This is a genomic window from Enterococcus sp. 6D12_DIV0197 (assembly GCF_002174385.1).
GTDB lineage: Bacteria > Bacillota > Bacilli > Lactobacillales > Enterococcaceae > Enterococcus_D > Enterococcus_D casseliflavus.
Window position 1 is genome coordinate 976,793 of record NZ_NIBN01000001.1, and the last position, 45,364, is coordinate 1,022,156.

Sequence of the window (45,364 nt, forward strand, 5' to 3'; positions counted from 1 at the left end):
CGTAGTGATGCAGCGCCAGTGACGGTAAGATACGAAGATACAGAAGGCAATGAATTAGCAGCACCAACCGTAATGAATGGCAAAGTAGGGTTACCCTATACAAGTGAATCTAAAGCAATCAACGGCTGGTACGTTTCTCAAACACCAACTAACGCTAATGGGACTTATAGCGAAACAGCTCAAGAAGTCGTTTATGTCTATGAGCGTAGCGATGCAGCGCCAGTGACGGTCAAGTATGAAGATACAGAAGGCAATGAATTGGCAACACCAACCGTAATGAATGGCAAAATAGGTCTACCATATGAAAGTGAAGCCAAAGCAATCCCAGGCTGGTACGTATCCCAAATGCCAACTAATGCCAACGGGATTTACAGCGAAACAGCTCAAGAAGTCGTTTATGTCTATGAGCGTAGCGATGCAGCGCCAGTGACTGTGAAGTACGAAGATACAGAAGGCAATCAACTATCCGCTCCGACAGTATTGAGTGGCAAAATAGGGTTGCCATATGAAAGTGAAGCCAAAACGATCCCAGGCTGGTACGTATCCCAAATGCCAGAAAACGCCAATGGGACTTACAGTGAAAGTGCCCAAGAAGTAATTTATGTCTATGAACGTAGCGATGCAGCGCCAGTGACGGTCAAGTATGAAGATACAGAAGGCAATCAACTATCAGCCCCAACAGTATTAAGCGGAAAAATAGGTCTGCCATATGAAAGTGAAGCCAAAGCCATCCCAGGCTGGTTTGTAGCTCAAACGCCAAGCAATGCTACAGGTACATTTAGCGAAACGGCACAAGAAGTCATTTATGTCTATGAACGTAGTGATGCAGCCCCAGTTACTGTGAAGTATGAAGATAAAGAAGGGAATCAACTATCTGCACCGACGGTATTGAGTGGAAAAATAGGTTTACCATATACAAGTAAAGCCAAAGCCATCCCAGGCTGGTATGTTTCCCAAATGCCAACTAACGCTAACGGGACTTATAGTGAAAATGCGCAAGAAGTTAACTATGTCTATGAACGTAGTGATGCAGCACTGGTTATCGTAAGATATGAAGACATGGAAGGAAATCAATTAGCTGAACCAACGATCCTTAGTGGAAAAGTTGGCTTGTCATATGAAAGCAACGCCAAAGAAATATCTGGCTGGCGGGTTTCAAAGACGCCTAAAAATGCAAAAGGTACCTTCAGTGATGCCGTCCAAGAAGTTATTTATGTTTACAGTGCTGATAAAGAGAATGAACCGGGAGAAGATTCAGGAGAAGATACACCAGAATCAGAAAACAAGACGCCGAAAGAAGAGAACGGGAATAGCTCAGGAAATAACAGCAAGCAAACAAACACACAAACCAAATCAAAAAATAAGTTGCCTGCAACAGGAGAACAACTTACAGGTCAACGAATCATGGGCTTTTTGGGAGTCATCACTGTTCTGTTTTCTTTCGTAGTAATTTTGAGACGAAAAAGAAAAACTGAAAATTAAAAGCTGTTCAATAGAGAGGAAAGAGTATCCAGAATTGATTGTGTTCTGGATGCTCTTTGTTTAACCCTATTTAAATATGAGCGAGAATATAGGTTTTTATTAGTTATCTTTCGAATGTTACGTTCTTGAATTCATCATTCAAGCCATCCCGATAGGCAATAGTCAAGACTAATTTTCCTGTTGTTTTGTCATAGTCTATCACGTTTAGTTCTAGAGAGAAGTTCTTAACATTGGCATCAATATAAGAAACAATTTCTTTTTCTTCCTCACCGATTTTTATCGAAAGTGTACTTTCTCCTAAAAAATTCGCCTCCTCCAGAACTGTTTTTGCTGAGCGAATTTCAGGCTGATAGAAGACAGTGTTTGTTTGAGTTAAATAGGTTCTATTTATTCGCAACGGAACGGTGATTTTTCCAAGGTCATTTGAGACAACGATCCCAGGTTTATTACTAGGGGATAGAAAGACAGCGATACCTATTAAAATTAGAACGAAAATACTAGCAACACTTGACCATACTATTTTTTTTGATATTTTCATTGATTTCAGTTCATTCAGCGAAGCATGAATAACTTTCCCCCATTCTTTTTAAATAACGTAAGAAGTTAGCTTGATTATGGCGAAGATACTTTAAAAATGACTGTCACTAATTTTCAACTATATATAATCATAATCTTGATTGATAGAAAGTAGAAGCTTTTGGAATTGTTGAAATGCTCAAAGGCTACCTAACTATTCGATTGTAAATACTCCTAAAAACCGACTCTCTTATTATCGTAGCAAAATATACGGTCTTTTACTTTTATTATTATAAAATAATTTTTTGATAAATAGCGGTTTGGACTGTTTTGTCGTCTTAAACTAGCTGTTAGAAAGAGCAATGTTCTCCAGATGCAGTAACTCGTAGTTCTAAGTAGTTGTAGCCATGATTTTGCTTATCCTAAATGATTCAGAAGGTTATAGCTTAAGAGATAACTTCTTATAAAATGAAATAAGTGATCAATGAATACACACTGAATGAAAATAGATCGTGAAAGGAGTATAATTACCTTAAAAATAAAGTTAAGAGGTATTAGTATGTATAAATTTCTTTTAACTAAATTAGACCAAGATGTTTATGAATTGTTTGCGCATTTTTTTGAGCAGGCTGTGGAGCGTGAAAAACTAAATGTCCTTGCTGAAAAGACTAACTTATCAAAACGAAGAATCGTCTTAGTTTTTGAGCGAGCACTTGATTTGCAAAAGGCGTATCCTTATTTTGAGATTGCGTTGCATGAAGGTAGAGAGATGACGCTTTATTTTGCACCGAATTTTCTTTTGTCTAAGCTTTATTCGGTCATGCTAGCAGAAAGCATGCCATTTCAAATTTTAGACAGACTCTTTAGTGATAAATATGTGTCGCTGGAAGAAACCGCCCAACAACATTATGTCAGTAATCGCACGGTTCAAAGAAAACTAAAGGAAGTAGAAACGATTCTTGAAAATTATCACATTCGATTGAACCTAAAAAGAAAACCGCTTTTTGTGGGCGAAGAATACCGCATTCGGCATTTTTTCCATATCATGTATTGGCAGATCTATGATGCAACGAACGCGCGTTATAGTGGCTTGTCGAATCAAAGTGTCAGTACATTGAAGAAAAAGTTGACAAGTTATCCCAGTTTTTATCGCGGGATTGATCAGGAAAAATTTGTTCAATTGCTGGCATTGAGTATTTATCGTTTTAAAAGAGGCTTTCCTGTAAAAGAGATTCCTCAAGAGATGAGGGAGATGAGGCATCTGACGATTTCCTTTGAAGAATTTAAAGAAGAGCTCATCAAGCCATTGCTAAGAGACAATTTGATTCTAAATGGGCTTCCAGAAACAGAGTTTCTCTTCTTGTATTATATGTTTTCTGTCATGACGACGTACTTACCTGAAGAGATTCCTAGTCAGCTAACAATTGGGGCTTATTTTTCTCCTCAAGCCATCGCTGCAGCAAGGCTATTTGCGGAGACCGCTCAGAAAGTTTTTCTCGTTTCTGAAAGCAATATTGATTATCTGTTGGTCAATGCCTTGAATATTCATTCGGTTTCGCTTCTTTTTGCATCGAAAAATAAGATCGATGCCTTTGGAAAAACAACAACAGACAAAGATTATCGTCGTGTCTTTCCTAAGATTTTTCCGCTTGTTCAGGAGATGTATCCATCGTTAGCGCAACAATCACCAATTTTTGCAACCATGTATGAAGCGAACAATCGCTTGCTTTTTCAATATAGTATGCTTCTTTCTTTGGTAGCAAAAATTGATCGTTCTACGGTTCGAATTTTTCACGAATCAAAATTCGGAAAAATCCAAGAAATCAGACAAAAGGAACGATTGAAGCGCTGGTTCGGGGACACACTTTCATTTGTTTCCGAAAATCCCGATTTTGTCGTGACAGATTATCCCGTCAATCGGCAAGCCTTTATTGACCAAAACCCTAACGTCCAATTTTTTAAATGGAATAGTTTTCCAACAGGTGATCGCTGGCTTGAACTGATTGAAGCAGTTGAAAAATTCCAGAATGAGTTTAGTCAAAAACATACGTAAAACTGTGGATTGCACAGTATGAAAAAAGGAGGATTCTCAAAAACAGAGAATCCTCCCTTTTTTAGTGGGAAGTGAAAAGTTTTGCACATCGTTTCTCAGATTTCCTATGTAGTTTGTCAAACGCTCAAACGGCTACTGGGCTTGTTTACTTTTATGAAACTAAAATTGATACGATCCAACTCAAAGGTACCTAACAGGACTTTATTTGCTTCTAACAAACCAATGATTGGCGTCTCCTTTCCTAAAAAACATGTAATAATGCAGGCATAAAGACATCGTTCAATAGAAACATTTTACGAAAAAGCGAAGCTAAAAAGTGTTCGAATCCTCTATCTAACGTAATGCTAATGATTTCAGCCTAAACGCCGATTTCCTTTCAACATTTCCATAGAGTACGTATCTACTTATTCGTTACAACTACAAACATATAAACAGGGTTTTACATAAGATTCATCAATGAATAGAACAGGAGGGCTAAAGATGGAGTCAGCATTTAAGATCCATTCAATGGAAGAATATTTAAACTTCTACATTGAAGAAACGGAGCGGCTTTTTTTCAAGGAAGAGTTTCCAGAACTCAAAGAAAAGATTCTTGCCAATTGCTTCGAAATCAAACGAGCGATCCAAGAAATCAATCACGAAAACTTTTTTGAACAGTATGCGAGAATCAATACATTAGAAGCAGAGATTTTGATTATTTTGGAATGCAGTGAATTGCGGGGGAGTGACAATGTGGTTCCTTTTGCTGAAGCAGAAATTTTGCAAGTGGCGAAACAAGATAGCAAAACCTATTTTAAAGAAAGATGTGGGCTGACATTGATCGCGCCTACGCCCCATTCATTGCATTTTTCCGTGGAGTAGTTGAAGTAACAACAAAGATCATTCGTTAGAAAAAAGTGTTGTAGGAAGTTTGAAAGGAGCCTTTCATTAAGGTTTGTGCAGGAGTAATTGTTTTACCAAAAGAAAAGGCTGCAGTCTTTTTATGCAACTTTGGAGGCATTGTGGAAAAAAGCTGTACCTTTGATATAAATTTTTTTAACAAATAATTGGAGGTCAAATATGAATGCAATAGAAAAGAGGATCCAGTTTATTGTCGAAGCTGACAAGCTTAAATCTATCCTTAGACAATCGACACTGATCTATGATAGAAACCAACGGGAAAATGATGCAGAGCACACCTGGCATTTGACATTATGTGCACTATTGCTTGCAGAACATGTCGCAACCGAAGGGCAAGTGGATTTGTTGCGAGTACTCAAAATGTTAATTATTCATGACATGGTAGAAATCGAAGCAGGTGATACCTATTGTTATGATGAAGCTGGGTACCTGGATAAAGTACAGCGAGAACGGGAAGCAGCTACAAGTTTATTTTCTACATTACCGAGAGAACAATATGATGAATTTATGGATTTGTGGGAAGAGTTTGAGGAGATGGCAACCGTAGAAGCAAAATATGCAGCGGCAATCGATAGGTTACAGCCTGTCTTGCAGATATACTACTGTGACGGGAATACCTGGTTAGAAAATAACATTGATGTTGAACGCGAATTAAAACGAAACGAGGTCATCAAAGAAATTATGCCAGAAGTTTGGGACTATGTTAGAAAACTTATAGATGATGCCGTAAATAAAGGTTGGCTGAAGCAATAAAGCAAAAATCAATAAGCTGCTAAACATGAGCCGAAGTAGAAGAGCATCATCAAAATGAACACCAAATGTACTAGAAGAGAAGGAATGGTTATGAGTATCGGGGAAGTAGGGTATATTTTTACAAAGTATTTTATCGTAACAGTGTCTATTCTTACATCAATATATACAAGATCGTCAAAAAGCATTTAGATGAAGCGGAAACAATCGTGATTGCGACCGACAGCGACCGAGAAGGTGAAGCAATCGCCCGCTTGATTATCAACCTTTCGGGAAATAGCCGGAAAACCATTAAACGTTTATGGATCAACTCGCTTGAAACTAGCGAAATCAAAAAAGGATTTCAAAATCTGAAGGACGGACAGGCGTTTTATTCCACTTACAAAGAAGCAGAAACCCGACAAATCGTTGATTGGCTGGTAGGAATCAATCTCACCCGTCTTTACACGCTTTATATGCAGAAAAACGGCATGAGAGGCGTGTTTAGCGTTGGACGCGTCCAAACCCCGACTTTGTTCTTGATTTACCAACGCAACGAAGAAATCAAACATGCATTGGCACTTAAACTCTTATTACTGGAGTTAAATTCATATGATTTTTAATCTGCAAAAAAGTTTATAGCACCGTCGCTTATACCAGAAAATATAACAAACGCCGCATTGTTTTTTGTGCACTTTAATAATCTATTCAACTAAGGAATTAAGCTGGCTGTCAAGAGAGTAATATCGTATCGAATCTCAGGTGGAAATTTTCTGCGGTATCTTTTTTGACTGAAATGACATTAGTGTTTTTTGGGGATTGTGTATGTAAGTATTTTTTAAAATCATTTTAACAAGTTTTGGACAAAAATTCTCATGAAAAAACAGAATTTAAATAGCATGATAAATTAGAGAAGATAGTTTAATGTGCTTATAGGAACACCCCACTTTTACAGTCACAATCAATAACCTTGCTACTTTCTTTCGAAATTGATAAGATTCTAAAGGATTGACAACGCTTGATAGTGAGCATAAACTTAATATACGCTAGTTAGTTTACAAGTGCAAACTAAAAAAGTATGATGTGTCGTCTCTGAAATTCTCCCTGATTCAAGTCATAACCAGAGTACATATCGGTTATTTTTTGATTCCATATTTTTTCCTTTATGTGCTGAGGATTAAGGGGTACCAATTGTAATTGCGCGTTATATGGTCTTTGTTTAGAATCGCTCTCCAAAAAGCCAATTTTTTGCATAGAATTTTAGATGTGGTACCATTTATTAGAATTATTATAAATAAGAAGTAGGTATCATTGTTTTAGTAAAAAGACTAGGAGGAATGGAAGATGGAAATAGACTACAAGGATCATGGGAAGAAGCCGTATATCATTAATATTGAAGACGCCACCACAGGAAATGATAATTACCGGACGACCATTTGGACAGGCAGTAAACTGCAAGTCACCGTAATGTCCATTCAACCGGGCGATGACATCGGTTTGGAAGTGCACGAAGGCATTGACCAATTTATCCGTATTGAAGAAGGAGAAGGCGTGTGTAAAATGGGGCCTTCTAAAGATAACTTACATGTTCAACAAAAAGTGATGGATGATGACGCCGTATTTGTTCCGGCGGACATGTGGCACAACATCGAAAACACCGGTGATAAGCCGCTCAGACTGTATACCATTTATGCTGGTCCAGATCACCTTGAAGGAACGGTTCACCCTACTCATGAAGACGCCAAAAACGATCCAAACGAACACTGAGGTACACTAGGATGAAACAAAAGCCCTGCACCCGTATGGATGGTCCACTGGTGCAGGGCTTTTTTATAAAGGAGAGATGTGGTATGAGTGATTCATTGTTTCAATTAGAGAAGGTTGGTTTTCAGGCAAACGGAAACCAAATCCTTCAAGATATCTCTTTTACAGTAAACAAAGGGGAAGTGATTGTTTTTTCTGGTCCTTCTGGAAGTGGAAAAAGTACCCTTTTGAAATTAATTGGTACGCTGCTTTCCCCAACTTCCGGAAAAATTTATTATCGAGGTACGGATCTGCAAAAAATCGATCCTGTGGAGTATAGAAAAGAAGTCTCTTATTTCTTTCAAAACGCTTCTCTATTCGATGAGACAGTTCAAGAGAACTTGTCTTTTCCTGCCCGCATAAGAGAAGAAGGATTTGATCGGGAACGTGCAAAAAAATTGTTAGAACGAGTTCAAATACCTGAAACTTACTTATCGAAAGAGGTCAAGGAACTATCAGGAGGGGAAAAACAACGGGTTGCATTGGTCCGAAATTTGATGTATCAACCGAAAGTGTTGCTCCTGGATGAAGTTACCAGTTCATTGGACCAAGAAAACAGAGCGATTGTCCTTGATTTAGTCCGAGACATGATGAAAGACCAACAAACTACGGTGTTGGCCGTCACTCACAACCAGGAAGAAATCGACCAAGCTTCTCGTCTGATTACTATCAAAGGTGGAAAAATGGAGGAATCGAAATGACAAACAATTTGGAAATCAGTAATCTTTCTTTGCTTTTATCCTCTGTCCTCTTGATAGTTGCCTTGTTGATTGATTACAAAGAGAAATTGGGATTAGGAAACGACATTTTTATTGCGGGATTTCGCGCTGTCGTTCAATTATTCCTTATTGGATATGTATTGAGCTACGTATTACGAGTGGATAACAACTTTCTCACTTTAGCGATGGTTTTGTTCATTGTGTTCAACGCTTCTTATAACGCCCATACACGCAGTGAGGGGATCAACCGCTCTTTTAAAATTTCAACGACGGCTATTGGAGTAGGAACAGCCTTGTCCTTACTCATTCTTGTTTTTTCAGGAGTCATTGACTGGTCCCCTTCCCAAATCGTTCCAATTACAGGCATGATTGCCAGCAACGCCATGACTGCGATTGGAGTGACCTATCGGTCTTTGAATTCAAAATTTACGGACCAACGCCAACAGGTTTGGAAAAATTGGCATTGGGAGCCAATAAAAAACAAGCGTCCATGAGTATTGTAAGAGAAAGCGTCAAAACGGGCATGGCTCCTTCTATTGACCGAACAAAAACGGTTGGACTTGTCAGCCTACCAGGTATGATGTCAGGGTTGATTTTTGCGGGAATTGATCCTGTTCAAGCGATTCGTTACCAAATTGTTGTGATGTTTATGTTGATTTCAGTTACTGCGATTTCTTCGTTTATTGCTAGTTATATGGCTTACCGTGAGTTTTATAACAATCGCAGTCAATTAATTATATGATTTGGGATGATACACTACTCTTAAAACCAGTGGTTACAATTTTATGTAGTTAAAAGAAGACCTCACGAGAATAATTACAAAAAGAACTTCATTTTTTAAGGAAGAAGGATATTTTTGTCATCGAATCTTTGGAACGACTAGGGCGAAACTATGATGAAATTTTTTATATAGTGCAGCAACTGGATTGATTGAATCCTTTAATAAGCAAATCAAGAAATACAGCCACCGCAAGGAACAGTTCCAAAATGAAGAGTCGATGGAACGTTTCTTAGTCTCGTCTTTTGATACTCACAACCAAAAATTCCTAGGTCGCAGTCATAAAGGTTTCCAACAGGCCGAAGGCGAGCTCGAACAAATGCTGAGTCAACCGATGGAGAATTAGAAACAATCTACAGTAGGAAAGAACCATTTACACAAAATTATTGACGCTCCCAAGCTAAAACTCCTATTAATCGACCTACTAAAAATAAATAAAAAATTCTTTTCAATTTTTATTTATGGTATGACATAAATAAAGTAAAGTTATTCTTCTAGGTTAATCTTATTAATACTCTTTCTCACTAGTGTTGCATGCAACACTAGTGAGAAAGAGCATTAAATATACTGCAAGGCAAGACATTTGGTAATTGAAGAATAACAAGCAAAAAAATAGCAGTCAGGTCTCTTGACAAAGTATAGTTGCTATTCTTTTTTTAGGCCCTACTTTAATGAAATTTTTGTTTGGAGGGAACGACTTCATTCCTTTGATTATTTCAGTTGAATTTAATAGAGAAGCCTGGCGTCTATTAAGAAATACTTTTCTTGATGAGCGTCAATTTTTTTAACGGAACTCTATCCTATACTAAATTCAGTAAAGAAAAAGGAGGAATCAAAGAAAGCTATTTTAAACAAACCAAAATTATAGGAGGAATAAATCATGACTGAAAATAAAGCTACTCAAGAAAGAACACCCCAAGAAAGATTGCAAGAAGAACAAGAACACAAGGAACATGTTCATCATACGAAAATTAATGCAGCGGCCATTGCGGATCATCTTTTAGGCAACATGCATACATTACATGTGAAACTGCACCAATATCACTGGTATGTAAAAGGAGCCAATTTCTTTACGTTGCATGAAAAATTTGAAGAGTTGTATAACGAAAATGAAAAATGGTTCGACAAACTTGCGGAGCGTCTAATTACTTCTGGGCATAAACCTGCTTCGACAACGGTTGAATTTGAAAAATATTCGATGCTTTCGGAAGATGCAGTTAATAAATACGCTAAAGCAGAAGACATGGTTGAAAATATTATCGAGGACTTCAGAAGCACTCGTGACCTAACTATTCGCGCGATTCGTTTAGCTCAAGACGAGGGTGACGATGCTTTAGAAGATACATTGATTGCTTTTAAAAATGACTTAGACAAGAACATTTGGATGCTGCAAGCGTTCATTGGTAAAGAAGCATTAGAAGATGATGACGCTCTTGATGAGGATGAAGATTAAGGTAAAAGTAGAAGCTGATTTAGGGATTGGAATTCTTTCCAGTCCTTTTTCCATTTTCTTGATGTGCATCAATTTTTTTGTAGTAAGAGACTTATATAATAAAAGCAGCGAATATAAACAAAATAAATAAAGGGGGAGAATGAATTGACTAAACATACCCATCATGAAATTGGCGACCACGCAGCCTGTATCCGCTTGGTTCCAATATTCAATCACTTAGAGGATAGCGCGATGAATTACATTGCTGAAAAAGCCCACACGAAACAGTATCAAAAAGGAGAGTTTCTGTTTCGTTCACAAGAAAAAGAGGATACTTTATATATTATCAATCGTGGGAAAATCCGTATTTATCGATTGGCAGACTCTGGCAAAGAGCAGCTAGTGCGGATCTTGAACCCTGGTGATTTCACCGGAGAATGGACCTTGTTCAACCCGGATGCAGTACACGAGGAATATGCCGAAGCAACCCGAGATACCGTTGTCTGTATGATTCAGCAAAAAGATGTCCAAGATTTTCTGGAACAATACCCAGCTATTTCTTTAAAACTATTGGCGGAAATGTCTAAACGGTTAGAAAGTTCAGAACGTCAAACGACACAAGTAGCCTTGGAGAGTGTCATTACCCGTTTAGTTTTGTTTTTGGCAGAAAATGTGGAACCTGAAATGGGCAACTCTCCCACCATCACCCTGCCGATGGAAAAAAAGGACATTGCTTCCTATTTAGGAACGACACCTGAGACCATCAGTCGCAAATTTGGAGAATTGGAGGACGAGGGATTGATTCAACAGCTGTCTGGGAAAAGGATCAAGATTCAGGATTTAGATGATTTATTGCTTTACAGCGAATAATCGGACACACTTTTTTCTACACGTTGGTGTTCTGTCGCTCTTCATTAACAACGGGACAGAACTCAGTGCTTTTGCTTCCATCTGTCCGTTTTTGGCTTTTTTAAGACAGAACGACCTTCATTCATTGGAAAAATAAAAGCACAAACATGATAACCCTCAAGTTTTTTTGTTTTATTTTTCTTTAAGATAGGGTTGTCGAACAAAACGTAAAAATAAGTAGGGGTGAATGTGCATTATTTTTGGGTGATAGTTGCCATCACGTTGTCAGCAGCGGGTGCATTCTTTGTCGTCCCTTTCACCAAGAACACGATTGGCGGCGAAGCAAAAACGTCTAACGTTGTTGAGGCAGATAGGTTAGCTATGGAAAAAGAAGAGGAAGTTGTAAAAGGAGCCGGCGTAATCGGACACGGAAAAGTGGCGTATTACGAAGCGAGTGACCAGGGAGATAAAAGTGTATTTACTGTTTGGTTTCCATGGAGCTTAGCCGGAATCTTGTTCAGCATCACCATGACTAGAATGACGCGAAAAATTGAAGAAATGAGCAAATAGAATGGAATTCGTATTAGGCGTTTTGAATCCCCATGCGGTGGAGATTGGTTCTGTTGTGATTCATTGGTATGGAGTCATTATTGCAGCGGGCATATTAGCGGCTCTCCAGTTGAGCACCAAGGAAGCAAAGAAAAAAGGACTGGAAGAGGATACCATTATCGATATGGCCTTATGGGCAATTCCGATTGGACTCCTCGGCGCTCGGCTTTATTATGTGTTATTTGAACTTGGTTATTATCTGCAAAATCCAGGACAAATCCTTGCGATTTGGAATGGCGGCATTGCGATTTATGGGGGGATTGATTGCAGGAGGGGGTACGCTATATTGGTATGCAAAGAAAAAAGGTACTTCTTTGGCACTCGTTCTTGATATCTTAGCGCCCAATGTATTGTTAGCCCAGTCCATTGGTCGTTGGGGCAATTTTATGAATCAGGAAGCTCATGGTGGACCGGTTACTCGTCAATTCTTGGAAAATCTTTATTTATCTGAATTTATCATTGAACAAATGAATATCAATGGTACCTACTACCATCCGACTTTTTTATACGAGTCATTGTGGAGTTTGTTGGGCTTTGTCCTCATCGTCACTATACAGAACCGAAAACAGCTTTTGCGTCAAGGAGAAGTCGCTTTGAGTTACGTTTTGTGGTACTCAGTGGGTCGGTTCTTCATTGAAGGTATGCGAACGGACAGTTTATGGATTGGCGAGTGGATCCGCGTTTCGCAAGCCTTGTCTCTGGCCCTGTTTATTGGCGCGATTGTAGTATGGTTTATACGCAGACAAGATTATCCACCAATTTCTTATTATTCTGATGGCAATAAGGGGCAGAAAAAGACTATTAAGATGGTGAATTGAGCAAAAAGATAAAAAGAAGTGCAAAACTTGATATGCGTCAATTTTCGTTTGCTAAAAGTGAGCTATACTACAGTTGTAAAGAGGAAAAGGCAGTGTTCATTAATCTGCTGCCGATAAAATAAAAACACATAAAGGAGATAGGAATTATGGAAAAAGCTATATTGCAATTAGAAACGTTGTCTTGTCCAAGTTGTATGCAAAAAATTGAAGGTGCCGTGAAATCAGTTAACGGTATTGATAAAGACAGCATTAAAGTATTATTCAACTCCAGCAAAGTCAAAACCAATTTTGATTCAGCTGTCACTTCGATTGAAGAGATTCAAAAAGCTATCGAAAACGTAGGCTATCCGGTCCTTAAAGCAAAAGTCAAGGCCGCTTAACAGATTAAATGAACTAGGCAATTCTGGAAGAAAAGCTATTTTTCCAGGATTGCTTTTTTTGTTGCAATCCGATTCGAGGTGCTTAGAAACGATAAAAGAGAACTTTCTAAACTTGATGTCAGTCAATTAATTACTTAGGCAATTATCTTATACTGTGTTTATCAATAAAAGAGAAATTAAATTTGGAGGGAAAAAGCATGCAACAATATATATTAAGCAAGAAAAATGTTATCACCGTCATCAGTGGATTGTTAATCGTACTCGGTTTCTTCAGTCACTTTGTTTTAGAAAACGTAGGACTTTCAGAGTGGTCTTTGATCATCGCCTCTGTCTTTGGGATTACGCCAATTGCCATTCAAGCGTTTCAAGCAATGAAAGTCAAAGTCATCAGTATTGATGTCTTAGTCAGTATTGCAGCGATTGGTGCGCTTTTTATTCAAAATTATGAAGAATCGGCTATTGTCACGTTCTTATTCTTATTCGGACATTACTTGGAACAACGAACATTGAACCAAACGCGATCTGCTATCAAAGAATTGACTGAAATGGCACCCGAAAGCGCCTTGAAACAAATGGATAATGGCGAATTTGAAGAAGTAGAAGTGGATGATATAGATGAAGGGGATATCTTGCTCGTTAAAACGGGTGCGAAAGTTCCAGTAGATGGCATAGTCCTTACGGGTGAAGGGCATATCAATGAAGCTAGCATTACAGGTGAAGCTGTTCCAGTCAACAAGCTAGCTGATGCAGAAGTTTTTGCAGGAACCATTTTAGAAAACGGAACGATTCAAATCAGAGCTGACCGAGTTGGTGAGGACACCACATTTGGAAAAATTATTGAACTCGTGGAAGAAGCACAAGATTCTAAATCCGAAGCGGAACGGTTCATTGATCGCTTTTCTAAATACTACACACCAGCTGTCTTGGTTCTGGCAATTGTTGTATGGGCGTTCAGTCAAAATATTGAGTTAGCAATCACCATCTTGGTTCTAGGTTGCCCAGGCGCATTAGTTATCGGAGTGCCTGTCTCAAACGTTGCCGGTATCGGGAATGGTGCTCGTAACGGTGTTCTTTTAAAAGGGAGTGAAGTCATTCAAGACTTCAGCAATGTGGATACAATTGTATTTGATAAGACAGGTACTTTAACTGTCGGAAACCCAACCGTTGCAGCGACTGAACTGTATGAAAAAGATTCTGCTGAAACGCTTGGCTATCTGGCCAGTGTGGAACGGGAATCAGATCATCCATTAGCAAAAGCGGTCTTAAATCAAATTGGAGAAACAAATTTTTATCCTGTTGAAGGAACTGAAGTCGTGAAAGGCGGCGGAATCGTTTCAAGTGTAGCTGGACATAGAGTGGCTGTTGGGAATGTGGCCTTGATGGAAAAAGAAAATGTCACTCTCAGCAAAAAAGTGCAAAAAGATGTCAAACGGTTTGAACAACAAGGGAACTCTCTCGTTTTGACAGCGGTCGACGGTGAATTAAAAGTACTGATGGGCATTCGCGATCAAGTCCGTCCGGGTGTGAAAGCTAATTTGCAGGAATTAAAAGACTTGGGCGTGAAAAATCTAGTCGTTCTTTCAGGAGATAACCAAGGAACCGTTGATGTGGTCGCCGGCGAACTTGGTTTGACCGAAGCTCACGGCCACATGTTGCCGGAAGACAAATCGGCTTATATCGGAAAACTTCAACAACGTGGTCAAATTGTAGCCTTTGTTGGAGATGGCGTTAACGATAGTCCGTCCTTAGCTTTAGCAGACATTGGAATCGCAATGGGAAGCGGAACGGACGTAGCGATTGAAACATCCGATGTCGTTTTAATGAACTCGAACTTCAGCAACTTGCCTCACGCATTAGGATTAGTAAAAGCCACCGCAAATAATATGAAACAAAATATCGTGATTTCAATTGGAGTAGTGTTGGTCTTGTTGACCAGCGTCTTCTTCAGCGAATGGATGAATATGTCTATCGGAATGTTGGTTCATGAAGGTAGTATCTTGGTGGTAATTTTCAATGGCATGAGATTAATGAAGTATAAGTTGAAAGGTCGAAAAGAACAAAAAGAAGTATCAGCACCTGCAGAGAAAGTAAAAATATCTTAAGAATAAATTAGAAGAGGCTGAGACAATAGTCCATCCTTGAAATGACAAAAGCGGAAACTCAGATTTTTAAATCTGGGATTTTCCGCTTTTTTGAGTTCTTGAAAAAAAAAGAAGAGTATTGTATTAACGGCAGTTGATCGTAAGTTAATTATTTTAATGGGAATCCGTGACCAAGTTCGAGCAGGTGTTAAACAAGACCTACAAAAATTAAAATCACTTGGTGTTAAAAATCTCACTGTATTATCAGGGGATAATCAAGGCACAGTTAATTTAGTTAAAAAGGAGCTAGGATTATCCGAGGCTCATGGCGATATGTTACCTGAGGACAAGCAAGCGTTTCTAAAAGAAAGACAGTCTACTGGTGAAATTATTGCTTTTATTGGTGATGGTGTGAACGATAGCCCTTCTCTAGCTACTGCAGAAGTAGGGATTGCTATGGGAAATGGGACAGATGTGGCTATTGAAAGTTCAGATATTGTTCTAATGAATTCCAATTTTAATCGTCTCCCCCATGCTTTAGGTTTAGCTAAAGGGACATATGCGAATATGAGACAAAATATTCTAATTGCTGTTGGTGTGGTGATAATATTATTGGTTAGTTTAATATTTAGTGAATGGATGTCTATGTCGATAGGTATGTTAGTTCATGAGGCGAGTATTTTAGTAGTTATTTTAAATGCAATGAGATTAAGAAGATATCAATTAAGATAATTGATCTATGTCAATTATCTTAAAAGAAATGTCCTGTATAATTTATTTAAAGGAGTGATAGATATGACTAAAGCAACATTAAAATTAGAAACATTAACTTGTCCATCATGTTTACAAAAAATTGAAAGTGGTTTAAAACAGACAGCTGGTGTAGAAAAAGATTCTGTAAAAGTACTGTTCAATGCAAGTAAGGTAAAAGTAGATTTTGATGAAGAACAAGTCAATTTGAGTACAATTGAAAGAGCTATTGAAAACCTAGGATATTCAGTTATTAGTTCAAAAGTAAAGGAAGGTGTATAAAATGACAACAGTAAATGAAAGACAAGAAAAATTAGCTGCTGAAAAAGCATATAAAGAACACATTCATCATACCAAGATTAATGATGTAGCTGTCACGGATCATATACTTGCTAATATCCATACCTTACATGTAAAATTACATCAATATCATTGGTATGTAAAAGGCACAAATTTCTATTCATTGCATAGTGTTTTTGAGAATTTATACAATGAGAATGAGACATGGTTTGATAAGATTGCAGAACGTTTACTAGCTTCAGGATTTAAGCCAGCTTCAACAACTACTGAATTTCAGGAATTTACAATAATTTCTGAAGATCCGTCTGAAAAATATTATTCTGCTGAAGAAATGGTCATACAGTTAGTAGAAGATTTTAGGACTAATCGTGAATTTACCGTTCGTGCAATGCGTTTAGCACAAGAAGAAGCAGATGATGCATTAGAAGATTTACTAATTAGTTATAAAGATTACTTAGATATCAATATTTGGCAACTTCAAGCCTTTGTTAACAAGGATGCGTTAGAAGATGATGACTATATAGATAACGATTAATTAGGAGGAAAGCTGTATGGCACACCATCACCACCATAGTCATATAGATTGTATACGTTTAGTTCCGATTTTTAATCACCTAAATGAAGAACAAATGAGTTTAATTGCGCAATCAGCGCAAGAAGTACATTATGCAAAGAATGCGTTGTTATTTGGAAATGGTGATAAAGATGACACACTTTATATTATAAATAATGGGCGTGTACGTGTTTATAACTTAAATGAATCTGGTCGTGAACAAACTGTACGCATATTAAATCCTGGTGATTTTATGGGAGAAGTGGCTATTTTTCAAACTGAAAGTTACCATTCTAATTATGCTGAAGCAATATCAGAAGTGAGCATATGTAGAATTCATAAAAAGGATATGGATGACTATTTAGGCGCTTACCCAGAAATTATGAGAAGAATACTATCAGATGTTACGAAACGTTTACAGGTATCAGAAAAGCAAACGATGCAGGTTGGTATGGAGCAAGTAGAGTCTCGTATTATTGATTTTCTATCAGAATACGTTGAAGATGAAGAAAACCATACTTATGTGACTTTACCAATGTCGAAAAAAGATCTAGCCTCGTACTTGGGTACAACCCCAGAAACAATAAGTCGTAAGTTCTCATCATTGGAAGAGAGAGGTTTAATTAAACAGCATACTCAAAAATATGTTGAGATATTTGATTTAGATAAGTTATTATTTGCATCAAGTTAAGTTAAATGGTTCTGTGTCAAATAGTATTGGTCACCAACACTATTTATCATAGAACCCAATTTTTTAGTACAATGATCCATGGTGATATCCTTTCTTGGTGTAGTTTTGTTTTAGAAGCCTAGAAAGTCAGCATAATTATCAATCTCATTTTCGTAAATATAAGTGGCAATATCTTTCATCACACTTATTTTATTTGTTTTCGTTAATTCAAAATAACTTTCAACATCAGCACCACCATGACCAACTATTTCATCACGTGAATATTGATATTTTTCAGGATTATCCAAATGAATAAAATATCTAATCATTCCACGTCCTGAACCAACTTTTTGTGGTGCAGGCACATTCAAAGGTTCAATAATTTTCTCAACTGCTTTTAACGTAATCGGCCCATCAGCCGATAACATTACATGCCAATGCGGTTTTTTGATCGTTCCATCAGGATTGAAATCTTTATCATGCAAGGGACTTTCAATCCAACGCATATGCGTTTCGTCTAAAATCTCTCGTCAATTTTTTGGCGCACTCTCTGGATACACAATAAATGCCCAAACTCTTTCACTTCACTGACAACACATTCTACTAGCGTTTTTATCTGTTCAGCCGTTACACTCTTAGATTTCTCAAAGAAAGCCGTAAAACCTCTGTAAATGCCCTTAATTTCGTTTTTAAGCGACTTATTCTCTTTTTCTAAATCTTCAATTGTTTCAATATTCCGATTACTCTTACGCACTAAATCATTGTATTCTTTCACTAATTCGCTATATTTCCCTTTAACTTTAGTGATTTCTTTAGGTAAATCAGTTTCCACATATTTCTTTAATCGCTCATTTGAGCTATATAAATCTTCATAGCCTTGTATTAAAGCATTTAATTTATCTTTAGGAATAATCACATTTCCTGTTTTACGTTCTTCATTTTTCATAAATTCATGTCGCAACTTACCAATATCAATGGTTTCGCCACTTGGTACTTTGACCGTTTTCGTTTCGTCTTTTAAATCTAAACTCTCTTTCTTGATTGTTGGTGTTTTATCGTTCGATAACGCTAAAACTTCTGACTTCCGCTGTTCCAGCGTGGTAGTCATCTCTTTCAATTCGTCTTTCGCCTTTTTATATTCAGACACAGTTAAATTTTTACGCTCTGACCCTTTTTCGCCACGTTCAAGGTTAAACCCTCGCTCTTGCAAGTACGTTGGCAACTCGTCTTGTACCGCCTGAAAGGCTTGTCGATTAAAGACTGTCTTTGCAGATAGCTTATGTTCAGCGTTAAATGGCACAATCCCTAAGTGCATATGAGGTGTCGTTTCGTCCAAGTGAACTTGAGCGTAACGAATATTATTATCGCCAAATTTTTCAGCGAAGTAATCTTTCGCCTGTTCGAAAAAATCTTTAATTTCTTTATCGTCTTTATCTTTAAAAAATTGGTTGTCAGAAGTTATGATCCATTCGTTTATTAATACAGCATCTTTTCTGACGGCATGACTACTTGATTTGTTATCGTTAATAAATTGCTGAATATCCGTTTTGTAATTGTCTGTGCGATTGACCAAATCATAATTCAAATACGAGCGTTCCGTATCAATATCTTTGTTTGAATGATTGTCAGTTAACCGTTGATTATGATTACCCATTCCGACTAAATTTCCAGCTTTCATCTTTTGCATTCTTGCGACTAAATAACTCATCATAAGTCCTCCATTCTTTGGTTTGGCGAATTAGCGGTAAAAAAACGTATCTGAGGTTTGAGGTTAGGATTCAAAAAAATATAAGAAAAGCCCCATTTAAGGGGCTTTTTTATCTATAAAATAAAGTTCAGAAAAGTCTCAATCGTGCCACTTTCATACATGATGTATAGTCCAAGTGGAATGAATACTAAGGGCACAATGATTCGCTCGTATTTTTCAATTGTCTCGGATATTAACGGAATAGAAGATAGCACCCGACTAAGCTCGCAAAAGATAATTATGCCGATTGCAAACACAAGCAACGCCACGAGGGTCTGTGACCAATCTAACGAAGCAAAATAAGGTATATAGATACCTAAATTATCTCCGCCAGACGCAATTGTCAGCAATGTGACTGTCCAAAACAGTTGATTTGCCTTGCTTTGTTCTAATCTTTCAATAATTTCTTCCTCTTCTTCTTCCTCACCTTCTCCAACAATTGCAAAGCGAATCCCTAAATAGATAGGGATTAAACCAAGCAATCCAACCATCCATGCTTCAGGCACGAAATTGACGACATAAGCAGCAACTAAACTCGCCCCTACAAGTAAGCCAGTTCCTAGATATTGCCCCGCATAAATATGCCATTTCTGTTTATTCTGTGATAGCTGTGCAAATAAAATAATTAAAATAATTAAATAATCGATACTGGTGGAAATATAAACACCAATAGCAGATATGATTGTCTGTCCCATAAAAAAACCTCCTGTATTAGTCAGTAATAAATCAGCAGATTTTAGGAGAGCACAGACACATTAATTTAGCTATCGCTAATGGGTAATGTCGAACGTAGGAAAGCATTTTACTCCTCCTCAAAACGTAGTTACAAAGTAATTTCTAACTGGAATTCGGTGACTACTTCCTTGTAAAGTATAACCCACTATACTTTACAAGGTAAAGTGTGGGCTCTCCGAGGGGTCTTGCAGACGGCTCTGTCGGCTCTTTTGAGCCGAGTATCAGCGCACCCTTATGGTGCATTTAGCTGATACCTGTTTGACGTTTTGCTACTCTACCTTTTCGGTAGGTATGCAAACCTCAAACCAAAATAAAAACCCCCTTCGACTTTCGTCAGGGGGCTTTTATATTTAAGTGCATTTAATTTTGAAGATTACCCCCAAAATATAGACCAAAAACATCGATATTATTATTAATGGTTTGATGAAAACGAGTGATATTTTTGAACGTAAATTCATCACTATGATTTTCAAAGTATCTTCTTAACTGAATAATATTTTTTAAATCATTATCTGCAACAACAGTTAATAATTCATCTTTAAATTTACCAGTCATCTCTCAAAAATCTCCTAGCTATTTTTCTTCTTTAAGCACATACCGTCAATCATCTTGTTGATTGCTAAAGTATTATTATTAATTGCCACGTCAAACCATTCATGTGATTTTTGAATACAAATCATTAAAAATTGTAATTATTATATTGATTTTTGGGATTCTTTTCCAGCTGGAATGGACGAGTTAGCGAAAATTTTTAGAATGGTTGTCATGGGTGAAGATACCGTAAAAGGAATTGCATTAACTATGGAAATATTGCGGATGCTGCGACTATAGCTAAAGAAGCCTTAGAGGCGTTCTGTGACTTACTACAAGAAGAAGGAAAAGGTTGCTTTAAAGATCCAGAAAAAATTGCCAAATCATTCAACGTGCATTTACCATGAGTTATCGTTTAGGTAGACTTGCACAAGAATCCATCAATGTCGTTCTAAGTGTTCTTGTACGTGAAATTCGTGCGCTTGAAAAGAACATCAAAGACTTGGAAAAGCAATCAAGCAATTATTTGTCGGCATTCGAGAATATCAATATTTGCCCGGTGTTCCAGGTATTGGAAAGGTGTACTCCACTTAATTAATCGTTGAAATCGGTCAAATTGAACGATTGGAAAATCAAACCAAAATTTCTGATATCGAAAAGACGAGTCAGTTGATTGAATCGAAAATTGACGAACTAAAAAAAGGTGTGTGAGATAGCATGTCAAAGAAACGAATTCCGGTATTTTTAGACACGGAACATGAAGATGCTTTGAAAGAATTAAAAACCTATCTGCCCGTTGACGAGGATATTAAAGACAGTCCGATGATTCGATATGCACTACTTGAATTACTTAATCGGGTGAGAAAAGAAATAAATTTCGAAAAAAAAGTATTGGATTCTTTGTCATTATTAGAGATTATGACCAATGCAAAATTGGAGCAAGATCATACCAAAATACAAGAACTTTTTTCTTCTGATGTTTATCAAGAAGCAGTCACAATGAGTAAGAAAGTTGTTCGAAATAAGAACTATCGCTTCAAAAATAGGAAGGACGAATCAAAGAAAGAAGAAAAGAAAAAGGTCAAATCTGTTCAAGAAGATGTCAAAAAAGAACGTGATTTTAATGATATTGTTTCCCAATATTTACCAAAATAATTGAGGGTTGATGATGGCACCTAGGTGGTACTTTTTGTAAAAAGTGCCACCTAGGTGCCATCGGTAGTGGTATCTGGGTTTCACTAAAAAAGCCTCAATGATATCACTTTGAAATCTCTTAAAACCCAATAGGCACAGCCTATTTTCCACCTTCTAACTAGAAGGTGGGGGTATCTACCTTATGCTCTTTCATTGTTCTAACTCTTTTAGGCACTCACAAGATTCATAATGATTAAATAGCTGGAGGTTTTCTCATGCCAAGATTTACTTTAATAATTGAAAACGAGCCATTGGTTGCGTACCTCGAACAGCGAGCTAAGAAACAAACCTTTAATACAGGAAAGAAAGTCACTCGAAACGAAGTGATCAATCAGATTCTTCAAAATGAAATGATCAATGACCTAACGAATAAGAATGACGATCCTAGTCAATCATTTGAAGGTTATTTGGATTATATGGATCGAAAAAATGCGTTACTCGCTCAATTAAAATTGACAGCTGAAGAAAGAGTATCATTAGGTGAGATCTACAAACGTCTCGCTGATTATTCGACTTTATCAAAAGCGCAAATTGAGATCATGCAAAAAGAAACGCAAGAAAAAATATGGTCGCTGAATACAGGGATGTTTGATTTCAACAATGATGATTTGACGCAACAAGAAGTTGAACAATACAAAGAATTATTCGATCGAGCGAACAAAAATGAATCTGTATTGTTTCAAGATGTGGTGTCTTTCGATACAAAAGCATTGATTGAAGCAGGCATTTACAATCCATATTCAAATGAATTAAAAAGGGAACCGTTGATCATGGCCGGTAGAAAAATGATGAACGTCCTTTATGAGAAAGAAAAATTAAATGGATCAACAATCAGTGTCGGCGAAATCCATTACAACACGGGGCACTTTCACGTAAGTTATACCGACAGCTAACGTTAAAAAATACCAAAATCCCATTGTTATCGCCCACTTTCTTTGAATAGTTTTTACTTTCAAACTGTTTAATAAATTTTATCATAGACAAGAAGAACTAAAGATGTGTCTGAGCAGCGTGCGAATGAATCCAACGAAACAGCTGAAAAAAACAAACCAACACCGCCGCCGCTACCAAAACAAGAAACGGATCCATTTGCACAAAGCAGTTCGGCAATTGATGTGTCAAATGATGATTTACCTTTTTAATTATACAAAAGCCAATGATTGCAGAAATAAAACTCAAAAAAGTGCCAACGTTTGGTAACGTTGGCACTGAGAGAGTTGAAAATAAAAGGTGCACTTATTGGATTTTTTAACCTCATATAATCAACATAGCTTTAGCTTACTATTTTGGTAATAGCTAGTCAATTTCTAAGTGTTGAAGAATAAATAATGATTGTTGGATCGTTCAAAATAGATTTGTTGATTAAAAAAATTCCTCATGGTATTTTTAAAATGTAAAAATATTTATAAGAAGGAGTTAATTGCATGAAAAAATTGATGGTTATGTTACTTGCGTTAGGATCTTTTATGGTATTTTCACATGAGGCAAATGCTTCTACGGTTACTGATAGCGCAGAGATAAATGGTAATAGTGCAAAAGTAGAAGTGAACGATGAACAGTATTTAGAATTTGAAAAGGGGTATTTAGGTTCTTTAGAAGGGATTTCAATCGAACCAGAAAAAAGTAACAATAACGATTCTAGTTTTATAGCCGCAGCTGTTGTCCCAATCAGATCGTATAACAAAACAATTACAATGACCTTCAGCAATACAAATTTTCCATCAAGTACAAAATATAGTGAATATAAATATAATGCTTGGTACAGAGGAACTTTGACTTTCCAATCATCTAAAAAAAGTGGAAATTCTTACATTGCAACTTATTCAGGTGCATTATTTATTTCTAACTAATATTAGAGTTTGATTCTCTGATATAAGTTAATCTATAAAAAGCCCACGATGATTCTCTCGTGGGCTTTTTCGTGTCTAAAAAACAAATGACAATAGTATAAGCTACACCTTCGTCTTAGCCAAAGCCTGTATGAGTAAACCATACTCATACAACAGTGACTACTTTAATATGAAAAGAGGAAAAACGTTCGATTATTTGATGTTCACCAATTTGAATTACCTGAAAAAAAGGTGATTGATTGGGATAAAACCAAAAGAGAGATCGGATCGATGCTCTCTAGTTATCTTGTTTCAAGAGAAAGGATGGGATTGACGAGGATGCCGCCGATCCATTCTACGTATTCGCTCTTAGACCAAGATATACCAGAAATCAAACACTCTAGCTTTGTTCAAGAAAATCAGCAGTTCAAACAAGAGTTTCTTTATGTTCACCATTTATTTTCTTTGGGTCTGACGGCCACTAGCCATCCATATAAACCAGAAATCACCGATCGGAGACGAAAGATTTTTTTGATGCGTTTTGTCTACGGATTATCAATCATGTGAGCGATCGGATCCATTATCAGAAAAATGTGATCGTCGATGATTCTCAATCCAGCTTACTGCAGTTTGCGAATGCTTTGTCTATTTTAGCTTTAAAAGAACAAGAGATCTCTGCCTGATGCTGGTACTTTTTTCTATTGATCACTTCGGGTTGTGTCCACAACACGGTTTCTGAAGGAGCGGTGGTGGTGGCTGGAGCGACTGAAGGAACAAGCTTATTGGCTTAAATAATGTTGATAAAAAACGCTAAAAACCTTGATAAATATAGGTTTTCAGCGTGGGTTATGGTATAATATGAGTACAGTAAAGTTTGTGACGGTGGCTATCTTTTGGAAGGTGGTGATGCTTATGAAAGTAAGTGTTCACTCTTTAGAAAGGAGAAGCTTTTTGTCTGTAGCTGAAGCATTAGGGCTAATGATTAGTTTCGGTTCTTTAATCGCAACGACCATCTTTGGCATCCTAACAGCAGTGAAAAATGACAAAAAAAAATAACCGTCTACTTTAGCAGGTCACGGTTATTTTCGTTTAAATAATAGTACTGCCACCGTCTTAAACGGTGCTGTAGGGGAGTTGTTAGCGCAACTCCTCTTTACATAGTTAGTATAGCAAGATTTCAGTGAAATATCAACCTTTTGCTCTACAGATGTGCCTTGCACGTCTATTTTTTTTGCCCTCCTAAGTGGTGGAAACGGCTGGAACGTAGAGGGCAAAAAAGATCGCTTTTCTTTCTTAAAAAAAGGCCTAAGTACCACCATTGTTTCGTAATTTAACAAACTATTTCCTCGGTATTCTAAATCCATCAGGTACTTGAAATACCTTTCATACGCATGAAGAAACTGAGTGAACAATGAAAAATTCTGAGACATTGAATAGAGCTACTGTTAAATAATGAATTATATTTTGTCTACCTGAATTTTGTTTTTTGAAGTTTCCAAAAAATAGTTATCAATATAAAACTTGATTTTCTCAAAGTCCCTCTCTAAAAATAAAATTGTAGGTACCTTAATAACAGGTAGATTGCGTTTATTAATGAATGCTACAAAGGAATCTGGGATAACAAGTATATCGACAGTATCTTTATCTTCTGGGTAACCTGCTGTTACATTATAATATTCAGAAAAATAAGCTAATAAATCATCTATATTACGTCTAGCGTGAGTAGCGAATATTGTAGTTGTTCCTATACCAGAATTTGAAGTTAGCGTAAAACATATTTTCGACATAGTTTAATCCCCTTTTTTTATAGTATAACACTAAATTTAAATTTGAGAAAGGGGTTACAATATCATGAGATTAAAACATTTTATAAAATAACATAAAAATAGATGATGCTAAATTGGATAAATACCAAGTGTCTTGAACATATTGTTTGAAGCAAAATAAATTTTACTTTTTAGAATAAAAACGATGTATGTAATTAAAATAAAACGTATTATTAATACAGCTCGTTAAATAATAAATCCTTTATAACTAATGAATCAAGTTGATAAAAGGTAGTTTAATCCTTGCAAAAAAATTGATAGAATTGAGGACGTATTTGAAAAAAAAGGAAATGGAAGACGTTTGCTGGTACTGTTGCAAAGGCATGTAATCCTTAATGAGAATAGTAATTAAAGTTATTTCAAGTATTTTTGCTTTGACCTCGATTTTGCTTGTATTATTTTTGTTTAAAAATCAGTTGACCTCTGGATCAGTATTTTCATATAGTTATTATGAAAAAGAAATCTCTGCAAAAACTTCAGTGACTACTAAATCAGATATTAATAACTTTGACTATGTACTATTTACAAGAGAATCTTGTCCGTATTGCAATGCATTTGCCCCTAAACTATTTTTATCTTCTCAATATGAAGATAAAAAATTCTTGATTATAGATACGGACACAAAAGAAACTAATCCTTCTACTTTATGGTATATTAATGAGTTAGAGATAACCGAAGTTCCAACTATAGTAAATATGAAAACTAAAGAGCGCTTCTCTTATACCGATCAAATTGGTAGCATAAATAATTTTTTAGAATAGAGGTTGATTTGATGTTAGAAAATATCGGTTTTTTTCTTACTGTTGTCCCATTTTTGCTACAAGTGTTTTTGTTACTTATAGTCTATAAAAAGGATAATAATCGAGAAAAATATAAAAATTACTTACTTTATATTATTACTATATTGAATATCATTTCAGTTCTTGCATTTTCTGTAATGCAAGGATACCTTGTAGATGCGTACGTAATTGAATCAACATACGTAATGTTCGTCCCTGCAGTCCTAACAGGAATCGCTGCTTTAATTACATTTATAAAGATCTAATTAGAAAGAGGACAATTATTGTTCTCTTTTTTGTTAGGATAGGGTGCTCTTAATATTGTCGATTCATTGTGCCGCTAAGACAAAAATAGATGAGAATAATATGGTTTTCTATTTTCAAGTTTAATACAAAAGGGTCAGAAACTTAAGGGTTTATGAGCTCTCTTTGATTGCTATAACTATAAAGGAGTTCAAGATAGAATATTCTTTAACAGTTTTTCTATGCTAAATTAACCTATAGTGAGAGTACTAACTATGCTATTAATTCCTATTTACTTAGAAATTATGAGTAAACAACTTGACCTTATATAGATGGTTGTCTATATTACATATATAGACAACCATCTATATAAGGAGGGTCGAAGAATGAATTATGAATCTCTTTCATTAGTATTAAAATCTCTAGCGGATCCAAATCGTATGAAAATAGTAGATGTGCTTTCTTGCGGTAGTTTGTGTGCATGTGATTTACTTGAATATTTTGATTTTACGCAGCCTACACTTTCTCATCATATGAAAGTACTTGAAAAAGCGGGTGTCGTTTGTGTAAGTAAAAAAGGGCAATGGCACCATTATTCATTGAGGGAAGAATTTGTTGTAGAATTTATGGAATCTATTCAACAATTACTTGTAAATAATGAAGACAACTATGTATGCAAAGTAAAAGAAGAATCTAAGTAGGAGGAAAGTAAAAATGAAATCAAAAGGTAAAGCTGAAGGGTTAGGCTTTTTTGAAAAGTATTTAACTCTATGGGTAATTTTGTGTATGATAATCGGAGTATTGATTGGACAGTTTGCTCCAGCTATCCCTGTTACATTAAGTCAATTTGAGTATTTTCAGGTCTCAATTCCAACGGCTATTTTGATATGGTTGATGATTTATCCTATGATGTTAAAAATTGATTTTACCAGTATTGTTCGTGCTGCTAAAAAACCTAAGGGATTAGTTATCACGTGCGTTACTAATTGGCTTATTAAACCGTTTACGATGTATGGCATTTCAGCACTCTTTTTTTATGTGATTTTCCAACAATTGATTCCAATAGAACTAGCAAAAGAATACGTCGCTGGTGCGGTTATTCTAGGAGCTGCACCCTGTACAGCGATGGTTTTTGTGTGGAGCTACCTAACAAAAGGTGACTCTGCCTATACTTTGGTTCAAGTCGCAATCAACGATTTAATTATCCTAGTATTATTTGCACCTATTGTTGCTTTTTTGCTAGGCGTTGATAATGTAAGTGTCCCTTTAGCCACTTTATTACTGTCAACTGTTCTATTTGTAGTTGTTCCACTGTTTTTAGGCTTCATTACTCGAGTGTTGATCATAAAAAAAAGAGGTTTAACCTATTTTGAAAATGTCTTCTTGAAGAAATTTGATTCAGTGACGATTATTGGTTTATTACTAACTCTGATCATTATTTTCTCCTTCCAAGGTGAAAGAATTATTTCCAATCCATTGCATATTTTATTGATTGCAATTCCTTTAACGATTCAAACGATTTTAATATTTACAATTGCTTATAGTTGGTCAAGAGTTTGGAAGTTGCCACATAATATTGCTTCTCCTGCTGGAATGATAGGAGCAAGTAACTTTTTTGAGTTGGCAGTAGCGGTATCAATATCACTTTTTGGATTACAGTCGGGAGCAACTTTAGCAACAGTCGTAGGCGTACTTGTGGAAGTGCCAGTTATGTTACTTTTAGTTAAGGTTTCTAATAAAACAAAAGACGGGTTCATAAATCCGGAATCTTTGAGTGAAATCAAGAACGTATAAAGGATAGGTGTGGAGAAATGAAAATCATCATTATTGGATCTGTCGCCGCTGGAACAAGTGTCGCTGCAAAAGCAAGAAGGAATACTGAAGATGCAGAGATTGTTTTGTATGATAAAGATATGGATGTGTCTTACGCAGTTTGTGGGATTCCATATGCAGTGGGGGGAGAAGTGGAAAACTTTGATGAACTGACGCCTCGTAATGCTGAATGGTTTAAAAAAAGGTACGACGTAGATATTCATACCTCTCATGAAATAACTCAGGTTGACTATGATAAAAAATTGGTTCACGGAATCAATCTAATTACAAAAAAATCATTTACCAATAATTTTGATGTTTTAGTGTTGGCCACAGGATCGGTTTATAATACCCCAGAAATATTTGTTAATAGACATTTTGAGAATGTTTTTCAGGTGAAAAACATTTCGAGTGGGAAAAGTATCAAGAAGTTTGTAGATGAAAACGAGCCAAAAAAAGCAGTTGTCATTGGTGCTGGATATATTGGTTTAGAAATGGCCGAGCAGTTGCAGAGACTAGGTCTTGAGGTCTCGTTACTTCAACGAAGTAAATATCCCATGTCCCATTTAGACTGGGACATGTCTTCAAGAATCATTAATGAAATGAAAAGGAAAAACATTGCCTTTTTCCCAGAAGAAACCGTCAGAAAAGTTAACGGTGATGGTCGTCTGAAGTCTATTGAAACGGCTAAAGGAACTATCTTTTCGGCAGATATTTTTGTATTAGCTACCGGAGTAAAGCCGAACACCGCATTAGCAAAATCCATGGGAATTAAATTAGGAATTACCGGAGCTATAGAAGTAAACGATAAGTTAGAAACCAATCTTCCAAATGTTTATGCTGTGGGTGATGTTGCAGAAAGTTTTGATTGTATAACTAGGCTACCTATTTATCGACCTTTAGCTTCAACAGCCAATAAAATGGGAAGGATCGCAGGAGATGTTATTACAGGTGGCAATCTACGACACAAGGGAATCTTAGGAACTGGTATTTTACGATTCTTTGATTTAACAATTGCTCAAACTGGTCTCACAGAAAAAGATGCTTTAGCAAATAATATAGCTATTACTACTTTATATAATATTAAACCTAATAAGCCGGACTATATGAATGGTAAAGAAATGGTGATCAAAGCAATCGCAAATAAAGAAAATGGGAAGATACTTGGGGCTCAAATCATAGGTTATGATGGGGTAGATAAGCGGATCGATGTGCTTGCTACTGCTATTTCATTTGGCGCAACTGCTGAAGATTTATTTCACTTGGATTTAGCATATGCTCCACCTTTTTCTACAACAAAAGATCCCATTCATTATACTGGGATGGCTTTGAACAACGATATAAATAATGATACCCCGTTAATGACCCCTATAGAGCTATTGAGAAGAATTGATGGCGGCGAAAAATTACAAATTATTGATACCAGATCAAGAAAACAGTTTGAAACTTCGAAAATTGAGGGAGCAATTCACATACCTTTAGCTGAGTTAAGAGATCGATATGAGGAATTGGATAAAGAATGTGTGACAGTAACTTATTGTAATAAAGGCGTTACTGGAAATGCAGCACAAAATATTTTACTGAACAAAGGATTTAAACAAGTTTATAATTTATCCGGAGGAAATAAAAACTATCAAGAAGTTTGTGAAACGATACAAAAATTATGATAGAATTCTAAATATTGGAATAATTAGGAAGAAACTTATTTTGAGGTTTGATGTAACATTTGTATTTTTTTTCAAGCTTCATTTTTTTATATATTATGGACTATTAGAGGTGAAATTGAAGATGGTAGATTTAACTAAAATTGAATACCGAGTTTTGATTTCATTATATGAATGCGAGGGAGGGATAACAAAACGTAACTTTGTAAAAAAATACCCAGAATTTAAGCTGAATACAGCTTATTTAGTTATTGATCGGCTAGTAGACAAAGGGTACTTAGAAATGAATTACTCAAAAAAAACTGAATTATCAGAAAAATTGTTTAGTCCAATCAAATCAATAACTGACTTCTATTCTGATATGTTTGGTATTTGCGCTGTTGATCGTACGGTGAAAAAAGTAATACGTGAACTAACTGATTATAGTCAAACAAGTTTTATTCTAGATAAAATAAGAGAAGCAAAAAGATATGCAAAATAAATTTATATAGTTGGAATGAAAAGGTAAAATCTCATACTTATAGTCTTGGTATACAGTCAAAAAGAAATGGAGAAATGTCTATGGGACTTTTACATTTGCTTTATGTAATATTGTATTCAATTATAGTAATTAGCTTACTTATTTCCTATGATTTATTTGGGGAGCGTCAATAATTTTGTGTAAATGATTCTTCCCTACTGCAGATTGTTTCTAATTCTCAATCAGTTGGCTTAGCATTTGTTCAAGTTCGCCTTCGGCCTGTTGAAAGCCTTTATGACTGTGACCTAGGAATTTTTGATTGTAAGTATCAAAAGACGAGACTAAGAAACGTTCCATCGACTCTTCGTTTTGGAACTGTTCCTTGCGGTGGCTGTATTTCTTGATTTGCTTATTAAAGGATTCAATCAAGTTCGTAGAATAAATACTCTTGCGTATGGCCAAGGGGAAATCATAGAAAGTGAGCAAGTGATCGTTCGAAAGAATCGATTCAACCACTTTTGGATAGCTGGTTTTCCATTTTTCCGCAAAAGCACCACGTGCTTCCAACGCCACCTCTTTAGATGAGACTTGATACACCATTTTAAAATCATCACAGACTTCCTTACGATCATCGACACGCACTTTGTGACTGATATTACGGGAAACGTGTACACAACAATGTTGAAAACGAGCTTTGGGATAGAACCGACTAATCGCTCCTACCATCCCCTTTAAGCCATCCGTGATGAACAGGAGGACATTTTTCAAACCGCGCTCTTGAAGGTCCAATAAAATTTCCTCCCAAATCGTGATGGATTCAGTCGGTGCAATCGCATAGCTCAATACTTCCTTTGATCCGTCCGGGCGAATGCCAACTGCGATATGAATAGCTTCCTTGGCGACGGTTTTCCGCTTTAACGGAATATACGTTGCGTCCATATAAATAGCAGCATAACGGTCATGAAGCTCCCGCCCTTTAAACGCCGTTACCTCTTCTGTAAATGATTTTGTTATATTGGACATGGTTTGGGGCGTGTAGTGATGCCCATACATTTTCTCAATCAAGTCTGCGATTTACGACATGGTAATACCTTTTCGGAAGAGGTGAATGACGGTCTCCTCTAACGTGTCATTCATCCGTCTATAAGCAGGAACAGTCTGTTGCTTGAACTCACCATTGCGGTCGCGCGGAATCTGGAGATGAAGTTCCCCATACTCGGTCTTGACCGTACGGTCATAGGAGCCGTTACGAGAATTACCCGTGTTAAAACCAATGCGATCATACTTTTCGTAATCTAGGAAAGCCGTTAACTCCGTTTTGAGAAGCGTATTGACTGCTTTCTCCAAATGGACACGGAATAATTCATTCAAATCGCCTTTGTTCGCTAGAGTCTTTAGAATTTCTGTAGTAAAATCATTCATAGGGAAGTCCTCTCTTCTGTGAATGTGTTGTGGTAACTCTATTCTACAGAAGGGACTTCCTTTTTTCTATTTACACAAAATATTTTACACTCTCAGATTTTCCACCAACACTAAATATTATAGAACCTAAAAAATTAAAGTATTTTACCCGTGGTGCTAGTTAATTTTTTCCTAGAGGAAAATGTCTAAACATGTTGGTAAATCAACAAAAAAACGCATATAGTAGTCTCAAAACTCCCAAGAAATGAGGACTACATATGCGTTCATCAAAATATACTGAACATTATACAGATACTTTTATAACATTCAAGGAAATTATGAGAACTGTTTCTAACATATACCACAATTGTGTACCAGATAAGATTAAAAACCGAAGAAATACTGATCAACTGAAGCAACGCGATACAGTGATTATTGCTTGTGTTATATGGGGCATAATTAATGGCTATACTAGCCAAAGAGCCACGTATAGAGCGGTTTGTTCCGTCTTATTTCCTAATGGTGACTTTCCTAGTAGGAGTCGATTCACTCGCTTAAGTTCAAACTTAGCTTACACTATCAAGATTATTCGATACTTTTTCATCAAGAAGCTCACCAAAAGTGAACTAGTCGGAATTATAGATAGTTTTCCTAGTCCATTATGTAAACCAGTTAGAAATAGACAAGCAAAACTATTGAATCAAATAGCCAAAGTTGGCTATAACTCAACAAAAAATCTTATTTTTATGGTCTTAAAATTCATATGATCGTTACTAAGACTGGCTTTCCGATTACTTACTCAATCACGAATCCAGGTGTCCATGACGTGAAAGTGTTAGAGACTTTATCGGAAGAAGCGAATCTTCCCAATATCCTAGGGGACAAAGGATATATTAGCCATAAAATCCATGAAAAGCTTGCCCTTAAGGGCATTACTATATCCGTTCCGCCACGTAAAAACATGGATAAATCAGAAAAACTAGACCACAGCTTACTTGGAAAACAAAGAAAAACAGTTGAGACTGTTTTTTCTTCCTTAGAAAAATTAGGTTGTCAAAATTTCAACTCACGTTCTGTTAAAGGGCTAGAGAGTAGATTTGAAAGCATATTACTGGCTTACAGTGTTCTATTAAGTCGAGCACAACGACGTTTTGAAGGAACTTTGAGATATTCTTTAGGATATTAAAATTAACTAGCACCACGGGTGATTTATAGTATACTATGTCAAAAGGAGGAGTTAGATGAACAATCAAATCACACTAGCGTATTTAGATTATGATGATCTAGATGCTTTACAAGTTGTAAGTGTTGTCAGTTTTTATGAATCGTTTATCGATGGCGCAGATCCACTTGATATGCAAGGATATTTACAGACACAATTGACAACTGAAATATTGGCAGTAGAATTGGCACAGTCAACCAGTAAATTTATTGGTATTAAGGATCATCAAATACTCATTGGTTATATGAAAGTCAATGATGAAAAAGATGCTATAGAGATTCAACGGCTCTATCTGCTCAAAGATTATCAAAACAAAGGGTTAGGGCAACGGTTACTCGATGAAGCGAATCGTTATGCTAAAACGAAACAAAAACGTTATTTACGTTTGACTGTTTATGAAAAAAATCATGCAGGTATTCGTTTTTATGAACGTCATGGATTTAAAAAAATCGGGATCAAACATTTTCCTTTAGGAAAACAAGATCGTATTTGTCCGATTTTAGAAAAAGAAATCTAAAAAAACGTCCTCACTTTTGATGCTGAGGACGTTTTTTTAGACTGGTAATGGAACCATAATTCGCTTTCCTTTTTGATAAATCGCTAATTCCGTCACACCTTTTGCTTTTAACAGAGCAAAAAGATCATCGAAATGGAAACGGAAATGTTCAAGGTAATGCCCATCTGATCCAACACTAAACAAGGTACCACCACGTGAAAGATATAAATCGATGACATATTCATATAACGCTAAATTGTCATACAAGTAAGCGCTCTTAGCATTTAATTCGAATGCCAATTTATTTTTGATTACTTGATCTAGAATCGGTAAAAACTGCGCTTCATATTGTTTAAATTCAGCAACGGATAGACCAAATACCCGAAAACCATAGTCAAAATGAGCAAAGACATCTGCTTCTATAACAACTAGTGCTTCTGAAAGTTGTGCAAAATACTGAGGAATCACAATAGCAGGATCCATATCTTTGACTTCGTCATCTAAATAATCAAATTGACCATTATGATGCACACTGAGTAATTTTAAATCGTAATCTTTATCGGCTAAATAGTCGATGATCCGATCCTTTTCAGAAGCGATGTAACCGATTTCGATGCCTTTTAAAACACGATTGCCAAAACGCTTATTTAAGCTATCGATTGTTTGACTGTACATTTCATAATCGGGGATATCATCGACTTTATTAACAGGATTGGCTAAGTCAAAATGTTCAGTTGTCACGACGTAACCATCGTAGTTTGTTAAATAGTCCTCATTTCTTGGGAGTTTTGAGACTACTATATGCGTTTTTTTGTTGATTTACCAACATGTTTAGACATTTTCCTCTAGGAAAAAATTAACTAGCACCACGGGTAGTATTTTATATTCTTATATTAAAAAGAAAGATGCCGTTTGCATCTTTCTTTTTTTAGTTAAAAGGGAGAATTTATAAAATTAATGAAGTTTTAGTAATGAATCTATTGAAAAATTTTTTTCCATTAGTAATATTGTCTAATAATCAGAATATTCAGAAAAAGGAGGGGCAATATGTCGGAATTTTTTCAGTGGAAATTAGTTTGGGAATATTTTCCAAAGGTTTTAAGTGCTTTGCCGGTTACGTTGATGATAGTAGCAGTGGCGTCGATTACAGGATTGCTTTTAGGGATTTTACTTGCATTTATTCGTGTCGAAAAAGTGCAATTTCTGAGTCAACTGGCGGCAGTCTTCGTTTCATTTATTCGAGGCACACCGATATTGGTTCAACTGTATGTTGTGTATTATGGTGTACCCGCCTTATTACAAATGATTCAAATCGATGTTTCCTCATGGAATAAAATTATTTTCATCTATATCACCTACGGATTAAATACTGCTGCCTTTCAGTCTGAAACTTTCCGGGCTGCGATTCTAAGTGTACCGGTCACACAGAAGGAAGCGAGTATTGCTTGCGGATTGACGAAAACACAAATGTATCGACAAGTGATTTTACCGCAAGTTGTCCGTGTCGCATTACCTGCATTTGGTACAACTACGATTGCACTGCTGCAAGACACATCGCTGGCTTTTACCATTGGGGTAGTGGATGTTGTCGGCAAAGCGCGAGCGATAGGCGCAGTGACCTTCCATACACTTGAAGGCTATGTCGGTGCGGCGATCTTGTTTATTACCTTAAGCTTCCTCTTAGAACGTGTTTTCACCGGTCTGGAACGTCGGATGAGTTTTTCGAAAACAAAACAACAAACAGCAAAAGTACCACTGATATCATGGACCAAAAAACAGCAAAAAATCAAAACAACATAGGAAAATTTTGGGTAGAGGGAAAGGGAGGAATTCAAATGAAAAAAACGATTTTAGGTGCAATTACATTGGTGACACTTTTGGTTTTAGGGGCTTGCGGAAGCAGTTCTGCCGACACTGCAAGCAGTGGAGCAAGTGATGCAACAGAAATCAAGGTGGGTACTGGGAATGAAGCATTGCCATATGCTTATTTAGACGAAAATGGTGAATATGATGGCTATGATGTCGCCGTCGTTAAAGCAATCGACGAAAAATTAATTGATTATACCTTTACCTTTGAAGGAGCGGATTTCCCAACGACGTTATCAAATTTAGAAAGCAATAAAGTCCAGATGGCTGCCTATGAATATGAAGTCAATGATGAACGGAAAGAAAAATTCGTCTATGGGGATGTTGGGTATGTGGTCTGGGATACGTATATTGTCTCTGATCCAGATGCCGGTACGGTCTACGATAGCTTCGAAGATTTAGCAGGAAAAAAAGTCTATGTGACGACTGCTACTAACCAAGCAGCAATGGCTGAGGCTTATCTGGCAGAAAATCCCGATGCTTTTGAATTGGTTTATGGGGAATACAACAACGAGCAAATCGTACAAGCAGTCACTTCAGGTGCGGTCGATGCAACGTTAGCACCAGAATATCAAGTCGATAATTGGAACAATTCATTTAGTGAAAATCTAGAGATCGGCAGCGAACCAGTCCACAACTCAGATGCCTACTTATTGTTCAACAAAGAAGCTGACCAAGACTTTATTGATGCGGTCAATACAGCATTAGAGGAATTGAAAGCAGATGGAACGATCAAAGAATTATCAGAAAAATATCTAGATGGGGATTACGTCCCAGAATAGGGAGGAATGGCGATGAGTTTTCAATTGTCTATTATGATCGAAGCGCTGAAAACAGCAAGTCATTATATTGGTACGACGCTTTTTATGGCGTTGACCGCACTAGTCATTGGCGCGGTGGTTGGGTTGATCATCGCCTTGATTCGTCTGTATAGGATCAAGATCCTCGCACCAGTGCTGCAAGTGATTGTCACGGTCTTAAAAGGGGTCCCAGTGGTTTTAGTGATTTTAGCGTTATATCTTATTTCTGCTAAACAGTTTGATATTTGGGCGGAGTCGATGCATTGGACTTTGCGATTTAAAGATTTCAACATGGTTTGGATAGCGATCGCCGCCTTGAGTTTAATGTCTGCTATCAATAGCAGTGAGATTTTCAGGGGCGCATTTGCGGCAGTCAAAAAAGGGCAGTTCGATGCAGCCAAATCGCTCGGCATGACGAACTTACAAGTCATCCGTCGTGTGCTGTTCCCGCAAGCCTGGCCGATTTCATTGCCCATGTTCAGTAATTTGCTGATCTCGTTGGTTAAAGCGTCGGCCTTAGCTTCCATGGTCAGTGTTGTCGATGTTTTTGCGGCAGCTAAAATCACGGCCCAGCAAAATTATCGGTTTTTAGAAGCGTATGTGGCTGTTGCGATCATTTATTGGCTGATTAGTTTGGTCATCGAAAAAGGGGCACAATTACTGGAAAATCGGCTGTTGCGCAAACTAAGGAGGGCCGCATTATGATGAAAGTAACGGATATCCATAAGCGATTCGGCAAACAAGAAGTGTTAAAAGGGATTGATCTTGATGTCGCTAAAGGCGAAGTAGTCGTCTTATTGGGGCCTTCCGGTTCGGGAAAAACGACCTTCTTGCGTTGTCTTAATTTTTTGGAACGAGCAGATCAAGGTGTGATTCAATTGGGAGAAACCACCACCACATTGCACAAAGCAAGTAAAAAAGAAATATTGACCCATCAACGGCAAACAGCGATGGTTTTCCAAAATTATGCCTTGTTTCAAAATAAAACAGCCAAAGAAAATATCATGATGCCATTGATCGTGACCAAAAAACAAAGCAAAGAAACTGCCCTGCGAACAGCAGAGGCTTTGTTGGATCAAGTCGGTTTGTCTGAACGACAAGATTTTTATCCTAGCCAACTGTCAGGTGGACAACAACAGCGTATCGGGATTGCCCGTGCGTTGGCGTTGAATCCTAAGGTCATCTTGTTTGATGAACCTACCTCGGCATTGGACCCGGAACTAGTGGGACAGACATTGGCGCTGCTCAGAGAAATTGCGGAAGCCGGTGCGACCATGGTATTGGTGACCCATGAAATGAAATTCGCGTATGAAGTAGCAGACAAAGTCGTTTTCATGGAGAATGGACATATTGTTGAACAAGGCACACCGCAACAAGTATTCGAGGAAACCAAAGAAGAACGAACCAAAGCCTTTTTAGCCCGCTTTACCACACAGCTGGCCGGCTAACAACTATGTAGGGAGGAAATAGAATGGCCTATCAATTCGCACAACGTATCATGACATTAGAAGCATCTCCATTAAGAGAGAATGCAAAAAAAAATATGGAGTCTGCAGCAGCTATTTCCTTTGCTTACGGATTTCCACCGACAGAAGCATTTCCAATGGCTACATTGAAAGAGATCTCGCAAAAATTATATAACGAAGCGGACCCAGAGTCTTTCTTGCAGTATGGGGCATCAGAGGGGTATCCGCGCTTACGGACCTTGATCAAAGAACGTTTGCGTCAATTGTCAAATATCGATAACGAAGAGGAGGTGCTGGTGGTTTCGGGCTCGACCCAAGCCATGGATTTGGCGGTAAAAGTCTTTTGTAATGAAGGCGATGTGGTGTTATGCGAGGAGCAAACATTTTCCGGTGCGGTGAATGCTATCAAAGGATATGGGGCGATACCAGTGCCGGTACCGATGGATCTTGCAGCAGAATCAATGGATCTTGACGCTTTAGAAACAATCCTCAAAACAGACGCAAGAGTGAAAATGTTGTATCTGATCCCCACTTTCCAAAACCCTTTAGGCACATCAATGCCATTGGAAAAACGTAAAGCCATTTATGCATTGGCATGTCAATATGATGTGCTGATTTTTGAAGACGATCCTTACGGTGAGTTGTTGTATGAAGGTACACCGATCCCTAAGATGAAAACATTAGATACCGAAGGACGAATCATTTATGCGGGATCTTTTTCAAAAATTTTGGCACCCAGCAGCCGGATTGGTTTTATGATGGCTGCTGGTCCTGCAATGGAAAAATTGATTTTGGCCAAGCAATCCGCCGATTCCCACACCAATTTTTATTGGCAAGTGGTATTGGCCGAATATATGGATCATCATGATTTCGAAGGTCATGTGGCCCAATTGACCTTGTTGTATCAAGAGAAATATGCCCGCATGCTGCAAGCATTACAGGCACTGCCAACGGATAAGCTTACCTTTATCAAACCAACAGGCGGCTATTTTATCACCTGTTTCCTATCGACTGAGATGGACGCAGAGCGGTTCTATGATTACCTTGATGAGGCGAAAGTTGCGGTCATTCCAGGCAATATCATGAGTGTTGCGGGAAAAGGCTATGAGCATTCATTTCGGCTGAATTTTACGAAGCCGACATTGGCACAGATCGATCAAGGGATCGCTTTATTAGGTGATGCGTTGGAATACGCTATGCCGCCAGCATATGAAGGGGTCATTTAGGAGGTGTTGCCAATGAAATTGATTTATTACGGGGTAAGTGAAGAGGAAATTGCTTATATCGAACGGTGGCAATTTATCCACAAAACACCAGTGACGATCGTAATGGAGAGCTTGTCTTGGGAGAATATCCATTTGGCAGCAGGGCACGACGGCATCTGTTTGTATCCTAGTCTGGCTATGCAGCAAGATGAGTCCCTGTACCAACGCTTGCATATTTTAGGGATGAAGCAGTTATCGATCAAATCAACGGGGGTCGACGGTGTTCGTTTTGACTGGGCGCAAAAGCATCAGTTGACGGTCACCAATGTCCCTTCTTATAGCCCAACATCGGTGGGCCATTACACTGTGATGTCGATCTTGATGGCTTTACGCAATATTCCAGCAATGATCAAAGGAAAACTTGATCGACGGTCTGTGATTGGTCGGGAGCTACAAGACGTAACAGTCGGGTTGTTAGGCACTGGTCGAATCGGTGCTCTAGTCGCAGAAGCGATTTATCATATGGGGGGACATGTGATTGCGACTAGTAGGAGTGAAAATCCTCGGTTGAAGGGGATTGTCGAATATGTGTCCTTTGAGACCTTGATTGCTGCATCGGACGTCTTGTCGATCCATATCCCGCTGACAAAAGCATCAGAAGGGCTATTTTCGGCCTCTGTTTTTGCACAGATGAAGCCTGGCAGTTGTCTGGTCAATACGGCACGTGGGGGAATCGTTGATACGGATGCGTTGATTGCCGCACTCGCGCAAGGGCGTTTGTCTGGTGCTGTATTAGACGCTATCGCCAATGAAGAACGGTATTTTTTAGTTGGGTGGGATCAAAATCCTTATTATCAACAGCTGAATCAACTTCCAAATGTGCTTTTGACCCCGCATATTGCGTATTATACCCAATTGGCTGTACAAGAAATTGCAGAAACAGCTTTGAACAATGCAAGAGATATTTTGCTAGAAGGACAATCTGCCAATACGATCGCGCTTTGAGCGATAGAAAAGAAAGGGTGGGAGTATGCTGCAAGCAGAAATCAAAGGATTGAAGAAGTCTTTCGATAAACAAGTCATCTTAAAAAATGTTGGCTTACAAATTGAACGTGGGGAAGTTGTATGCATCATTGGTCCTAGCGGCTCTGGAAAAACGACCTTTTTGCGTTGCTTGAATTTGTTGGAGCAGCCTGATGCGGGGAGATATTCTATCGGTGACTTCCAGTATGATCTCGCACATATTGGCAAAACCCAACGATTGGAGATCGCCCGCAAAACAGCGATGGTCTTTCAATCCTATGAGCTGTTCAGCCACATGAATGTGTTGCAAAATGTGGCGGAAGGACTACGCACACCACGGCGTTTCCCAAAAAAACTGGCAGAAAAAGCAGCGTTATCTGCCTTAGAAAAAGTGGGTTTGGCAGATAAAGCTATGATGTATCCTAGTCAACTGTCTGGCGGACAGCAACAACGTGTAGGTATCGCCAGAGCGATGGCTTTGACGCCAGAATTATTACTGTTTGATGAACCCACTTCAGCGCTCGATCCAGAACTTGTCGGTGATGTCCTAAATGTCATGAAGCAACTGGCTGATAGTGGGCAAACGATGATCATCGTGACGCATGAAATGCAATTTGCACAAGAAGTCGCGGATAAAGTGATATTCATGGCGGATGGTGTGGTGGTAGAAGCGGGAACACCAGAAGAAATTTTTGAGGATCCGCAAGAAGAACGTACACAGCAATTTTTGACACAAGTACGTTTTCAATTAGCTGTATAGAAGCGAGGCACAATATGGAAAAGGTGAACAGCTCTAGTCGGCTTTGGTCGAAAGATTTTTACTTAGTGATGGTGGTCACGGTACTAGCAATGACAGCCATCACGACCCAAATGGGGACTATGCCGTTATATGTTGCTTCTTTAGGTGGTTCTAAAGCAGTATCCGGCGCCATTGTAGGTGTCTTGGGGCTATCTGCTTTGTTTTGCCGTTTGCCAATCGGTGTGGCATTGGATCGATATGGACGCAAAGTCTTGCTTTGTATGGGATTAGCCATTCTGTTGATTGATTTTAGTTTATTGAATCTGCTGCAGGGGCTATTGATGCTTTTTTGTCTGCGCATCTTGCAAGGGGTGGGCAATAGTTTGCAAGCGACAGCAGCAGCGACGATGGCAGTTGATACGATTCCTGAAGGCAAATTAGCAGTCGGATTGGGGTATTTCAGTATCGCCCAGGCTGTGCCGAGTGCCATCGGCCCGTTGATAGGACTTGCTGTTGTAGAAAATTATGGATTTCCTGTACTTTTTCGGATGGCTGTCTTGTTGAGCGGAACAGCTTTTTTGTTGAGTTTCTTTTTGAAAGAACAGCCCTTTTCACGGAGGAATACGCACTCTGGCGAAGCGAAATCATCGTTACGAGAACTGCTTCGCATCAAAGCGGTTGTGTTTCCTAGCGGTATCCTTTTTTTGATATGCTTTGCCAATTCTGGCGTGGTGGCGTTTATTGCACAATATGCCCTTGAACGTGAGATTATTGGCGCAGGCTATTATTTTACGGTCATGTCGATCATGACGGTCACAACACGGGTCGTATTTCCACGTTTGCTCGCCAAAATCCAAACGGCTACATTGATTTATGGCAGTTTATTATTGATTTTGGTTTCTTTTTGTCTGTTGCCATTTACGACACAGCTCAGTGGCTTGCTTCTGGCCGCGAGTTGTTATGGTGTCGGTTATGCCGGCTTATTGCCTGTGATGAATACGATTGTATTAGAATCGGTGTCTGAGGCGCAGCGAGGGCAAGGGACAGCGGTGTTTTCAGCAGCCTTAGATGTAGCTTATGGAGGTGGGGCTTTTTTGTGGGGAATCATCGCCAGTCTTTTTGGCTTTGACATGATGTTTTTTGGGTGTGGTCTGTTTGCTTGTGGGGCGATGATTGTTTATCGCTATTTCCAATTATCTCAGCGTTGATGTTAGGAAATTTAACATAGGATGTAATCTGCAACTTGCGCTTCTGTTGTTTTCTCGATAAACTGAGAAAATAATGAGAACGGGGGATGATTATGGATAACTTAGACCGCAAGATACTGAACATCATGCAGCAAAATGCCCGAGTCACTGTCAAACAGATCGCAGAGCAATGCTTTATTTCATCGCCATCTGTTTCTGTGCGGGTACAAAACCTTGAAACCCTTGGGTATATCCGTTCTTATCAGGCACTGATCGACTACCAAAAACTTGGTTATCTGATCAAAGCGTATGTCCATTGCGCAGTGAATGCCAAAGATAAAGAAGCCTTCTATGCCTATATCGCAGACATCCCAAATGTGATCGAGTGTGACTGTATCACTGGAGATTATTCTATGCTCTTGAAGGTTTATTTTAGTGATACGGTCGTCTTGGATCGGTTTATCACAGATTTGCAATTTTATGGGGATACCAAAACCCACATTGTATTTTCAACGAATGTCGGACCACGAGGGTTGCAAATGCCAGTCGATGACCAGTGACCCCTGTATATAAAAAAAGCGTGCCTGTCTATGTGAGATAAGCGCGCTTTTTGGGTTTTCAGAATTGATATCCTCGAGAGGGAACTGGCGTCGAGAAAACGATTTGGGTGTTGGTTCGACCGAATTTTTGCAAGTCATTGATAAAGCTGTCCAATGATTTGGTAGAAGGGAAAACGACTTTGATTAACATTGAATAAGGGCCGGTGACACAATCACATTCCAACACATTGGGGATCGCCTGTATGAAAGGATAGAAACTTGCTTTTTGCTGTGGTTCGATCGACAGGTGGATAAATGCTTTGATCGGCAAGCCGGCTTGTTCATAGTCAATCGTCGCTTGATAATACAACAATTGCTCGGTTTCTTCTAAATGTTTTATTCGTTGGGAAACAGCAGGTGCAGTGATGAATAACGCTTCACTTAACTTTTTGATCGATAACCGACCATTTTGCTGCAACAGATTCAACAACTTTTTATCTAGTTCATCCAAATACTTTCCTCTTTTCTGTTTTTGTACTGTTTCTCTTTGTTTTTCAAAGTGAAAGGAATCAATTTCAAGGATTAACAAAGAGATGGCTGAAAAGGCTCGTGTCTTTTTCTCTTATGTGATATTTTATCACATATAATACAAAAAGGGGCGTTTAAATCATGATGAGGATCGAATCAGATACAATTGGCAGTCTACCTATATACGAGGGGGCTTATTATGGTATTCATAGTTATCGCGCAAAAGAAAATTTTGCTTTCACTGATCAAAAAGTTGATCTGACGATGATCAAACAAGTAGCACGTATCAAAGCCGCAGCTGCGCTAGCCAATCAACAATCTGGCACGCTATCCAAAGAAAAAGCACAAATCATTGTGACTGCTGCGGAAGAAATCATCATGGGCAAGTGGGATGAAGAATTTATTGTTGATACATTTCAGGGGGGAGCAGGAACATCCACCAACATGAATGTGAATGAAGTGATCGCCAATCGCGGGTTAGAATTGATGGGGCATAAGAAAGGGGAATATCAATATCTTCATCCCTTAGACGATGTCAATCAAAGCCAATCCACCAATGATGTCTATCCTAGTGCTGGGAAACTGGCTTTGCTTGTATATATTGAACAATTGGATGAAGCGCTGGTACAGTTGATTGACAGATGGCATATGAAAGCGAAAGAAGTTCAGCACGTGGCAAAAATGGGGCGAACCCAACTGCAAGAGGCGGTGCCAATGACAGTAGGGGAAAGTTTCGCTGCATATGCCCACAGTTTGACGCGTTGCCGTGAACGGCTGCACCACTTATCGGCAGAACTATTGACCTTAAATATGGGTGGGACAGCCATTGGGACAGGTCTTAATGCGTCCTATCGCTATCAAGAATACCTCTATCAAGAATTGAACCGACGTTTTCCAAGACCTTTACGGCCAGCGAATGACCTGATTGATAGTACACAGCATACCGACAGTTTCGCCTCGATTTCAGGTGGATTAAAAACGATTGCCATCACATTGAACAAAAGCGCCAATGATCTGCGTCTCTTAGCCAGCGGTCCGCGAACTGGTTTTCATGAACTCAACTTGCCAGCAAGACAAGCAGGCTCATCGATCATGCCGGGCAAAGTCAATCCAGTCATTCCAGAAGTTATCAGTCAGATTGCATTTCAAGTGATTGGAAATGACGGTGCCATCACCTTTGCGGCAGCTTCCGGAGAATTGGAATTGAATGCTTTTGAGCCGGTGATGTTCCATAATTTATTTGAATCATGTCAACTGTTGACCAAAGCGTGTCAAATTTTTGCCGATAAATGTGTGGCAGGTATTACCGTCAATGAAACAGCTTGTTCGAAAGCTGTAAATAACAGTACAGGGACTATTACAGCCCTTTCACCGCAAATTGGTTATGAAAAAGCCACTGCTTTTGTCAAAGAAGCATTGGAAAAAAATTGTTCCATCGAGGAGCTATTAAAGCAAGAAGAATTCTTGCGGACAGAAACTTATCAGTAAGGAAAAACTGAAATATCCATATACCTAAAAGCCTAAAAGCATAAAAAAATAAAAAACTTATCTGTAGTAGGGATTTGTGTCTGGTAAAAGACACTCAATCTCGCTGAGGATAAGTTTTTTAGATTTTTGTCAATGAGTCAAACAAAAGTATGGTAATCCATCTTAAAATTTATATAGACAGAATGATATTCAGTTTAACTCAGGAGAGTGTAAAATATTTTGTGTAAATAGAAAAAAGGAAGTCCCTTCTGTAGAATAGAGTTACCACAACACATTCACAGAAGAGAGGACTTCCCTATGAATGATTTTACTACAGAAATTCTAAAGACTCTAGCGAACAAAGGCGATTTGAATGAATTATTCCGTGTCCATTTGGAGAAAGCAGTCAATACGCTTCTCAAAACGGAGTTAACGGCTTTCCTAGATTACGAAAAGTATGATCGCATTGGTTTTAACACGGGTAATTCTCGTAACGGCTCCTATGACCGTACGGTCAAGACCGAGTATGGGGAACTTCATCTCCAGATTCCGCGCGACCGCAATGGTGAGTTCAAGCAACAGACTGTTCCTGCTTATAGACGGACGAATGACACGTTAGAGGAGACCGTCATTCACCTCTTCCGAAAAGGTATTACCATGTCGTAAATCGCAGACTTGATTGAGAAAATGTATGGGCATCACTACACGCCCCAAACCATGTCCAATATAACAAAATCATTTACAGAAGAGGTAACGGCGTTTAAAGGGCGGGAGCTTCATGACCGTTATGCTGCTATTTATATGGACGCAACGTATATTCCGTTAAAGCGGAAAACCGTCGCCAAGGAAGCTATTCATATCGCAGTTGGCATTCGCCCGGACGGATCAAAGGAAGTATTGAGCTATGCGATTGCACCGACTGAATCCATCACGATTTGGGAGGAAATTTTATTGGACCTTCAAGAGCGCGGTTTGAAAAATGTCCTCCTGTTCATCACGGATGGCTTAAAGGGGATGGTAGGAGCGATTAGTCGGTTCTATCCCAAAGCTCGTTTTCAACATTGTTGTGTACACGTTTCCCGTAATATCAGTCACAAAGTGCGTGTCGATGATCGTAAGGAAGTCTGTGATGATTTTAAAATGGTGTATCAAGCCTCATCTAAAGAGGTGGCGTTGGAAGCAC

General features: G+C 38.0%; 44 protein-coding genes and 9 pseudogenes. 44 read left to right on the forward strand and 9 right to left on the reverse strand.

Annotated features, from left to right (window positions below; translation table 11 throughout):
• The coding region (locus tag A5867_RS04690; protein ID WP_170927498.1) for a MucBP domain-containing protein at positions 1-1,482 on the forward strand (1,482 nt) is incomplete at its 5' end.
• 103 nt (positions 1,483-1,585) lie between these two features.
• Here the strand turns inward: A5867_RS04690 and A5867_RS04695 are convergent.
• Positions 1,586-2,020: a hypothetical protein gene (locus tag A5867_RS04695; protein ID WP_074934512.1), complete on the reverse strand. Its 435-nt coding sequence runs from the start codon at positions 2,018-2,020 to the stop codon at positions 1,586-1,588.
• Positions 2,021-2,557: 537 nt separating this feature from the next.
• Between A5867_RS04695 and A5867_RS04700 the strand changes: the two genes are divergently transcribed.
• From A5867_RS04700 to A5867_RS04790, 18 genes and pseudogenes are all read left to right on the forward strand, one after another.
• On the forward strand, positions 2,558-4,051 hold the full coding sequence (locus tag A5867_RS04700) for a helix-turn-helix domain-containing protein (protein WP_087626981.1): 1,494 nt from the start codon (positions 2,558-2,560) through the stop codon (positions 4,049-4,051).
• Between the two features lie 480 nt (positions 4,052-4,531).
• Positions 4,532-4,912 carry a hypothetical protein gene (locus A5867_RS04705; RefSeq protein WP_074934514.1) on the forward strand — a complete coding sequence of 127 codons (381 nt, stop codon included), beginning with the start codon at positions 4,532-4,534 and terminating at the stop codon, positions 4,910-4,912.
• 198 nt (positions 4,913-5,110) lie between these two features.
• The gene (locus A5867_RS04710) at positions 5,111-5,704 is read left to right on the forward strand and encodes an HD domain-containing protein (RefSeq protein WP_087626982.1); all 594 of its coding nucleotides are present in this window, start codon (positions 5,111-5,113) and stop codon (positions 5,702-5,704) included.
• A 206-nt stretch (positions 5,705-5,910) separates the two neighbouring features.
• Positions 5,911-6,261: pseudogene (locus A5867_RS04715) on the forward strand (DNA topoisomerase); the annotation flags it as partial.
• 763 nt (positions 6,262-7,024) lie between these two features.
• Positions 7,025-7,447 carry a cupin domain-containing protein gene (locus A5867_RS04725; protein WP_002307506.1) on the forward strand — a complete coding sequence of 141 codons (423 nt, stop codon included), beginning with the start codon at positions 7,025-7,027 and terminating at the stop codon, positions 7,445-7,447.
• An 83-nt stretch (positions 7,448-7,530) separates the two neighbouring features.
• Positions 7,531-8,184, forward strand: a complete 654-nt coding sequence (locus tag A5867_RS04730) for an ATP-binding cassette domain-containing protein (protein ID WP_002307505.1) — start codon at positions 7,531-7,533, stop codon at positions 8,182-8,184.
• Positions 8,181-8,944 (forward strand): annotated as a pseudogene (fetB, locus tag A5867_RS04735) (iron export ABC transporter permease subunit FetB). The gene A5867_RS04730 and the pseudogene fetB overlap by 4 nt, the downstream one beginning before the upstream one ends.
• A gap of 163 nt (positions 8,945-9,107) precedes the next feature.
• Positions 9,108-9,326 (forward strand): annotated as a pseudogene (locus A5867_RS04740) (IS256 family transposase); the annotation flags it as partial.
• Between the two features lie 534 nt (positions 9,327-9,860).
• Positions 9,861-10,433, forward strand: coding sequence for a DNA starvation/stationary phase protection protein (locus tag A5867_RS04745; protein WP_002292150.1), 573 nt, complete (start codon positions 9,861-9,863; stop codon positions 10,431-10,433).
• A gap of 144 nt (positions 10,434-10,577) precedes the next feature.
• Positions 10,578-11,282, forward strand: a complete 705-nt coding sequence (locus A5867_RS04750) for a Crp/Fnr family transcriptional regulator (protein ID WP_003125436.1) — start codon at positions 10,578-10,580, stop codon at positions 11,280-11,282.
• 228 nt (positions 11,283-11,510) lie between these two features.
• Positions 11,511-11,848, forward strand: a pseudogene (locus A5867_RS04755) (hypothetical protein).
• Positions 11,833-12,688, forward strand: a pseudogene (gene lgt / locus A5867_RS04760) (prolipoprotein diacylglyceryl transferase). Before A5867_RS04755 ends, lgt begins: the two co-directional pseudogenes overlap by 16 nt.
• 146 nt (positions 12,689-12,834) lie before the next feature.
• Positions 12,835-13,068: a heavy-metal-associated domain-containing protein gene (locus A5867_RS04765; protein WP_003103602.1), complete on the forward strand. Its 234-nt coding sequence runs from the start codon at positions 12,835-12,837 to the stop codon at positions 13,066-13,068.
• A gap of 197 nt (positions 13,069-13,265) precedes the next feature.
• Positions 13,266-15,170, forward strand: coding sequence for a heavy metal translocating P-type ATPase (locus A5867_RS04770; RefSeq protein ID WP_087626983.1), 1,905 nt, complete (start codon positions 13,266-13,268; stop codon positions 15,168-15,170).
• 114 nt (positions 15,171-15,284) lie between these two features.
• Positions 15,285-15,881, forward strand: a pseudogene (locus A5867_RS04775) (HAD-IC family P-type ATPase); the annotation flags it as partial.
• A gap of 63 nt (positions 15,882-15,944) precedes the next feature.
• The gene (locus A5867_RS04780) at positions 15,945-16,181 is read left to right on the forward strand and encodes a heavy-metal-associated domain-containing protein (protein ID WP_005225223.1); all 237 of its coding nucleotides are present in this window, start codon (positions 15,945-15,947) and stop codon (positions 16,179-16,181) included.
• A gap of 1 nt (position 16,182) precedes the next feature.
• Positions 16,183-16,734 carry a DNA starvation/stationary phase protection protein gene (locus A5867_RS04785; protein ID WP_087626984.1) on the forward strand — a complete coding sequence of 184 codons (552 nt, stop codon included), beginning with the start codon at positions 16,183-16,185 and terminating at the stop codon, positions 16,732-16,734.
• 16 nt (positions 16,735-16,750) lie between these two features.
• The gene (locus tag A5867_RS04790) at positions 16,751-17,443 is read left to right on the forward strand and encodes a Crp/Fnr family transcriptional regulator (protein ID WP_005225225.1); all 693 of its coding nucleotides are present in this window, start codon (positions 16,751-16,753) and stop codon (positions 17,441-17,443) included.
• 110 nt (positions 17,444-17,553) lie between these two features.
• Here A5867_RS04790 and A5867_RS04795 read toward each other — a convergent pair whose 3' ends face one another.
• The 4 genes from A5867_RS04795 to A5867_RS04810 all read right to left on the reverse strand — a co-directional run bounded on the left by A5867_RS04795 (position 17,554) and on the right by A5867_RS04810 (position 20,459).
• On the reverse strand, positions 17,554-17,928 hold the full coding sequence (locus tag A5867_RS04795; RefSeq protein ID WP_087626985.1) for a Rep family protein: 375 nt from the start codon (positions 17,926-17,928) through the stop codon (positions 17,554-17,556).
• A gap of 11 nt (positions 17,929-17,939) precedes the next feature.
• Positions 17,940-19,130, reverse strand: coding sequence for a MobV family relaxase (gene mobV, locus A5867_RS04800; RefSeq protein WP_087626986.1), 1,191 nt, complete (start codon positions 19,128-19,130; stop codon positions 17,940-17,942).
• Between the two features lie 113 nt (positions 19,131-19,243).
• Positions 19,244-19,864 (reverse strand): CadD family cadmium resistance transporter, encoded by a 621-nt coding sequence (locus A5867_RS04805; RefSeq protein ID WP_005237707.1) that lies wholly within the window; start codon positions 19,862-19,864, stop codon positions 19,244-19,246.
• Positions 19,865-20,264: 400 nt separating this feature from the next.
• Entirely contained in the window at positions 20,265-20,459 is a 195-nt protein-coding gene (locus tag A5867_RS04810; protein ID WP_086293246.1) for a hypothetical protein, read from the reverse strand.
• 270 nt (positions 20,460-20,729) lie between these two features.
• Here A5867_RS04810 and A5867_RS18310 point away from each other — a divergent pair.
• The 7 genes and pseudogenes from A5867_RS18310 to A5867_RS04845 all read left to right on the forward strand — a co-directional run.
• A pseudogene (locus A5867_RS18310) lies at positions 20,730-21,026 on the forward strand (IS110 family transposase); the annotation flags it as partial.
• Positions 21,027-21,152: 126 nt separating this feature from the next.
• The gene (locus A5867_RS17895; RefSeq protein WP_170924071.1) at positions 21,153-21,590 is read left to right on the forward strand and encodes a hypothetical protein; all 438 of its coding nucleotides are present in this window, start codon (positions 21,153-21,155) and stop codon (positions 21,588-21,590) included.
• A gap of 254 nt (positions 21,591-21,844) precedes the next feature.
• Positions 21,845-22,522 carry a relaxase MobL gene (mobL, locus tag A5867_RS04825; RefSeq protein ID WP_249270014.1) on the forward strand — a complete coding sequence of 226 codons (678 nt, stop codon included), beginning with the start codon at positions 21,845-21,847 and terminating at the stop codon, positions 22,520-22,522.
• A gap of 105 nt (positions 22,523-22,627) precedes the next feature.
• The gene (locus tag A5867_RS04830) at positions 22,628-22,771 is read left to right on the forward strand and encodes a hypothetical protein (protein ID WP_242596012.1); all 144 of its coding nucleotides are present in this window, start codon (positions 22,628-22,630) and stop codon (positions 22,769-22,771) included.
• Between the two features lie 282 nt (positions 22,772-23,053).
• Positions 23,054-23,479 carry a hypothetical protein gene (locus A5867_RS04835; RefSeq protein ID WP_086293244.1) on the forward strand — a complete coding sequence of 142 codons (426 nt, stop codon included), beginning with the start codon at positions 23,054-23,056 and terminating at the stop codon, positions 23,477-23,479.
• Between the two features lie 303 nt (positions 23,480-23,782).
• The gene (locus A5867_RS18150) at positions 23,783-24,025 is read left to right on the forward strand and encodes a hypothetical protein (protein WP_010750033.1); all 243 of its coding nucleotides are present in this window, start codon (positions 23,783-23,785) and stop codon (positions 24,023-24,025) included.
• A 345-nt stretch (positions 24,026-24,370) separates the two neighbouring features.
• The gene (locus A5867_RS04845; RefSeq protein WP_249270015.1) at positions 24,371-24,514 is read left to right on the forward strand and encodes a putative holin-like toxin; all 144 of its coding nucleotides are present in this window, start codon (positions 24,371-24,373) and stop codon (positions 24,512-24,514) included.
• A gap of 401 nt (positions 24,515-24,915) precedes the next feature.
• On the opposite strand, the gene A5867_RS04850 is transcribed toward A5867_RS04845, so the two are convergent.
• On the reverse strand, positions 24,916-25,245 hold the full coding sequence (locus tag A5867_RS04850) for a hypothetical protein (RefSeq protein ID WP_087626988.1): 330 nt from the start codon (positions 25,243-25,245) through the stop codon (positions 24,916-24,918).
• A gap of 374 nt (positions 25,246-25,619) precedes the next feature.
• Between A5867_RS04850 and A5867_RS04855 the strand changes: the two genes are divergently transcribed.
• From A5867_RS04855 to A5867_RS04880, 5 genes are all read left to right on the forward strand, one after another.
• Entirely contained in the window at positions 25,620-26,045 is a 426-nt protein-coding gene (locus A5867_RS04855; RefSeq protein WP_086293238.1) for a thioredoxin family protein, read from the forward strand.
• A gap of 647 nt (positions 26,046-26,692) precedes the next feature.
• Positions 26,693-27,007: a metalloregulator ArsR/SmtB family transcription factor gene (locus A5867_RS04865; protein WP_086293236.1), complete on the forward strand. Its 315-nt coding sequence runs from the start codon at positions 26,693-26,695 to the stop codon at positions 27,005-27,007.
• Between the two features lie 13 nt (positions 27,008-27,020).
• Entirely contained in the window at positions 27,021-28,100 is a 1,080-nt protein-coding gene (gene arsB / locus A5867_RS04870) for an ACR3 family arsenite efflux transporter (RefSeq protein WP_086293234.1), read from the forward strand.
• Positions 28,101-28,117: 17 nt separating this feature from the next.
• On the forward strand, positions 28,118-29,785 hold the full coding sequence (locus A5867_RS04875; protein WP_086293232.1) for an FAD-dependent oxidoreductase: 1,668 nt from the start codon (positions 28,118-28,120) through the stop codon (positions 29,783-29,785).
• Positions 29,786-29,906: 121 nt separating this feature from the next.
• Positions 29,907-30,263 carry a hypothetical protein gene (locus A5867_RS04880; RefSeq protein ID WP_223597931.1) on the forward strand — a complete coding sequence of 119 codons (357 nt, stop codon included), beginning with the start codon at positions 29,907-29,909 and terminating at the stop codon, positions 30,261-30,263.
• Positions 30,264-30,473: 210 nt separating this feature from the next.
• On the opposite strand, the pseudogene A5867_RS04885 reads toward A5867_RS04880, so the two are convergent.
• A pseudogene (locus A5867_RS04885) lies at positions 30,474-31,664 on the reverse strand (IS256-like element ISLgar5 family transposase).
• 257 nt (positions 31,665-31,921) lie between these two features.
• Here A5867_RS04885 and A5867_RS04890 point away from each other — a divergent pair.
• Positions 31,922-32,829, forward strand: a protein-coding gene (locus A5867_RS04890) for an IS982-like element ISEfm1 family transposase (RefSeq protein WP_087626990.1) whose coding sequence is annotated in 2 segments (ribosomal slippage) — positions 31,922-32,378 and positions 32,378-32,829 — 909 coding nt in all. Because the reading frame shifts where the segments join, the coding sequence is not laid out codon by codon here.
• Between the two features lie 55 nt (positions 32,830-32,884).
• Positions 32,885-33,382, forward strand: a complete 498-nt coding sequence (locus A5867_RS04895) for a GNAT family N-acetyltransferase (RefSeq protein ID WP_002295755.1) — start codon at positions 32,885-32,887, stop codon at positions 33,380-33,382.
• Between the two features lie 36 nt (positions 33,383-33,418).
• Here A5867_RS04895 and A5867_RS04900 read toward each other — a convergent pair whose 3' ends face one another.
• Positions 33,419-34,102, reverse strand: coding sequence for a PHP domain-containing protein (locus A5867_RS04900; protein ID WP_144772177.1), 684 nt, complete (start codon positions 34,100-34,102; stop codon positions 33,419-33,421).
• Positions 34,103-34,408: 306 nt separating this feature from the next.
• Here A5867_RS04900 and A5867_RS04905 point away from each other — a divergent pair, with 306 nt between their 5' ends.
• From A5867_RS04905 to A5867_RS04945, 9 genes are all read left to right on the forward strand, one after another.
• On the forward strand, positions 34,409-35,161 hold the full coding sequence (locus tag A5867_RS04905) for an amino acid ABC transporter permease (RefSeq protein ID WP_087626992.1): 753 nt from the start codon (positions 34,409-34,411) through the stop codon (positions 35,159-35,161).
• A gap of 35 nt (positions 35,162-35,196) precedes the next feature.
• The gene (locus A5867_RS04910; protein WP_087626993.1) at positions 35,197-36,009 is read left to right on the forward strand and encodes a transporter substrate-binding domain-containing protein; all 813 of its coding nucleotides are present in this window, start codon (positions 35,197-35,199) and stop codon (positions 36,007-36,009) included.
• A gap of 12 nt (positions 36,010-36,021) precedes the next feature.
• Complete coding sequence (locus A5867_RS04915; RefSeq protein WP_087626994.1) at positions 36,022-36,732, forward strand: amino acid ABC transporter permease; 711 nt, start codon at positions 36,022-36,024, stop codon at positions 36,730-36,732.
• Positions 36,729-37,475 carry an amino acid ABC transporter ATP-binding protein gene (locus A5867_RS04920; RefSeq protein ID WP_003125420.1) on the forward strand — a complete coding sequence of 249 codons (747 nt, stop codon included), beginning with the start codon at positions 36,729-36,731 and terminating at the stop codon, positions 37,473-37,475. The genes A5867_RS04915 and A5867_RS04920 overlap by 4 nt, the downstream gene beginning before the upstream one ends.
• A gap of 23 nt (positions 37,476-37,498) precedes the next feature.
• On the forward strand, positions 37,499-38,719 hold the full coding sequence (locus A5867_RS04925; RefSeq protein ID WP_005470347.1) for a PLP-dependent aminotransferase family protein: 1,221 nt from the start codon (positions 37,499-37,501) through the stop codon (positions 38,717-38,719).
• A gap of 12 nt (positions 38,720-38,731) precedes the next feature.
• Positions 38,732-39,703 (forward strand): NAD(P)-dependent oxidoreductase, encoded by a 972-nt coding sequence (locus A5867_RS04930; protein ID WP_087626995.1) that lies wholly within the window; start codon positions 38,732-38,734, stop codon positions 39,701-39,703.
• Positions 39,704-39,728: 25 nt separating this feature from the next.
• Positions 39,729-40,481 carry an amino acid ABC transporter ATP-binding protein gene (locus A5867_RS04935; protein WP_087626996.1) on the forward strand — a complete coding sequence of 251 codons (753 nt, stop codon included), beginning with the start codon at positions 39,729-39,731 and terminating at the stop codon, positions 40,479-40,481.
• A gap of 14 nt (positions 40,482-40,495) precedes the next feature.
• Complete coding sequence (locus tag A5867_RS04940) at positions 40,496-41,668, forward strand: MFS transporter (RefSeq protein WP_087626997.1); 1,173 nt, start codon at positions 40,496-40,498, stop codon at positions 41,666-41,668.
• A 92-nt stretch (positions 41,669-41,760) separates the two neighbouring features.
• Positions 41,761-42,207 carry an Lrp/AsnC family transcriptional regulator gene (locus A5867_RS04945; RefSeq protein ID WP_087626998.1) on the forward strand — a complete coding sequence of 149 codons (447 nt, stop codon included), beginning with the start codon at positions 41,761-41,763 and terminating at the stop codon, positions 42,205-42,207.
• Between the two features lie 58 nt (positions 42,208-42,265).
• On the opposite strand, the gene A5867_RS04950 is transcribed toward A5867_RS04945, so the two are convergent.
• The gene (locus A5867_RS04950; RefSeq protein WP_003125427.1) at positions 42,266-42,697 is read right to left on the reverse strand and encodes an Lrp/AsnC family transcriptional regulator; all 432 of its coding nucleotides are present in this window, start codon (positions 42,695-42,697) and stop codon (positions 42,266-42,268) included.
• Positions 42,698-42,855: 158 nt separating this feature from the next.
• Here A5867_RS04950 and A5867_RS04955 point away from each other — a divergent pair, with 158 nt between their 5' ends.
• Both A5867_RS04955 and A5867_RS04960 read left to right on the forward strand, forming a co-directional pair.
• Positions 42,856-44,202: an aspartate ammonia-lyase gene (locus A5867_RS04955; protein ID WP_087626999.1), complete on the forward strand. Its 1,347-nt coding sequence runs from the start codon at positions 42,856-42,858 to the stop codon at positions 44,200-44,202.
• A 297-nt stretch (positions 44,203-44,499) separates the two neighbouring features.
• Positions 44,500-45,364, forward strand: a pseudogene (locus tag A5867_RS04960) (IS256-like element ISLgar5 family transposase); the annotation flags it as partial.

Excerpts from the sequence above, each read along its gene's own strand:
- A5867_RS04865 (WP_086293236.1), top strand. The coding sequence starts at position 26,693 with ATGAATTATGAATCTCTTTCATTAGTATTAAAATCTCTAGCGGATCCA.
- A5867_RS04945 (WP_087626998.1), top strand. The coding sequence starts at position 41,761 with ATGGATAACTTAGACCGCAAGATACTGAACATCATGCAGCAAAATGCC.
- A5867_RS04880 (WP_223597931.1), top strand. The coding sequence starts at position 29,907 with ATGGTAGATTTAACTAAAATTGAATACCGAGTTTTGATTTCATTATAT.
- A5867_RS04940 (WP_087626997.1), top strand. The coding sequence starts at position 40,496 with ATGGAAAAGGTGAACAGCTCTAGTCGGCTTTGGTCGAAAGATTTTTAC.
- A5867_RS04805 (WP_005237707.1), bottom strand. The coding sequence starts at position 19,864 with ATGGGACAGACAATCATATCTGCTATTGGTGTTTATATTTCCACCAGT.
- arsB (WP_086293234.1), top strand. The coding sequence starts at position 27,021 with ATGAAATCAAAAGGTAAAGCTGAAGGGTTAGGCTTTTTTGAAAAGTAT.
- A5867_RS04920 (WP_003125420.1), top strand. The coding sequence starts at position 36,729 with ATGATGAAAGTAACGGATATCCATAAGCGATTCGGCAAACAAGAAGTG.
- A5867_RS18150 (WP_010750033.1), top strand. The coding sequence starts at position 23,783 with ATGGGATTGACGAGGATGCCGCCGATCCATTCTACGTATTCGCTCTTA.
- A5867_RS04910 (WP_087626993.1), top strand. The coding sequence starts at position 35,197 with ATGAAAAAAACGATTTTAGGTGCAATTACATTGGTGACACTTTTGGTT.
- A5867_RS04705 (WP_074934514.1), top strand. The coding sequence starts at position 4,532 with ATGGAGTCAGCATTTAAGATCCATTCAATGGAAGAATATTTAAACTTC.
- A5867_RS04785 (WP_087626984.1), top strand. The coding sequence starts at position 16,183 with ATGACAACAGTAAATGAAAGACAAGAAAAATTAGCTGCTGAAAAAGCA.
- A5867_RS04745 (WP_002292150.1), top strand. The coding sequence starts at position 9,861 with ATGACTGAAAATAAAGCTACTCAAGAAAGAACACCCCAAGAAAGATTG.
- A5867_RS04915 (WP_087626994.1), top strand. The coding sequence starts at position 36,022 with ATGAGTTTTCAATTGTCTATTATGATCGAAGCGCTGAAAACAGCAAGT.
- A5867_RS04765 (WP_003103602.1), top strand. The coding sequence starts at position 12,835 with ATGGAAAAAGCTATATTGCAATTAGAAACGTTGTCTTGTCCAAGTTGT.
- A5867_RS04845 (WP_249270015.1), top strand. The coding sequence starts at position 24,371 with ATGAAAGTAAGTGTTCACTCTTTAGAAAGGAGAAGCTTTTTGTCTGTA.
- A5867_RS04955 (WP_087626999.1), top strand. The coding sequence starts at position 42,856 with ATGATGAGGATCGAATCAGATACAATTGGCAGTCTACCTATATACGAG.
- A5867_RS04770 (WP_087626983.1), top strand. The coding sequence starts at position 13,266 with ATGCAACAATATATATTAAGCAAGAAAAATGTTATCACCGTCATCAGT.
- A5867_RS04795 (WP_087626985.1), bottom strand. The coding sequence starts at position 17,928 with ATGCGTTGGATTGAAAGTCCCTTGCATGATAAAGATTTCAATCCTGAT.
- mobV (WP_087626986.1), bottom strand. The coding sequence starts at position 19,130 with ATGAGTTATTTAGTCGCAAGAATGCAAAAGATGAAAGCTGGAAATTTA.
- A5867_RS04905 (WP_087626992.1), top strand. The coding sequence starts at position 34,409 with ATGTCGGAATTTTTTCAGTGGAAATTAGTTTGGGAATATTTTCCAAAG.
- A5867_RS04810 (WP_086293246.1), bottom strand. The coding sequence starts at position 20,459 with ATGACTGGTAAATTTAAAGATGAATTATTAACTGTTGTTGCAGATAAT.
- A5867_RS04695 (WP_074934512.1), bottom strand. The coding sequence starts at position 2,020 with ATGAAAATATCAAAAAAAATAGTATGGTCAAGTGTTGCTAGTATTTTC.
- A5867_RS04710 (WP_087626982.1), top strand. The coding sequence starts at position 5,111 with ATGAATGCAATAGAAAAGAGGATCCAGTTTATTGTCGAAGCTGACAAG.
- A5867_RS04930 (WP_087626995.1), top strand. The coding sequence starts at position 38,732 with ATGAAATTGATTTATTACGGGGTAAGTGAAGAGGAAATTGCTTATATC.
- mobL (WP_249270014.1), top strand. The coding sequence starts at position 21,845 with ATGCCAAGATTTACTTTAATAATTGAAAACGAGCCATTGGTTGCGTAC.
- A5867_RS04790 (WP_005225225.1), top strand. The coding sequence starts at position 16,751 with ATGGCACACCATCACCACCATAGTCATATAGATTGTATACGTTTAGTT.
- A5867_RS04875 (WP_086293232.1), top strand. The coding sequence starts at position 28,118 with ATGAAAATCATCATTATTGGATCTGTCGCCGCTGGAACAAGTGTCGCT.
- A5867_RS04895 (WP_002295755.1), top strand. The coding sequence starts at position 32,885 with ATGAACAATCAAATCACACTAGCGTATTTAGATTATGATGATCTAGAT.
- A5867_RS04925 (WP_005470347.1), top strand. The coding sequence starts at position 37,499 with ATGGCCTATCAATTCGCACAACGTATCATGACATTAGAAGCATCTCCA.
- A5867_RS04855 (WP_086293238.1), top strand. The coding sequence starts at position 25,620 with ATGAGAATAGTAATTAAAGTTATTTCAAGTATTTTTGCTTTGACCTCG.
- A5867_RS04835 (WP_086293244.1), top strand. The coding sequence starts at position 23,054 with ATGAAAAAATTGATGGTTATGTTACTTGCGTTAGGATCTTTTATGGTA.
- A5867_RS04730 (WP_002307505.1), top strand. The coding sequence starts at position 7,531 with ATGAGTGATTCATTGTTTCAATTAGAGAAGGTTGGTTTTCAGGCAAAC.
- A5867_RS04725 (WP_002307506.1), top strand. The coding sequence starts at position 7,025 with ATGGAAATAGACTACAAGGATCATGGGAAGAAGCCGTATATCATTAAT.
- A5867_RS04850 (WP_087626988.1), bottom strand. The coding sequence starts at position 25,245 with ATGTCGAAAATATGTTTTACGCTAACTTCAAATTCTGGTATAGGAACA.
- A5867_RS04935 (WP_087626996.1), top strand. The coding sequence starts at position 39,729 with ATGCTGCAAGCAGAAATCAAAGGATTGAAGAAGTCTTTCGATAAACAA.
- A5867_RS04700 (WP_087626981.1), top strand. The coding sequence starts at position 2,558 with ATGTATAAATTTCTTTTAACTAAATTAGACCAAGATGTTTATGAATTG.
- A5867_RS04780 (WP_005225223.1), top strand. The coding sequence starts at position 15,945 with ATGACTAAAGCAACATTAAAATTAGAAACATTAACTTGTCCATCATGT.
- A5867_RS17895 (WP_170924071.1), top strand. The coding sequence starts at position 21,153 with ATGTCAAAGAAACGAATTCCGGTATTTTTAGACACGGAACATGAAGAT.